Below are 57,671 nucleotides of genomic sequence, written 5' to 3' on the forward strand. Positions count from 1 at the left end.
GTAGGCGCTTGGAGCAAAGCTGACAGATTGCATTTCATTGTGCAGGGGTCTCGGGAAGTTTTTCTGTCTTTATAAAATCTAGTTTACGGCTGCCCAAAATTGAATTCGATTTCTTCTATAGTGAGGCTCAGTCCATGTGCCACAGATTATCTCTGTAAGGTGCCAGCTCTTCGTGAACCGGGCGTGTGCGGAACCGGGGCATTTGACAACCCTCACCGAACAATGGTATATTTACTCAGGGTCCTGAGTAAAATTACTCAGCATATTGAGTAATTTTTGGAGTTCCTTTGATGAAAAGGCTTTTCACCAGACAGATTAATGAGATCCTTATCACGAGGCTGAAGGAGAGCCGTCAGTTCATCCAGGTGCTCTTCGGTCCGAGGCAGGTGGGAAAGACCACGGCGCTCATGCAGGTCCTGGAATCGATTGCAATGCCTTCCCACAGTGTATCGGCAGATCAGCCCTCATTGCGGAATGCATTGTGGCTTGAAGAGCAGTGGGAGGTGGCCCGCCTGCTTGCGAGGAGAGAAAAGGAAGCTGTCCTGGCCGTGGACGAGATTCAGAAGGTGCCCCTCTGGCCCGAGGTGGTGAAAAGGCTGTGGGATGAAGACAGCCGCGCGGGCACACCGCTGAAAGTGGTCCTTCTGGGCTCCTCCCCGCTTCTGATCCAATCGGGACTCACCGAGAGCCTCGCAGGGCGGTTCGAAGCGATCAGGGCAGGCCACTGGACATTCTCTGAATGCCATGAGTTCTTCGGGTGGGACCTCGACACATTCATCTATTTCGGCGGCTACCCCGGCGCCGCGCACCTCATCAGGGACCGGGAGCGCTGGAGCCGCTATATACAGGACTCACTCATCGAAACGACCCTCTCCCGTGACATTCTGCTGATGACCAGGGTTGACAAGCCTGCCCTTCTCCGGCGCCTCTTCTTCCTCGGCTGCGAGTACTCGGGGCAGGTGCTTTCCTATCAGAAGATGCTGGGGCAGCTCCACGATGCGGGGAACACCACCACCCTGGCTCATTACCTTGAGCTTCTGAGCGGAGCGGGCTTCCTTGCAGGCATTGGTAAATACTCCGGTGAATCGGTGCGAAGGAGAGCATCAAGCCCGAAGCTCCTGGTATATGACACGGCCCTCATCACCGCCCAGTCTCCTCTCACCTTCAAGGAGGCCCGTGCTGACAGGAAATACTGGGGGAGACTCGTCGAATCGGCCGCTGGCGCGTATCTGCTGAACCTCGCTGCCGACAGGAAGCTCAACCTGTTCTACTGGCGCGAGGGAGACCGGGAAGTTGACTTCGTGCTGCAGAAAGGGAAAAAGCTCATCGCGATGGAGGTAAAGAGCGGTGCCTGGAAAGGGAGCCTTTCAGGCATGGCGTCATTCGACAAGGCGTTTCACCCTGACCGCAGGCTGCTCGCAGGAGCCGACGGCATTCCGCTCGATGAGCTCCTCCGGTGGGAGCCCTTCTCGTAAAAAGCTCATGAATATTTATTAAAACAGTAACCCACAGAAAAACAGTCTCAGCGGATCAGGCTGCACGGCCAATCATGGTATGATACTTCTCTCTGTCCCCGATATGAATCAAGCCACTGCCCGGGAGAATTTTCAGAAAGAGAGAATTATTCCATGCTATCATATTGATGAATGGGGGTGGGGAACAGATGCCTCAGTATTGCACCGAATGCGGCAGGGACAACAATGAGACGTCAAAGTTCTGCTCTGTATGCGGAGCACTCCTTGAAGGCCTGAGCACTGCCCCCCTGGTAAAGCCCGCCACTGTCCTGGATGATCGCTACGAGATTATCAGCGTGGTGAAAGCAGGCGGGATGGGCTGCATCTACAAAGCCCGCGACCAGCGCCTCAAAGAGGTGGTTGCGGTGAAAAAGATGAGCTCACCGCATCCTTCCCCAGAGGAGCAGAAGAAGGCGGAGGAGCGCTTCGAGGAAGAAGCCCGCTTCCTTTTCAAGCTGCATCACAATGGCCTCCCCAATGTCAGCGATTTCTTCACCGATAAGGACCCGGATACCGGTAAACCTGCTCATTTTCTTATCATGACTTTTATTGAAGGCGCTGATCTGGAGACATTGATGGAAGGACAGGGGCGCAAGCCTCTCCCTGTGGAGAAAGTCATTTCCATAGCGGGGCAGATACTGGAAATACTCAAGTACCTGCACTCTCAGGATCCCCCCCTGATTTATCGTGATCTCAATGCCCGTAATGTGATGCTGAAAGACGATAAGATATTTCTCGTTGACTTCGGTATCGCCCGAGTCTTCAGGCCCCATCAGAAGGGCACTGCAATAGGCACCCCCGGCTATGCGGCACCTGAGCAGTACAAGGGATTTGCGGATCCCAGGAGCGATCTCTATTCCCTTGGAGTGTTAATGCATTACCTTCTCACGGGGATTGATCCCGAGGATCCTTCCCGGCCTCCTCACCGCTTTGAGCCGGCGATGAAGATAAACAACACGGTTCCCGCCGCTCTGAACGCCCTTGTCATGGCTCTCCTGGATAATATCATCGAAAACCGCCCCGGGTCGGCACAGAAGGTGGAAGAGCTGCTGAAGACAGCTCTCACAGATAAGGCTGACACTCTCATCAGCCACGCGTCTCCGGCAATAGCGACTCCTCAGCAGATAAAACCCGTCAATCCGATGCAGACTGAATCCAGGAGGAAACAGACCGTCATTGTCAGCCCCGACGAGATAAATACGAAGAAACCACAGGGCATACATGAGGAAATATTGATTGCGCTTGTCTCCGTTGCGATTTTGCTCATTGTCGGCCTTATTTCTTATAGTATTTTCAGGATGGCTATCGATTCAGCTTCCAAAGCCCGCAAGAAAGAGGGGAAAAGGGGATCTCTCACTGTGCTTGCTGCTTCAGAGGGCGAGCTCAATAAATATCTGAAAATTCTTAAGGATAAGGGAATTGAAGCGCAGGCCGGCTCAGAAGATACCTATGAGAATAAGGGGATACTGGGCTATGTGGTCGTGGGAAGCTTCAGGACCGAGCTTGCGAAGTCCGTCACAGAATATCTCAAGGCCAATAACTACAGGTCAGCCCTCATGCCGCCCGACAGGAATGGCTTCTCAACGGTCCAGATAGGCGATCACTACAAGAGCAGGGACTCTGCTGACACTGTAGTGAAGAGGCTCCAGAATGAGCTTTCAGTGAAATTTCACACCGAGCCACTCTATGAGCAGGCAAAAGTAACCCGCTTCTATCTTGTCATAAATGATGTGGATGAAAAAAAGGCCGGCGACATCATCTCTCTTCTGAAAGTGAGATCTGAAGATGCGAAGCTCGAAATATCGCCATGAGGTATCGCAGCCCTATCAGGGGGCCATCCTGCACCATCTGATGATGGTACTGCTCCTTTTCCTGCTCTCAATTCCCGCTGAAGCGGTCGAGCTGCCTGCACCTCCCTTCAGGAAATCCTGGGCCTGCGAAGTGGGAAAGAAGCTTGGCGAGCAGCCCGGGTACTATGTCCTCAGCAATGGAGCATTGTGCTTTACTGCATACCAATCCTTTGGTGCCATTGACTTTTCTTCCGGAAAGATCCTCTGGAAACAATCCCTCAAGAACCAGGCCGTGCTGACCGCGGACTGCGAAGATGACAGATTTTATGTAGCGCTCGGGAAAAAGGCTTCCTTTTCCGATGAGCACCAATCAGGGAAAGAGCAGATCGTAGCCTTTGATCCCCGCTCCGGGAAAGAGTTATTGGATATCCCGCTTGACGGGATTGACTGCAAGCCTGCCCTAGAGGCCCATATATTGTATTGCGTCTTTGCTGACAATACGATGAAGGCGATTGATCTGAACACGCGGACGGCGCTCTGGACGATACCGGTTAAGGATTTCAACAAAAGAGAGAAGAGCCGATACTTCAGAAATGAAAAAAGCCTCACGGTGGTAAAGCCAAATATTTTCATCAAGAATGATCACAGACTGTTCTGCGCAGACTGCCGTACAGGCATTATTCAATGGAAGTATGATATCAAAGATGCCTATTGGCACTATTCAACGGATGAGAAGGGAGCGCATGTCTATCTCGCTCATGAGAATGAGGTCATATCGATTGATGGGCGGGATGGAAAGCTGGAATGGGCTGTCTCGATTCATAGTGCTGTTGATGGATCCCCGGTTTCCAGCGGAGGCCTTATTATTCTTACCAGCCGCGATTTTATGCTCTATGCACTGCAGGCCGACAACGGGAGAATCAAATGGACCTATGAGCTTTCCAAATCACCGCGGTCGCGTATCAGAGAGCCTCTTGTCCAAAATGATACCGTCATTGCGGCAGTTAACAGCAAGATGCTCGCCTTTACGATGTCAGGAGAGAAACTCTGGGAGTTTGACACTGAAGTCTATGATCTCTGGGGCATTATATTTGTGGACGATGGATTCCTCTTCTCATCGGGCCATGAAATCCTGCGATATTCCATGGGCACACCACCTGAAATCCCCTCCACGGCAAAGGAAAGACGAATCCTCGCCGAAGAGCTTGTCTCCCGCTTTGACCGCCTGGGAGAAGATGAGAGGTGGATCCTGGGTAAACTGGGTGACGAAGCCTTCGAAGCCCTTCTGCCATCAGCAAAAAAGCGATTGCAGGCATTCGACAGGACACCTCCGGAAAAGACGGCGTCCTGGAGAGATTATTACCGGAATGTCGATGACAGGAGCGAGGAATACCGCAGGTTTGATCGTGCCCTTGGTGTGCTTCAAAACACCGTGAGCAGCGCGCATACGCCCGAGCTCTTTTCCCTGTTATCGATGGCACAGAAGGACACCGCAAAGTACGCGATCCTGAAAGTCATCTCCACAAAGGGGGATGAGAAGCTTACGATCCCATTCTTCCTTGATGTGCTGAGGGCGGGCGGCAGGAAGGATAAAAAAACCTTCGATTATCTTTATACCACCGCTCTTTATGCCGTTGCGGATTCGAAGTATCAGGCCGCCGTTGATTATCTCATCGGGGAGCTTGCCAGACCTCAATCCCCTGTTCGGCACACCGCATACTTGAGCCTGGGGAGCACAGGGGGCGAGCGGGGAGCGCGGGCAATACTCGCCGCCAGAGACACCTCCCTCACGATTCCAACAATCGAGAGCTATGCAAAGTTCTATGAACTTGGTCCGGAGGTCAGCAGGACCGAAACCAATATTTTTGACGACCGATTGGCCCAGGTGAGAAAAGATCGCAATGGGACAAAGTGGGGGCTTGCGCAGTCATATGTTCTCGGCTCCCTGCAGGATGCCTGGATTTTGAAATTCGACGGCAAGGAGTGGAAGGAGCCGCTCTTCACCGGGAAGACAATCAGAGAGCTTGATATGGAAAAAAGCGATTGGATTTCCACGCTGGCTCTCAACGGCGACATGAGAAAAGACAGCGACGGCGACGGATGGACCGATGAAGTGGAGAAGCGCCTGGGCACCGATCCGCTCAATAAGGACACCGACGGGGACGGCCTCATGGACAGTATCGACAAAAATCCCCTCGCAGCGCCACGGGCTTTGAGCGAAACTGAAAAAGTTCTGAGAGCCGCCTTTGAGGGCAGGTTCTGCTTCTCATCCGGTGATGGATTCAGGGTTCCCTGCCTGGTGAAGCTTCCCGAAGGCATCGAGCCGCTGGAGCTCATCGGGTATGACTGGCTCATCATCCCGGAAAAGAAGGGAGAGAAGAGCCCTCTCGAAAAGGCCATGGCTGTCGTGGATCGCCTGGGTGTCGCAGTGGTGAGCTTTGCCATGCCCCCGAGTGACTTTGATGGAAATATCCTGCGTGAAAACAAAGAAGGCAGGTTCATTCTCTGGAACAAGGACAATACGGAAGCAAAGCTGCTTATCTCAACGAATTACGGTAATCTCAACGCCTCGGACACTGAGATTCATCTCAAAAAATTCGGCGACGACTGGATCGTGGTAAAAATGCGGGTTATCAGTGTTTCCTGATGCCAGGCCTCATCCCGTCAACCTGCCGAGAGCCTGAGGACACATTCCTGGCTCAAATTCCCATTATTATCCTTTTCTGCTATAATGATATCGTAACAGAGATTACCGCAGACAGTACAATCGCCCGCCATGAGACAATATTTTCAGCCACCACTTTGCAGGACAGGGAACAGGATATCCAATAAGTAAAATCACACCGGGCCGGCGGATTCCTGATGTTGATCTGAGAAACCAGGCGGCATGAGAGCTCAGAAAGCTGATATGGACAGGACGGTTATGAAGAAAAGCCTTCATTGGATCATTTTACTATTGATTCTCTCCCCGACTCTCTGCCTGTGCGCCACTTCTCAGGAAGAAGAGCTCTGGAGCAAAGCCTGTGAATATTACGGCGCCTCGGTGACTCTTGAAAAAACAAGCTACAGGGCCGCTTTAGAATCATATGAGAAAGCTCTCACCGCACTTGAAGAAATCGTGACCTCCTTCCCCGACTCCCCCACTGCCAGGCAGCTCCAGAGCGGGGAGAGAAAGCTGGGAAAGCTCACCTATCAAGAATTCAGGAGCTCACTGCTTCCAAGGGCACGACTGAGAGCGGAAGCGGAAGAAGACCCTGTCGCCTGTGCCATATTGATATGGGAAAAGACCAAAAGAAATGAGTTTTATGGCGCAATTCTCGCTTCAGAGGCTTATGCGAAGAGAGGGCAGCCTGACAAGGCCATTGCCTACGCGGAAACAGAAGCCAACGTGCATTTAAGAGAAGATGCCTTCATAGAGGTGACCAGGGCATGCGCTGAAAAAGGCGATATTGAGGGAGCAAAGCGAGCCTTGAAGAAATTGCAGGAGCTGGAAAAAGCTGACGAGAGTGGCGGATTTGTCTATAAGCTCATCAGGGCCATTGTCTGGCTTGACTCTGCACTGGTGAAGGCTGGAAGAGTCAATGAGGTGTCCTCAGTGCTGTCCCAGGCTGTCGCACAGGGAAATGACTGCTCAAAGGTTTATGAAGTGGGGGCAAAAGCTTACCTTGAAGCCGGCATCTATGAAAAGGCCTTTGAATGCGCTCTTGAGATTCCCGATCCCGAGACTCGCTCGGAAACACTCTGTGAGCTTTCCCGCCAAATGATCAAGGTGAGCGATTCAGAGATGGCACTCAGGTATGCGGGGCTGATCAGCGAGCCAAGTAACAGGGCAAAGGCATATGCCTCCCTGGTAAAATTCTACCTTGCGAGAGATGAAGATGTGCAGCTTCCCCTCGATGAGGCTCTAAAGAGTGCACAGCTGATCAAGGATCCCTATGAACGAATAGATAGACTGTGTGAGATTGCAGAAAGTCTCGCGAAAGCGGGCCATAAAGAGCAGGCGCTTGAAGCGCTCGAATATGTAAAACAAGCAGTTTCGGCGATGAATAAGGGCACAAAGAGACTCATCCCAGGTGTGTATTACCTGCTTCCCGGATATCTGCTTCTCAATCGGAAGGACCTGGCTCGCTCAGCCTTGATGGAGTACTTGAATGGAAAATATGCCCTGCCTGATAAGAAAGACCGCACAAGGGTGGCTGCTCATGGCTTTGCCATAATAGGCGATTATAAAAAGGCCTGCAGTTATGCGGGAAATGATGGGCAGCTCATGACTTATATCGCTGAAAGCGCCGCCAAAGCTGGGTGCTATGATGATGCATTCAGAATTGCAGGGATGATCAAAGATGAGCAGTACAGGCACAGCGCAGAAACAGCTCTCCATGCCATTCAAGCCCATCATTACAGAAAGCTGGGGAATAGTGGAAAGTCCCAGGAGGCACTCAGGAAAGCAGTGGCAGCGGCTCATTCCATAAAAAAAAGCTGGCTGCTTGATTCCACTATGACAGGACTCGCGAACTGGTTTGAGCAGAAGGGCGATATCGAGGAGTGGAAAGTGATAGTGGAAAAGATATCGTGGTATAATCAACGCTCCAATCTGCAATATCTGCAATATTGGATCATCCGGCATTATTTGGAGTCCGGTGAAGTTGAAAAAGCACATCAGAAGGCGGCAATGATAAAAGGAGGATTGCTTTCGATGCTTATAAGATCACAGGCATTCGAAGAAACCTCGGTTGGATATGCAAAAAGAGGTGATTGGGAGCGTGCCCTCGAGGTAGCCGGGGAAATAGATGATGACTGGAGCAGGGTAGTCGCACTCTGCACCATTGCGCCTTACTGCAGGGAGCCTCTTACCGAAAGGGGAAAAAACGCCCTTCACCGGATTATAGAAAAGCTGGAGCAGTGAAAACGAGGCTTATCCATAGCAAGGCCTGGAAATTGTGTGTCAATCGGTGAGAGAATAAGATGCCCCTGCAGGCTCACTTGCTTGCTGCTATGACGCAGGCTGTTGAAGATAGGGCGAGATGCTACACAATTCACATTATATTTTTCTATAACCCACCTTCCCCTTTTTTTCAACATATAGAAAATCCCATGAGCAGCAGCAAGACCATCCTTTAAATAGCCTCCGCCGACTTCTGCCCTTGAGGCGCTTGTGAACCTCAGAGAATCTATATCAAAGATGACTCCATTTTCTCCAGTCTCTTTGTCATATATCTGGTAAAGAGCTTTTACATCCCTGGTCGATGATTCTGATACTTTTTTCACCGGCGGTCTGTTTCCCTGAAAGCGATTCATAATACTATCCCTTGGGTCTCTCCCATGAAGAGAGAGAAAAAAGACCTTTACTTCTTTCCAGGAGGTAAATTCCTTTATCTCGTGGCGGAAGACGACCACAATTATATCGTCTATATCTTTCTGCCTCGACGGGGAAGCTGTGCCGGGCATGGGAAAAGCGACCGTGAAGAAAAGACAGAGCACTATTGACAGAAAAGTCTTATTCATAGGTCCCCTTACTATTATATCATACAGAGATAACAAGTTCTGGCAAGGGCGGAATCTGAATCTTTATCATACGGCATTGAACGGCATTGCATCGCCGCTTCAGGAAGCCCTCACCACGAAGGTGAGATTATGGGGCGCCTGTCCCCTGATGATGAGGTGCCCCTCGTGGACACACCTGAGGTGGTGGGCCATGCAGAGGGTGATGAGATTGCTCTCAATGTTGGAGCCGCCGCGGGAGCGGTAAATGATGTGATGAATGTGAAGGCCCCGGCGGCACGTGCAGCCCGGCACCTGGCATTGAAAGTTATCGCGCCTGAGGATTCTGGAATGGAGATCCCTTTTTTCTGGAGAGGGGTCCCAGGTGGCGAGGAACGTGTCAAGAAGGGCCTCGATGAAGAGGGTGAGGTCATCTCCGCCCCAGAGCATCACGGCGTGGTTCCAGAGAGGGACCAGGTCGGCGGCGAGAAAGAAGCGGATCGTGGCTTCCGCCTCCTTGACGTTCATCTCGAAGGGGGAGATTTCATTGTGCTCCCCGGGAGGCAGATCATCGACCTGGGATGCCTGTGCGAATTTCTGGAAAAATTGAAGAGAACGGCTCTCTGAAGGGCTTCCGCCGGTGACCTTCCATGCGCACCCTCTCTCGCCCTTGCCCAGGGTGACGACCTCTTCTTCCGCGAGGCTGACCTTCCTCGTGGCCCTGCCCGTGGCGGCGAGCTCCAGAGTCTCGGGTGAAACCCTCCACTTCCTGTGGGGAGCCTTTTCGGCATAGCGGAGAAAAGCATCCACGGTGCAAGAAAGGGTGGAGACCGGGACCTGCCCCGCGAAGGAGAGCCACTCGCCTTTGAGCTCCGTTCCCTCGTCGAGGACCCTGGAGATGAGGCGCGCCTGCTCCGGCGTGAGAGAGCCCGCTTTCACGAGGTCGAGCACTTCGGGGTATTCCAGGTAATGACGCTCGAGCGAGATGAGCCCATAGGCGGTGCTCTTGGAGATCCCCAGGCGCTCCCTGGTGTAGTGGCCAAGGGAGAGAAAAAGCATGTCTTTATAGAGGCCGAAATTGTTGAGAGTACGAAGGAGCCGCCCCTGGTAAAAGGAGATTGAGTGCCTGAGGGCCGTGATCTTCCTGAGCCGGGAGACTGCCTCGGAGGGATCGAGAGGAGCGGGAATGCAGAGGCCAGGAGCCTGCAGCTCACCTGGGAGCTCAACCTGCACGGGCTTCCAGGGGAGATACTCCCAGAAATGGGACACTTCCTCGAGATCCCTGTGGACCTGGCGGGCAAGCTCCCTGTCCTTTTCGGAAGCATCAGGGTCAAGCAGAAACGCTGCCCCGAGGGCTGCCTGAGGAGAGCCGCCGCACAGATACAGGGGCTTTCCCACACCCGAAGGCTGAGCCTCCGTGGAATGGAAGCTGGCAGAGTGCCGGCCCCCTTCGTGGGAACAACCCGAGGCGCTGAGAGCCTTCACCCCATCATTGCCTGTCTTCCCCTGCAGATCCGCCACACCGGAACCATCGGAAAAGCATTTCCCTGAGCTCTCTTCACCACCATTGTGGCACTTTGCACAGGCTCCATGGTTTCCACCGGCAGAACTGTACTCATGTGAGCAGCAGCCTTCGTGACCTTTCTCACAAGCTTCTCCCTCAGCCCCCACAGCAGCCGAAGCGGCATACTCCGCGAGAAGGGCCTCAACGAAGGTCCCAGGGGGAAGATTTGACTCCTCCATTCTGCGGAACACCTCCAGCGCTTTATCCCACTTTGCCGCCACGGCGAGAGGAACCCTCACGGAGACAGGGATGGCTTTACCCTCCTCATCATCCTCTCCGGGAGCAAAAAAATCAATGTCCTCCTTTCCTTGTGAATTCTCAGATATAAAACGGCGCACTTCTTCCTCAAGACCCCGCACGGTGAGGCTCGTGGCCTTGGAGAGCCACTGCTCCTCGGTCTCAGGCTTCACGACCTGGAAGAGGTACCGCAGGGCGCTCTTGCGCAGAAGGCCATTCTCGAAGGCTTCACGGATGCGGGGGAGCTTCTGAAGGGCCTTCGCGTTCCTCATAAGCTCATAGCCGCTCCTTGAAGAGAGCCCCAGCTCTTCGCGAACAAAGTCAGAAATGCGAACGGAGCCGAGCTTCTCGAGCTTCCCGTTGAGGGAGAGCAGAGCCTCGCCTGTGAGGAGATCGAGCCTGTTGCCCGCCTGCGAGAGGCACCAGAGGTTCCAGTCCAGGACCTCCCCTGCGAGGTCCCTGAAGATGTGCCTTCGCTCAGAGCGCGAGAGCACCTCGTCGGCTCCGTAGGTCACCAGGGGAAGGCCGGGGCCTGCCTGGAAGACCTGCCCGCCCGCCATCACGGCCTCGTAGCCGGGATACTCGCGGCGAGCCGCCAATGAAGAAGCCTCAGCCACGGGAGCTGCTGAAACATCCTCCTTTTGAGCGGTTGCCGCGATAAGCATTATTCCTCCTTTTGATTACTGTATTTTTGGGACTCATCCGTATCTCTCTATTTGATTATACAGTAAAGAAAGCTGTATGTCAAATGAGCCGATAGCTAGAATACCTGTGGTTATAAGGTTCCAGGGCCATCGCAGGATGGCCTCCGGTGAGATGAAGTGCTCTGTTTCTCGGTTTTTTTGCCCAAGACCCTGAAAAACTCTCCAGACCAAAGATTTCGCCATAGTCCGGCTGTGCCAGAGAGGGACTTCCCTAAAGGCGGGCTTAAAAATTTTTTATTCATCAGGTGCTCTTCGGTCCGAGGCAGGATCGAGAGCCTCATGCATTCTATTCTTGTCAATATGGGCTTATTTTGTTACAATGAGCGCACAAGAGAAAATCGCAAAAAATCAAAGCATGGAGATAACTGCAATGAGGTGGGGAAATCAGTATGCGCAGGCATACAGACTGGCTTTTTGCGCTCTTCTCGTTTTTCTCCTTCTCCCGGCATCGGGAGAGGTCTTTCCCTCGGAAGCCCTTCACCCTCCCTTCAAACAGCTCTGGGAATATAAACACCTTTATGGATGCACATCAGGCAATGGTTTGGTGTTCACTATAAAATCTCATATAGTTCGGGCGATAGAGGGGGCTACAGGGAAGATAGTATGGGAAAAAGCTATCCCTGATGAAGTGACGCATTGTAGCCTTATGTGCGATGAAAACTTTCTCTTCATCATGCTGAAGGGAAAAGAAGTTCTGATATGTGATATAAAAAACGGCGCTGTAATATGGAGTCTTCCCTGTGCCTATCAATACTGCGAATGCCTCACAGATAGTGAAAGATTATATGTGACAAAAAGAAGAGGGGCCATAGCAGCCTACGATCTCAGGAAAAAGTGCCTGCTGTGGTCCAAGGACTTCCTTCCCTCCCTCTCTGACAGTGAAAGAGAGAAGTGCAGCATCTTTCTCTCTTTTGTGGCGAATCACGGTGCTCTCTATGCATTAAAAAGGGTAAACTATAAAATCAGCAGGATTACCTGCCTGGATGGCTTGACGGGAACCATACTGTGGAAGTCACCTGTCCTTCCAGAAAAATATAGTCTAATAGTTGAAAGAGACAGGATTTATGCACAAGGCTCTAAAGATCTTACTTGCTTTGCAATCTCTCCCTGGAGAAGAATTTGGAATCTTCATCACGAAAAATTCTTTATGCCCAAGCCGTTACTGTATCAGGATCTCATCGCAGTGGCATCATATGATGGAAACCTTTATGGCATAGGTGCCTCTGATGGAAGAGTCAGGTGGTCTTCGAGGGTATCGGAGAAGCCTCGGCCTGAAATATCAGATCCCCTCATCCATGATGGAATACTCTATATCTCAGGTGATAGCATCCTCTATGCTTTTGATACTGCAGGAAACAGGCTCTGGGAATTCGATATGGATTACCTTCATTTAGTCTCTGTGGAATGCCTGGAAGGCTTACCCCTCGTTCTTACAAGATACGATGGAAGCACCATCTGCCTTACCCCTGGAAATCCGCCTGAACCTCCTTCAGACAAAGATGAGCGTCTTGCGCTGGCACGGTCTCTTGCCGCGCGATTCGACAAATTGAGCGTGGAAGAGAAAAAGACATTGTATAGGCTCGGCGATGAGGCATTTCATGCACTTTTACCTTATCTTGAAGAGAGCCTCTCTCTCTACGAAAAAATACCGTCTGACCACTGGGAAGAGAGAATGAATTTGGAAGGACCACTGAGAAAAATTTGTGAAGGGGTTGATAAGGTCACTTCGGAAGAGCACACCGAGCAACTGGTCGGGGTCCTTGACGCCCTCAAATCTTATGATGCAAAGGCTGATATCCTTGCAATCCTTTCCCGAAAGGGGAAAGACACCATAGTGGCTCCAGTCTTCCTGGACATACTGCAGAATAAAAGCGATAAGAAAGCCCCGTTATCTCATCAAATCGCCACTGATTATCTTGAAAGATCAAGCGATCCTCGGGTCATCTCATTTCTCATGAGCCAGCTTTCCGATGAAAGAGCCTCACAGAGCATGCGTGAGCTTGCTTTTGTCGCACTTGCCCGAAACGGCGGGGAAAAAGGCCGTGAAGCGGTGCTTTTCGCAAGAAGGCACATTCGGACGCATCCAAGGCTGGAAAGAGCGCTTGATATGGAGAAGCTGATCAAGGTAATTACGGAGCCTCGTTTTGAGGCGGGGCTGTTGAAGTTATATGCCAATCAGGAGAAGCCAGTGAACAAGGCTTTCATGAAAAAGCATGAAAAGGAAATCGTGTTCAATCAGGCAGAGTTCAGCGGGCATTTCCAGAATCAGCTGCTGTCGTTGAAGAAGGAAAAGGATGGGACGCTGTGGGGGCTTTTTCTCTCCCCCCTGCTTGGCTCCACATTCGATCTCTGGGTGTTCAGAATGAAGGGAACCCGTGAAAAGGAATATTATTTCACCGGAGCATCATATATGACCTTGAAAGGGAAATCATGGGCCAAGGAACTCATCAATAACAGCGAGATTGAAAAGGACAGCGACAGTGACGGGCTCACCGATTTAATGGAAAAGCGTCTCGGCACCAATCCTGAAAATGGAGACACCGACGGAGATGGACTTGCAGACGCCATTGACAGCAACCCGACGGCGGCGCCGAGAAGCCTGGAGAGTGATGAAGAAAAAATCATCTACGCGGCATATGAGGCCCGTTTCATGTTCGACGGGGGGAGAAATGTGCCCTGCGTCGTGGAGCTTCCAAAGGGGATAAAGCCTTTCGAGCTCAGCGGCTGGAGATGGATCACGATACCTGAGGAATCAGGCCACAAGGCATCCTTGAGAAAAGTCAGGGACGAGGGAGCTGCCTTTGTCTCTTTTTTGACTCCCGGGCTTGATTTCGAGGGAAAGGCAATATTGGTCCGGGACAACGTGAACTATATCGTGTGGAACCAGGATCACACCGAGGCAAAGCTCGAGCTCATCACAAGCTTCGGGCCTCTTGATGCCACGGGATATGATATCCATCTCAGGAAATTCGGAGATACCTGGTTCGTGATCGAAATGAAGATGGCATGGATCTCATAGCGGCAAGCCCTTGACCCGGAGGAAAACTACTCTTCATCGTGATCGAATACAAAGGAAACAGAATGGCGAGGCCCAAAACGGCAAGAAGGGCTGAGCTGCCTGAAAGAAAGCGATTCGAAAGGGGGTGAACCCAATGGCAAAGATCCCAAAGTTCAAAAGCGAAGAAGAAGAGGTGAAGTTCTGGGATGAGCATACTCTCGATGAATTTGCCGAGGACCTGGAGCCCGCCGAAGACGTGGAATTTGTAAAACCCAGGAAAAAGCTTATCTCCCTCAGAATGGACCCTCACCAGATAACGGCTCTGAAAAAATTGCATCCAGAAAGGGCATAGGGTATCTCACGCTCACCCGAATGTGGATTACTGAAAAAATAAATGAGACTCTGAAGAAGAGCTCATAAGTGCCGGAGCTCTGCCTGGTGCGAAGGATACTGCAGAGCATGGCACAAAATAGCCTTCGGGCAGAAAGTGTGAGGGTGATACTCTGTTGACTCCCGGGAGCTCTGCAAAAAGACTCTTTTCAAAATGGAAATGGGAGGCGGGATTCCTGTGTGCCCTGGCATTCTGGGGCTACCTGGGATTTTTGATTGTCCTCCCGCTGCTCTTTATGATCTTCGCTGAATCTCACTGGATTCTCGTGCTCCTTCGATTTGCACCACCCCTTTCTTATCTTGCGGGGCTTGCACTGGTGTCGATTGCGGCCAGGATCTTCAAAGTGAGATACTTCTGGCAGGGAGCTGCTGCCGGGCTCATTATCGTGTTGACCTATTATATGGGCTTCCAGCTTCATCTTTCACGGGTGCCCGCGGGTGGCACGCTGTCGGTCATGAGCTTCAACATTCATGCGGGAACGGGTGGAGAGGAGGCAATCGGGTCTTTTCTGGCAGGCTCCCGCTGCGATATCATCGGCCTCCAGGAAGCCAGGAAGCCGCTCCTTGTGAACCTGCCCGACCCCGTTCCAAAAATCGCGGCAATGCTGCCCGGTTATTCTCTCGCCCGCGGAGGGAGCCGCGGAGAGCTCGCCACCTTGAGCCGATATCCCATCGTATCATTCGAAGAGCATCCTCTCGATGACTTGTGCATGTGCACGGAAGCGGTCATAGATATACGAGGCAGAAAGCTCCGGTTTCTGAATGTGCATGTCATAACCGGCGATCCGAAGGGAATATTGAAAGGAGCGGACATTCGGCAGCGCCTGGTACTGACTGCCAGGACGCGCTCTGTCCAGGCCGAGGCTTTGCATACGCTGATCTCTACAGGCATTCTGCCGGTGGTTATAGCAGGCGACTTTAATTCCCCGCCAGATTCCGGGCTTCACAGGATAATGAGAAGTAATCTCAAAGACAGCTTTTCTGAAGCCGGGAACGGCTTCGGCTATACTTACAGGGCAAACTTGCCGCTCTGGCGTATAGACTATGTCTGGGCCAGCGGCCTGAACACCACAAGATGCCGGACGCTGAACCCGGGGCTCTCGGACCACAAAGCAGTGGAGGTCCTCTTTGACTTCTGAAGGAGTGAATTCATGAGCGCATCGAAGAACCGGCGGGACGATAAAATCCACATGGAACGTGATAATGACGCCGATTCCATGGATATCATCCCTGATCCTGACACTGTCTTCTCGGAGCAGGCGCAGGAAGCTGCGCGAAAAGACTCGCTCGCGTCTTCCGGATCATCATCGCCTTCCATTCCCGGATATGAGCTCTCGCATCCGATAGGCGCAGGGAGCTTCGGCGAAGTATGGAGCGCCGTGCAGAAAAGCACAGGCCAGAAGGTGGCGGTGAAAATCCTGCGCCGCCGCAGCTTCAGCGATATTTCATATATGGAGCGCGAAGTCTCAAGGCTTGCCAGCGTGACCGAGCATCCCACCATAGTCACGCTCATCGATGCAGATCTCACTTTTGACACGCCTTACCTTGTGACCCCTCTCCTGCCCGGCTCTCTGGCGGGATACAGGAATGTCCCGATGGAGGACAGGGGTCAGGTAGTGAAATGGTGTGAGCAGATCGCAAAGGCGCTCCAGTATGTCCATGGAAAGGGAATACTGCACTGCGATCTGAAGCCCGGCAATATCCTTATCGACGAGGCGGGAAATGCAAGGATCGTGGATTTCGGCCAGGCGCGGCTCATGGGGGAGGGGGAAGCGAGCCTGGGAACCCTGTGGTTTATGGCCCCGGAGCAGGTCCGGATAGCGGATGAGGCGGTGAGCCGGCAATTGCCTGATGTCTCCTGGGATATCTACGCGCTCGGCGCCACAATGTACTGCCTTCTTACAGGATTCCCACCCAGGGTGACGGAAGAGCTGCGAAAAGAGCTGGCCGCTGAAAGCGATGCAAATCAGCGCCTCAGGAAATACCGCGAGATCATCAGCGAGACGCCGCTCAAGCCAATCAGGCGCATCAATCCTTCTGTTGACGCAGATCTCGCCGCCATTATCGAGCATTGCCTCGAAGTCGATCCCTCAGGGAGATACGATACAATCAACTCACTGCTCCAGGATCTGCAGAACCGAAGAACAAAGATGCCCCTGCGCTGTGTTCCCAAAAGCATGCTCTACTCAGCGCGGCGTTTTATGATGAGGAACCTTGCGGTGCTGGTATTGATTCTGGTCGCCCTCATAAGCTCATTCCATACCTGCGTTCAGATCATAGAGAAGAACAAAATGATCCGCCGTTACGATCTCAAAGTGAAAACAACCCGTGAACGACTCGCTCGCATGGAATTCGAACATGGGCTTGCCTTGGCAGGCGACCCTGAAAGCTGTCTCTGGATGGCGCGGGCTTATGTTGATTCACCATCCGCCTTTTACCGCAACGCAATATTTACCCAATTAGAGAGATTTCCGGGGCTCTACAGAATATTTCCGGGCTCGGGCAGGATTACCGCCGACTCCATAAGCCCCGATGGAAGAAAAATAGTTTTGATCACTGAAGACCGAGCCGCCAGCATATGGGACATCAAGACTGGTGTGAGGCAGCAGGCTTCACTGGCCCATGAGGACAGGCTGACATCGGCTTCATTCAGCCCTGATGGGGGGAGAGCGGCAACCACCTCTCTTGACAGGACCCTCAGGATATGGGACACAGAAAAGGCAGCGGGCCTCACCATATCAATGCTGCACGAAAGCGCGGTGCTTTTCGCCTCATTCAGCCCGGACGGGCGAAAAATAGCTTCCTGTACGGTCGATAACACTCTCAGGATATGGAATGCAGAAACAGGCAGGGCAATTACACCTCCCTTGAGCCACAGAAATAAGATCACCTCTTTCATGTTCAGTCCCGATGGAGATGAAATCATGACGACCTCCGAATCTTGCGCCGCACAGCTCTGGGATGCTGAGAGCGGCGAGCTCAGCAGCCAGTTCACCCATGGAAGAGGCGCTGTCAATGCCGCCGCTTTCAGTCCTGATGGAAAGAGAATCCTTACCGGGGGAAGCGATGCAACCGCCAGAATCTGGAACGTGAATACGGGAGCGGAAATGACTCCACCTATACGCTGCGGCGGCGCAGTCAGCTCAGCCTCATTCAGCCCCGACGGCATGCGCATTGTCACTGCAACGAACGGCGGAGCTGTGCAGCTCTGGAATGCGGAGAACGGTAAGCCCTTCACCCCTCCCATGCAGCACAGCATGAAAGTTACGTGCGCTTGTTTCACTCCTGATGGAAAGGAGATCATGACTGCCTGCGCAGACAACACCGTGCGTCTATGGCATATTGAGACAGAGAAGGAGCCTCAGCCGGGCGCTCAAAACAGACAGATATCTGATCCCGCTTCCGCTATCGGTGAGGGTTATGTATGGCAGCTGAAAAATGATGATGATGCGCCTCCTGAGCTTATTGAGCTTGCGGTGCAGCTGTGGAGAGGCGCCTTTCTGGACGCCGGGGGAGCTCTTCACCCCATGGATTTCAATGATTATCTGAAAAGAAAGGCACGCTTTAACAAGGAGCTCTCAAGCCATGAAAAAAAATGCAAGTATAAGCACTATGAATAGCTATCTTTTTTCTTGATCCCGGAGGGGAAATGAACGTCTGTCTGCGTGTGATGCATATCAGAACAGGAGAGCAGCAGGTCTTCGCTCTGCCGGAGACACCGGTTCTCATCGGCCGGCAGTCAGGAGATGATGAGCCCGGCAAGCTTGTGATCCTTTTTGACCCGACCCTGTCAAGGCGTCATTTCGTGGCGCACTGGAACGGGAAGCGGCTCGGCGTGAAGCGTGAGAAAGGAAGCAAACAGGCCCTTTTTTTCAAAGGGGAGCCCCTTGACGAATTTGCGCTCTCTCCCGGTGAGCATTTTTCGTCGGGCTCAACGCGATTCCAGTGTGTCATCGAAGCATCCTCTCCCGACAAGGAGACTGAAACAGCAGGATCTGAGGGCACAGAGGCACAGTTTCAGATACGAAACCCTTATATTGCAGGAAATCCTGTTACCGGGAGCTCCATGTTTTTCGGGCGGCAGGATATTTTTAAATTCATCAGCCGCCAGGCTGCCCTCGCTGAGTGCCGCACCGCACTTGTGCTCCATGGGGGGAGAAGGACGGGAAAAACCTCCCTGCTCTGGCAAATCGAGCATGGTCGCCTTGGAGAGAGATTCATACCCGTGTACTGCGATCTCCAGGAGATGGCTGATATGGATACCCATTCGTTTCTTGCAGAAATTGAGAAGCGCATTCTTTCTTCATTTCATCAGCACGGGATCACCATCGAGAGCGAAGCTACTTCCGGAAATCCCTATGAGCAGTTCAGTCATTGCATCAGTGAGATTGAGCATCACCTGGAGGGCGACAGGCGTTATCTGCTGCTTCTGATCGATGAATATGAGATCCTTGGTGATAAAGTAAGGCGGGGGCAGCTCTCCCCCGGGATCTTCAGTTATTTCAGGGCTTTGATGCAGAACAGGCCGAATATCTCTTTCATTTTTGCGGGAACCCGCCAGCTTGAGCACTTGAGCGGCACCGACTGGTCACTCATGTTCAACCAGGCCAGATACCGAAAAATCTCATTCCTCGAGGAGCAGGAAGCCAGAAGACTGATCGAGTCGCCTGTGAGGGGAATCATAGAGTATGAGCCCGATGCAGTGGATGAGATTCTGAGACTGGCTTCCGGGCATCCCTATTTCACGCAGCTTATCTGTCTCAGCCTTATTGAGACCGCGAACCAGGAGAACTTGAAGAAGCTTGGCACGGATCATATAAGGCAGGTGATACATTCCCTGTGCCTGCACCCGGTCCCCCACCTGATTTACCTTTGGAAAGAGCTTGCAAGGGAAGAGCAGGTGGTCCTTGCAGCTCTTTCTCATATCCTCACTGAATCCTCCTCCTGGTCTGATCCGCGGGAAATTGATGATTTTCTGGCACGGAGCGGTATTTCAATAAGCAGTGAAAAACTCGGGGCGGCTCTCGATGCCTGTGTGAACAGTGAGCTGCTCGAGCACTCAGCCACAGGGGCCTGCCGTTTCCGCATGGACCTGCTGAGGCACTGGATAGCCGCAGACCACCCTTTCTGGCAGGTGGCCGGGCACAAATGAAGACCGGCAGGAAAACCCCACATCGGTATTTGAGCATCTCACGGTGAAGGCACCATAGTCTCTATTCTTCAGGCATATTCCAGCTCACGATGTCATCTTCTCCCTCTATGCCGTCCTGGCCATAGCAGGTAAGGTCATAATAGCCGAATCTGCCCTCGCGCTTTTCACGGTCAGCATCGCTCTTGCGCCCATGATCAGCGCCCGGACAGAGATAAATGAACTGATTCTTCCAGGGATCGAGAGGAACTTTGTCCATATACGGCCTCCACTTTCCAGGCCTCGGCTCGCTTGTCGGCTCTTCCACAAGGGCCGACAATCCCTGCTCTGTCGTTGGATAGGCACCATTGTCCAGCTTGTATAAAGCAAGGGCGTTCATCACCTGCCTCATCTGGACAACGGCCTTGGTCTTCCGGGCCCTTTCCATGGAATCAATCACTCTCGTGGTGACCAGGCCCGCCAGTATGGCGATGATGGCAACGACAACCATAATCTCAAGAAAGGTAAATCCCCGGGACAACGATCTTTTCATGCTTCATTCACCTCGTTTATTCTGCTTCGCTGCAAGGTGCATGTATTTATGCCCATTTTAATCCCCCGCTCAGTACCCTTGGCTCCATTATATTGAATGGCGCCTGGAGCGTCCCACAGATACATGGCGGATTTTGATAGGATTCTGTGCAGATTTGATATCTGGGCTGAAGACAGGAGTCCCGGAGGGCTCATTGAAATCCCATGAGTAAGAGGACAGGTGAGCGCTTCCTGTCCAGGGATGGCATATATGAAAAACATCGCTCTCACTGATATCGCCGATCCTGGTACTATCGTCGAGAACCCCTGCAGCTTTCTTGATCGGGAATTTCCCCGATGGCCGCAGATCCGCGATATGACCATGAAGAAATTCAGGGAGAAGAAAGGCTATCATCCAAAACAGCTTCATCAGGTCATGCTCTATGTTCTGGCGGCTGCCCGGAAGGGTGAGACTCAAATTCCTCTGGCGTACCTGAAGAGATTCATTGAAAACAACTATGCCGGCGGGTCAGAGCGCGACCTGCCATGCCTGATGAAGGCCTTTAATGATTCTGCAGCCTCACTATTCAAGCTTGAGCAGGCTGATTTTCCTGCAATCAGAAGACATGGTGCGTACTGGATACTGAGTGATGCCTTATGCAGAATACTTTCAAGCGAAACGGCGGCATCCGGTCAGAATGCGCAGGGGCCTCCTGGAGAGCCGATGCAGCCACCGCCCTGGAACAATCCTTATGGCAACAGGAAGATGATAAAGGATCCATCTCAGTTTTACGGGAGAAAGGAGCTTTTGAACCGGGCCTTTTCAAGGCTCGGGGGCGCGCGCCCCCAATGCCTCTCGATAATTGGTGAGCGACGCATCGGGAAATCATCGCTCCTGTGGAACCTGCAGCATCCGGAAGTCTATTCGCGGTATCTCCCGGAGCCCGGGCTCACCATCTTCGTTTTCATGGACCTCCAGGAGAACACGGCACAAACTGTCGATGAATTTTTTGAGATTTTCTTCTTATCCCTCCAGAGAGTCCGATCTGAGAGCACCGCCCATGAATCAGGGGGATATCCGGCTTTCAAGGATCTGGCGGAGCACCTTGAGAATTCCCGCGAGCGCCTTATCATACTCCTCGACGAGTTCGAAAGGGTCTCCATGAACCCGAATTTTGACCCGGAGTTCTTCTTTTTCCTTCGTGCCATGGCAAACCGCTATGAGATAGCATTCATAACCTCATCAGCCAGGGATCTCCAGCAATTGTGCTCATCAAAGGAAATAGAGGCTTCACCTTTTTTCAATATCTTTACCCCGCTCCAGCTGTCTGTCTTCAGATCCAATGAAGCTTCAGAGTTCATCGAAAGCTCTTCCAGAAGCGCACCGGTCTCACTGGCGCCCTGGACCAGGCAGATTCTCGATCTTGGAGGCTTTCACCCCATGTTCCTGCAAATCGCCTGTTCCGCGGCGGTAGAGGCTTCAGAACGGAGAAAAAGCTCTCAAATCAACTGGCATAAGGCAAGAACCATATTCCTGGAAGAAGCCGGCCCTCACTTTCTTCATTTCTGGGAGCATCTGGGAGAAGAAGAGCAGTCTGTCGTAAAGCTGGTCGCTCATCGGGCCGATCTGGCCCCGGAGCACAGGCAGATTCTGCGGGACCTGCGAAAAAGGGGAATAGCTTATGAATATGAGGGATCAATAGTATTCTATTCGCCGTTGTTCACGGAGTTCGTGGTATCCTCCGGAGAGTGACTGAAGCCTGGCATAGAGGCAGATGGGGCTTATTATGGTGCCCGCCATTGCTCAGAGCCACTCTATACTGGCAATCGGCTTCCCAGTAATGCCGCCTTTCCTCCCGCAGCATGCCGGTCAAAGAAGAGCCTTCCTCAAAGATCCCGCAGAAGGCCTCCACGGGGTTCTCCGGTATCCTATCTGACAAGTTTTATATTCTGGCAATCAATCCTTCCATCTATTGTTTCAGCTGACGGCTTTGCAAAAGCTCAACGATAGTGCCAAAACCTTTTTTCTTTGCATACATCAGTGGAGTATTTCCTCTCTTGTCCTTGATAGAACCATCAGCCCCCCAATAAAGCAGGAGCTTTACAATATCTGTATCACCTTCAAGCACTGCACAATGAAGCGGTGTATATCCCGCATCATTCACCGCATTTATCTCCGCCCCTCTGGAGATAAGCAACTGCATGACCCCATGGAATAATACGGAAGGATGCTTTGGGCGGGCCCAGAACAACGGCGTGCTCCCTCTCTCATCTTTCCCGTTCACATCGGCACCTCTTGCGATCAAAAGCTTCGCCATTTCAAAATTACCATCTTTCACTGCAAAATGAAGAAAAGTGGCCCTTTCATTTGGTGGACCCCGGTGAAAGCATTTCTTTACCAGTTCTGGGTACTTGTCAAGTAATTCCTTCGCTTTCCTCAGCCCTCCCGAATCAACGGCCAGCAGCATTTCAATCTCCCCTGGCTGGTAATCGAGATATTGATCGAGGAGATCATTGAGATACTCTTCTGATTCCTTTGATTGCTCTGGTGTGAGCATTTTGTTTTTGAAAGATGCTGTCCTTCCCTTTTCAAAATCCCTCCGGGCTTTCTCATTATCGTGCAGAAAAAAACGCATGGCCCCAGAGATAAGATAAAATTCCTTCAGCCTGTCTTTATATTTTGGGTCAGCAATGAGCCTCTCTGCATACCCGAGAGCCTGTTTTCTTGACTGAGTGGTCTGCTCTGTCAGCCCAGCCCTGTCATAATGATAAGCTGCCATGAGGTAAAAGTGACAGTTTGTCTCATCACTGCTCTTCAGAGCTCTGTAGACTCTTTCTGCAATAAAGAGCCTCGATGTCATTGGAATCATGTAATAAGTGGCCTTACGAAAATAATCATTTCTGCTTCCTTCAGGTGGAGGCAGGTCAGTGCCTGCAAGCACCATTTTCATGTCTGCGGCGGACTCTTTGGGGATCTTCCTTTTGAAATCATCAATGAGGCAGGTAAAATGGCACTTCTGGCAGGCATAAAGGCAATCAGGCTCGGTATATGGGTAGAATACCACCTGAAACCTGGATAGTCCGCTGTATATATAGGATCCAAAGCTCGCCACGTCGCCATAGTAATCCTTTATGCCGCACAGGGGACAGGCATAGCGATTATCAATAATCATGGTCCCCCAGGCTGCCGGGGTGATGCTGATAATAAAAAACAGGGTCAATATTAAGAATGAGAGCCTCATCACTGCGTTCCTTTTATTGTTTGTCCCATAGGGGCTTTTTGTTTCGTTTCATACTTTTGATTATTCCAACCTTTGTATGAACCTGCAAGCGAGCCCACTATAAAACCTGAGATACCTGTGACTGTCACTACCTCAAGCAATTGCCTTGAATCCTTTGATTCCAATGATTCCATCATAAGAAAGATCTTCTGGTATACAGGACTGAAAATCGCTATACCAATCGCTGAGAAGAGAACCAGAATCAATACAACTAAAAAAATGAAAAGATTTTTCTGCAGAGCCCCGATCATGCGAAATATCTTATATGTCACCAGGAGCGCTATGATATATGTGACCGTAAAAGAAAAAGCCGCCAGGAGAAGGCGAGATACAATATAACCCCAAAAAGCAAGCAAATACGCGGGTTTAATGCCAATACACAAGCCTGCCACCATAATGAGAGGCAATAGAGCCAACAGTGCGATAAGAGCCCAGACCAAGGCCAGGGGAATGCTCAAATCGTAGATTCCCGGAAATAACTTTCTCATAAATTTCACCTGTAATCCATCAAGCGAAAGCCCAGCCGAAAGTAAATTTTGAGCCCTGGAGTATCAATGGCTGAAATAGCTTCAGCACTTTCACTGCTGCCATTCACAGATATCCTCTGTGACAATCCATTTCCACCCTTTTCGCAAAACACTATATTTATTACCTGAGGCGCTCAGGCTGCCTTCGTAATAGCCTCCTTTCACCTCAGCTCTGCTCCAGGAGATCCACTTGATGGAGTCAACTCGAAACAGAAGTCCTTCCTCTCCTGTTTCTTTGTCAATCACCGAATCTCCAAGGCCGACTTGTTTCACCTCACACTGAGATTTCTTTTTCACAGGGGGTCTATGACCGGAAAAATGCCTGATCACATTATCGCCAGGGTCCCTCCCATCGAGTGTGGAGAGGAAATAGGCTTTGGCATTTTGCTGCTTGCCGGAAAGATTATGCTGAAACTGGTATTGAAAAACTGTTGCCATGATATCATCAGCCTGGCGCTGTGTGATAATAATAATCCCCTCGCAGGCCAGGAAGAAAAATATTATCGCCAGACAGATCGGCATGAGAAGAGAATAAAGTCTTTTTCGCAGCTCTTTCCCCCCCCGGTCGATTATCCTACCCTTTATTATACTATGTTTCTCTGCCTCCTCACAAGCATTGACATCCCGAATCGGCGCAGCTTTAACAGGGCATTTCCCAAACCCGCACTCTCATTTGAAAGAGACTTCACCTGCAAACTAGGGAGCACCATCAGGCCGCCTGTGACAGGCCCCTGGATATATGTTATAATCTAAGGTGAACCCTGATTCTGCCTGGAAGGACAATGATGGATCGTCAATCACTCTCTCACTACAGGGACTGGAACGAATCCCGCCTTATCGAATCCGTTTTTTCTGCCGGTACCAGATCACTCGAGGAAAAATGGAGAGATTTCAAGGATCTCACCGCCTTCTGCCTGATGCTGAAGGGCGGCCAGAGCCCCGCCCAGCAGCTCCTCAAGGCAAAAGAGCTGGAACATTACTATGAGATGATGAAACTTTTCGAAGAGAAGAGAAAGACCCTCAAATCCATTCAATTTTGACCAGTTGCTCGACATGCCTGAATTCCTTATCGCCGGTAACGAGCACTGCATTTTCCCTCTTTGCGGCCGCCACCGCAAAGGCATCGGCACATGAGAGGGTATAGCCTGCCCTGATCCTGGCTGCATCGATCACGAGAGGAAAGGTGCACGGCAGTATCCGGATGGGAAGAAGGGGCAGAATGTTGTTCAGAAAGGTTTCCGCGTCCCCGGGGGAGCGGGCCCGTGAGATGATGTAATATGCTTCTCCCACGTTGATATCAGTCATCATGACCTCAAGTCCGCTCGAGAGGATTTCACTTACTTTTTGATAATTTTCTTCCTTTTTGAGATACGCGAGAAGGGCGTACGAATCCAGAAGCCATTTTTTTCTCAATTTCCCTTTCCTGGCGCCTTTCCTCCCGCAGCATGCCGGTCAAAGAAGAGCCTTCCTCAAAGATCCCGCAGAAGGCTTCCACGGGGTTTTCCGGTATCGGGTAAATCTCCACTTTCTCCCTGTCCACGACGTTCAGAAAGACCTTCTGCCCCGGCTTGATTCCAAGTTTCTTCCTGATTTCTCCCGGTATAACCAATTGCCCCTTGGAGGAAGTTTTTACAATAGGCATACTTTTCTCCATAAGTTTTACTTCTTCTTAAATTGTAGCAAAATAAATGAAAGGTGTCAATGATCCTCATTGACATAGACGCATATCAGGCGTATAATGGTGGTATGGATAGGGAGTAAGGAGAGCGCCATGGCCAAGGGAAAACTCAATATCACCCTGGATTCCGATCTCATACAGTATGTGAAAATGTATGCGAGCGAGAACAGGACTACCGTATCAGAAGTAGTGGGCCAGTTCCTGCTGAACCTCAAAAGAGCAAGGGAAAATGACCCGACCGAGATAATCTTTTCTGATCCCTCTTTCAAGGAAACTATGCTGGAATGCCTTGACAAGATCAGAAGCGGCAGGATGAAATGGCACAGTTATAAAGAGGTTTTTAAATGAGGGTCCTTTTTTCCTCTGACTTCAAGAAAGCTCTTGAGAGGCATTCTTTGCTCAAGAGAGCGATTCAGAAGAAAGTTGATATGATCATCGAGCAGTCTCTCGCCCTTGGCGAGCCTCTCAAAGGGATGCTCAAGGGCTACTCCAGCTCTCCTTTGAAAAAGAATTTCCTCATCATCTACTTGTACTGCAATGCCTGCAGAAGAAGAAAAGATGATCAGATAGTGGCCTGCTCAGACTGCGGCGAATACCCTGATGAGACAATAAAATTCGTGACCATGGGCCCCCATGATAAGGCATATAAGGATGCCGTTTAGAAGAGGACATGGAAGAATGGCCCCTGGCTTCACGGTTCCAGCTTTCAGAGCTTTTACGGGAACTGTACAGAGGAACAAGGCCACGGAGGGAGAACTTCACCGGGTTGGATTTTCACTTCCCGGGCACCGCTGCCGGGAGACCCGGCAGCACTGGAGAAACAGGGCGGCCACGCAGCCAAGAGGCGCCGGGGAAACAGAGAGCGCTATGAGACACGTTTCCGAGGGAATCACCATACTGAACCATTACGGCGGCTTCAAGACCGCGTGCTGGCTCTTTCACCACGGCGGCGAGGCGGCGGTTATCGAGATGCCTCCCTTCACCCGCTACCGGGAGAACGCTCCCTACAGCGATGCGAAGGAAGTGACGGATCGCCATGGCATCTTCGTCAAGTACGCCTTCCTGAGCCATTCTCACTGGGATCACTGCAGGACCCTCCCCTACTTCAGGAAGAAGTTCCCCCACACGGCCTTCGTGACCCATGCCTCCTTCTATGCCGACCGCTACTTCAGGAGCCTCATCCACTCCATCCCCTGGCGGAGGGGCGCCTATTCACGGAACGTGCAGACCCACTTCGACATGGTCTTCAATGACGTGATATGGAGAGGCTTCATCGGGGGCGAGCCGGTGTACCTCATCTACGCCCCGAAGCATTCCTACACCGATCTCCTCATCGTCTTCAAGGGGGCTATGATAACGGGGGACTGGTATATAGGGGACCTGGTGGACTGCAACAACCTGGTGAGGCCCTCGGACAAGATAGCATCGATAAACATGGTCATGCATCTCATCGGGAGCCTCGGCTACGGCGTGCACATGCTTTTTGCGGCCCATGGGAACAACCTATACTACGATGTGGACTTCTTTTCCGTGATGGAGCAATGCAAGCACCACCACGGGGGGAGAGGCGCCTCCATAAGGGGAAGGTTTGTGAGGGGATGCTGACCCCCGGGGGAGAGCCGCTATGAAGGGACTGGCGGCTCCGTGGAGAAAAGAACACTCCGGGATGTAAAGGCACCCGGGAACGGGGAGGGTGACATATGAAGGTACGGCGGGCGGCGGTTTTTCTTCTGCTGGCTTTCCTTTTCGAATTCACGGCCTTCGCGGCTGCCCTTGCGCAGGATTCCGACGTGAACGTCGAGGACACCGGGGAAGACAGTCTCTGGCGCGAGGCGAAGCGCTACCTGGACGCGGCCTATACCGGCAAGATGGACAAGGCGAAGGACATCCTCGAGAGCAACCCCCGGATCGTCTATGCCAGGGATCCCACCATGTTCACCCTCCTTCACTACTGCGTGAGGGAAGGCAAAAAGGAGGCGGCCGCCCTCCTGATAGAAAAGGGAGCCCGGCTTGAGCTGACCAACAGGTACTCCATGACTCCTCTTGACATTGCATGCCAGGAGGGGAACATTCCGATGGTGGCGATGCTTCTCAAGAAAGGGGCAAGAATCGAAGGTCCTCCCGGCACTTCGCCTCCCCTCAGCTATGCGGCAACTTACCGCCATATGGCCATGGTGAAGTATCTTGTTGAAAAGGGGGCGAAGGTAAACAGCGAAAGTGAAGGCTGGTCCGTAGCCCTTCTCTGCGCGGCCCGCAACGGCGACGAGGAGATGATCTTCTACCTGCTCTCGAAAGGGGCCGGGGTGCAGTACGGAAATCCCAGCAGCTGGACGCCCCTCCATTACGCCGCGCAGCAGGGAAACGTGATGCTGGTCGAGCTCTTCATCTCCAGGGGCGCTAACGTCAACGCGAGGGCCTGGGACGGGTGGACCCCCCTCAGGTGCGCCTCCAACAAGGCCCACCGCGAGGTGATGGAAATCCTGAAGCGCCACGGCGCCAGGGAATGACGCCTCATGGAAATCACCTGGCCGCGGGAAAAACCTTGGAAAAGGGCTCCCCGGGGAAAAAGCGAAATTGAAAGCCCAGGAGCAGAAAATAACCTTAACAGGAGCCGGAGCTTACCATGATAGCACAGTCCTCCCAGGCCACGATGTATTACAATTTTGCGCGGACATACGGACGCGCGGGGAATACCGGCAAGAGCCTTGACTACCTTTTCAGGGCTTTTAACACCGGCATCTCGCCGCCGGAAAAATTTGAACGCGATGAGAGCTTTGAAACGCTGAGGAATGTGCCGGAGTTCATCAATCTTCTGGAGTCGCTCCGTCTTGTGAGCGAAGCCTCTCTTCTTGACATGACGGGAGCTTCTCTTGAAGCTGAAGAGTCGCTGAGGAACTCGGCGCTGCTCTCCCCCGGTTATGCCTATCCACATTACCTCCTTGCAAGGCACTATGCCCTGCGAGGCCTTGGCGAGGAGTCGCTCGAGCATCTCAAAAAGGCAGTTTCTCTTGGTTTTAAGAACTTCTGCATGATCATGGCAGAGGAGGCTTTCGAGGGGCTCAGGGCGCGGCCTGAGTTCCAGAGGCTCCTTAAAAACTAAGGCCCTGCCGGGGCAGGGCCTTTTCTTAATCCCTTTTCTTCTCTGCTTCTTCTATTTCTGCCCGCTCAGAAGCGTGCAGAGGTATACTTCGAGCATCAGGAAAAGTCCAATTGCTGCAATCAGGATATACATACTACCACTGCGCTCCTCCCCTGCATAATTCCCATCTCTTTTCTACCCTCATTTTAGCAGAAAATGCCGGGGAGTAAAGGCATATTTCTTTAACAAATTGTAAACAGTTCTCAATGAATGGTAAACATCTGGAGGAGGAGGTGAGCACAAGAAAGAAGAAATGAAACTGGGTCCCAGAATCCTTTCTTCCATGGCTGAAAATATAGTAAGGAGCCTGATGAGCCAGCACGATACTCTTTCATATCTTGCGCAGTTTACTGAGCTTCTGGAAGTCATAGAGCCGGGCATATCACAGTTCTCGGTGCACCAGAAGGATACCCGTCTCGGCATCTCGTCATTCCTCAAGGAGTTTGTCCGCGAAAACGGCTATGACGAAAAGGAAAAGGTCACTATCGAGCACCTTCTTGAATTCCAGAGCTTTGTGGAGAGCCGCTATGATTTCTTTTTCCTGGCGGCGCCCTTCATTGAGCTCATAAGGAGGAGCATCTCCCGCGTGATAGATGCCTATACCGGCGAGGCCATATTTATCGGAGATCATCACCACATATACCAGCCCGACCGCTTTGACAAGGGCTTTGCAGACTTCATCCACGACAAGGTGAGCAGGGAATGCTATGAGAAAATGGCAAGACTCTACCGCTTTTATTCTGTCGATATCGGCCCCACCCTTGCGGAATGGCTCAGGTCCAGAAGGCCCGATATCTACCAGACCATGCTGAGAAGCCACAGAACAGAGCCCTTCATCGCCCAGTCATACACCCACCGCATCCTCCCCCTCATCAGGGAGGAAGAAGACCTCCTCGCCGAGGTTTTGGCAGGCCTTCTCTATCATGAGAGGACCTTCGGGTATCATCAGAAGGAGTATCCCAGGGGAATGTGGCTCCCCGAGTGCTGCATCAGCAGGCGGGTGGCGGCGGCAGTGGCGGCGGAAGGCATAGATTTTGTCATACTCCGCTCCGACCAGACCGCCTATTTTATCGAGCCGGGACAGGTGTACCACCTGGAGACAGGGGAGAGCACTCCGCCCCTGGTGGCATTCTTTTACCATTCCTTCAGCAGGGAGCTCTCCTTTGACAAGTGGACCACCGACAATCCCGCCCTCACCCTGGACCACTTTCTCTCAGGTGCCCAGAAGAACCGCTATTACCTCCTCGCCCATGACGGGGAGCTTGTCCATCACCGCTTTGAGCACTGCGGCGTAGACGTGACAGGCTTTTTCAGGGAGCTCCCCCTTGAGGCATACAGGAGAAGCAGCCCTTTTATAGTGATGATGTCACCGGCACAGTACCTCAGGTTCCTCAGGATGAGAGCCTCCCTGATGGGAGAGCCCCTTGAGCTCCCTTTCACGAGCCTCCCCGACTTCCCTACCTCATGGTCATGCGGAGGCTACGGCCTCAGGACATTCAAGGAGGAAAAGGGCACCGACATCGACAGCCTCCCCGAGAAAAGCGACAGCGACCTGCTCTCGCTCTATGCCGAGTTCCTGGTGCTGCGCGATCTCCAGCGCTCAGACTGCGATCCCGTCGATGAGGAAACCTGGAAGATAATGGTGAAGATGAAGAAGGAGACGCTCCTTGAGACCTACCCGGGAGGGGAGCTCTCGCCCTATGAGAAGCAGTCCATTCTGGACGATATCGCCAGGGGAGTCAACATCTGTTACGACAACAGGCGCTTCCTTGACATGAAGGTGGCGGGTGCGGGGAGATGGGCTTACGGCAGCCTTGACTCCGGCGATTCCCGCTACCAGACTTATCTCCACGGGGCGGCGACTCTTCTTGAAGAGCAGGTGCACCGCATTCTTTCTGAAAAGACCGGGGGGCTTTTCAGAGACAGGGCCCGGGCCAAAGCCTTTTTTCTGGCCACAGGCCTTGAAAGGCTCGAAAACCTGAAGGGCTCCCCTGAGGAGCGCCTCAGGTTTCTCCAGGAACAGCTCTCAAAGACCATTACCGCCCAGGAAGCCCTGTGCTTCAAATCAAAGGAGGAATTCTTCCAGGAACACCTTGTGAAACCAGGTGAGACAAAGGATTATGACTACCTCTTCGCCCTCCTCAAGCTCTGGTCGCTCGTGCGGGCGGCAAAAACCTCATGCGCCTACTTTTTTGACGATCTCAACAACCATGTAAGCGAAGACGCCGTGCTGCGGATCGCCGAGGTGGTCCACCAGCTTGAGGATGTCCACGGCGAGAGAGTCTCTCCCGAGGTCTTTGAAAGCCTCAGGCAGTGCAAAAGCCGCTTCCGGGCGTCCCGGGGCCAGGGCCCTGATGTGACGGCTTACGAGGTGGCAACGCGGCACCTCAACATCCTGAGGATACGGCACTACATCACAAAGTATGAAGAGATAAGCATTGAGGCATTCAATGACTACATTAAAAACAACCCTTACGGCCTCCCCCACCCCGAGGGGAGCAGCAGGGAATACTACCGTGCCTTTGTCGGCGACAGGCTCATAGGCTTCACTTCCTTTGACGGTGTCGAGCTTGTCCTCTCAAGGCTCTCGCGCGAGGTTTCCCGCACAGGGAAAGACTTGCAGATCACCGTGGAGAAGCGGGATCTTGAGAACGGGGAGATCATCAACAGGCTCCAGATGGAGGTGAAATACAGCCAGCTCATTGCCGAAAAGCCTTATGTGCCCTCGGCAGCAGATCCTGACCTCTATCTCTCCATCAAGCTTGACGACAGGGATGCGCCTGTCATCACCTTCTTCGTCATGAACAACGTGGTGCCGGCCCTCAGTGAGTACGGCCTCGACAGGGAGCGCGTGCAGACCATATACGTGAACAGGGACAGAATCTCATTCGACTACGCCGATATCCACACCAGGAGCCGCCGCAAGGGGCCCTCAAAATCCTGCGACGTCCTGTACCTGCGCCGGGGACTTGCCATTGAGCAGTTTGCCTCGTCAAAATACAACCTGAAGGCTATCGCGAAAGAGAAGCAGCTCCTCTCGGAAAAAATCAAGGCCGTCGAAGAGGTGAACCACCTCTGGATGGAAAAGCTCCCCGGCCACCTGGAGCACTTCATGCAGAGCCAGAGGGTCCGCCAGGTCGTGTACGGATACAACGGAAGCGCCGGCATCCTCAAGCAGATAGAGAAGTCACCGCAGGCCCTCCAGAAAATCCTTGAGGGCACCGTGAAAGAGATCAAGGAGCACTCACTGGACATAAACTGCGACCTCCTCAGGCACTTCGTGCTCCAGAGAGTGTTCCTCTCCCATGACTATCACATGGGCAATTACGAGATTGAGCAGAAAGTGAAGCACCGCCGCTCCATCACCATGGAGGAGGCCGCAGCCGAATACTGCGAAAGGGAGCACATCCCCTACGTGAAGGAAATGATTCATTTCAAGCTCTGGAAATACCGGAGCGAGGAAATCAAGCGGTACGGGGAGCTTACAAGGGATGAGGAGCGCTGCCGCCGCTATCTCCACCAGAACATGGTTCTCAAGTCCTCTGCCCAGGGTGAAGAGACCTTTACCCTCATCACCCACCCCATTGTCTATCTCCACGGGGCCGCAAACGAGGCGAACAACGAAACCTATTACCCCGACAACGAGGTGATTCCCAGGATAATCGAGAGCTCCCCCTCAAGGGAGGTCTCCCTTCTCTTTATCCCCGGGAGCGTGGCTTATGCCGACCAGCTGAGCTACCTGAAAAAAATCAGGCGCTACATGGGAGAGAAGTTCGGAATCAGCGACATCAGGGGCGCCCTCTTCGCCACGGGAGAAAAAGAGGAGATCCAGAGGATCAGGGACAGGGAAAAAGGGATCTTCACCATTCCCTCCCTCGATGACAGCACCATCCTGCGGTATTTCCCCGAGGAGCGCCACCGCCAGGTGTCATCGCGCCACCTGGACATCGATTTCACCCGGGACCTCGATGAGATGGCCCAGTATCTCTCCCACTGCGATATCATATTTATCGGAGGAGGAAACTCATTCATACTGGGGCAGAGGCTCATGAGCCTCGCGATGAAAGGGGGGGAGCTCCCGTTCAGGACCGCCCTGAAGAGATTCATAGTAAGGGGCGGCCTTCTCATGACGCTCAGCGCAGGGACAATGGTGGCGGGCAGCAGAATCATCTCCTACAAGGTGAAGAAAATGGAGCGCTCCCATGATATCGAGGGCCTTGCCATCGTCAATGCCGCCCTCCAGGTGCATTTTGAGGAATACGGCCTCCCCGAGCATCTTCACGAGATCAGGGCTGCCCATCCCGGCCTGCCGGCCATCGGCATTGACACCTTCACGGCCCTCATCGATTTTGCCACATTGAAAGTGGTCACCCGGGACCCCTCGGTGGTGAAGAACTCCTGGGATCTCGACGAGACGGCGAAGAGAGACCTCGTCTCGGAGCGCCTTGTGGTCATGGGCTCAAAAACGCTGCAGATGAGAACAGACAGGACCGGCCTTTACCTTGACGGGCAGCCCGTTCCCGCCCTGAAGGGCCTGCTCTGCTGCCTTGAGAAAGAGCTGGTGGCACCATGAACATGGCACCATTGAAAATGCTCGTTGTCGAGGATGAGAGGATCGTTGCCAGGGACATCTGCCTGATGCTCGAGAACCTGGGATATCTCATATGCGGCATGAGCTATACCGGTGCAGATGCCATTAAAAAGGCCAGGGAAACAAAACCTGACATCATTCTGATGGACATCATGCTTGAAGGAGATATTGACGGCATAGAAACAGCCTCACGCATAAGGGAAGAGAGCGATGTGCCCATCATCTTCATCACTGCCTATTCTGACAATACCACGCTGGGCCGCATCAAGCTCACGGACCCCTCGGGATACATCCTCAAGCCCGTGGAGAGCCGGCAGCTGAAATTCACCATCGACAGCGTTCACAGCAAGGGCATTGCACTCATGAAGCTCAAGACCAATGAGCAATGGCTCGCCTCGACCTTGATGAGCGTTGCCGATGCCGTCTTCACCGCAGCCCCCGACGGCTCCGTCTCGTTCCTGAACCCCCTGGCCGAGCAGCTTTCCGGCTGGAGGCGGGAAGAAGCGCTGGGGCATCCTCTCTCCCGGGTGTGCCGCGTAGTAAAGCGCACTGTTGCCGGAGAAGAAGATACCATCATAGAAAATACCCTCTCCCTGGGCTCGCCTATGGCTTTCCCGGACGATACCTTCACCATCTCAAAGGAAGGTGCCGCCTTGCCTGTTGAAGGCTCTGCGGGGCCAATCAGGGACAAAAAAGGTGATATCATCGGGATAGTCGTCACGCTGCGAGACATCTCGGAGAGGCTCAGGATCGAGAAAGCCCTGAGGGAAAGCGAAGCGCTTTTCAGGGATCTCGCCGAGTCAAGTCCCACATCGATTCATATCTTCCAGGGCAACAGGCTGACTTACGTGAACCCTTCTTTCCTGGCACTGACCGGCTATTCAAATGGGGAGATTGCAGCCCTTGACCCCTGGCAGATAGTGCATCCCGATTCCATAGACATACTCAGGACCTACTGGACAGCGCGCATAAACAACGAGTATGCCCCTCCCCGCTACGAGGTGAAAATTGTCACCCGCACGGGTGAGGAGCGCTGGGTAGAGATGTGCCCTCTGAGGATAGAATACATGAACCAGCCTGCAGTACTGGTTTCCTCCTTCGACATAACCGAGAGAAAGCTCTACATCGAGGAGCTGAGCCGGGCCAAGGAGGAGGCCGAGCAGGCCAACAGCGCCAAGAGCCAGTTCCTGGCCACGATGAGCCATGAATTAAGGACCCCTATCAACGGCATCCTGGGAATGACCGATCTTCTGCTGGACACGGGCCTCAGCAATGAGCAGAAAGAGCTCATAGAGACAATAAAGAGCTGCACCTCGTCACTCCTCTCCGTCATTGTGGATATCCTGGACTTCTCCACCATCGAAACGGGGAGGCTCAGGCTCCAGTTCGACAATTTTGGCACCCATGAGCTCTTCAGCGCCCTCAGGAAGAAATTCCTTCCCTCCGCCTCTGCAAGGAAACTGGACCTGGAATTCACTACAGGCCGGGACGTGCCGTCCATTCTTTACGGTGATAAGATGCGCCTGCTGCAGATACTGGAAAACCTCGTGGAGAATGCCTTGAAGTTCACCGAAAAAGGAACTGTCTCCCTTCTCTGCGAGAGGCACGAATCGCTGGAGCACGCCGTTATACTCAGGTTTTCAGTAAAAGATACAGGGATCGGCATACCGGCTGACAAGATCACCCGCCTTTTCAGGTCATTCTCGCAGCTTGATTCATCGACGACAAGAAAATACGGCGGCTCGGGCCTGGGTCTTGCGCTCTCCAGAAAGCTCACCGAGATGATGGGAGGCACCATCGGCGTCGAGAGCCAGGTCGGCGCAGGATCAACTTTCTGGTTCACCGTGATGCTGGGAACACCTCCCGCTGAGAGGGATGAGTCCCGGAAAAGAGGGAGCGCCGATTCCCCGGGAGAGAGCAGCGGCCCCCTCAGTATTCTCCTTGCAGAGGATGACCTGACAAGCCAGGATCTTGTCAAGCATTACCTCGAAAAGAAGGGCCATTCAGTCACCATTGCGCAAGACGGGAAAAAGGCGCTTGAGACCACAGAAAACACGGCCTTTGATGCAATTCTGCTGGACATCAACCTCCCTGAGCTCGATGGCTGTAAAGTGGCGGAGCTCATCAGGGAAAGGGAAAAGTCAACAGGAGGCCATGTGCCTCTCATTGCCCTCACGGCCCATGTGATGAGCGACACAGTGGAAAGCGCCATAACACCCTTCATGGATGCTGTCGTCTCTAAAATGGCACATCCGCAGCAGGCATTGAAGGTAATAGAGGAGTTGACGTCTTCACTTTCGCACTCATTGGAGCCCCATCCACCTGAAAAAGATTCAGGAGAAGCCCTCTTTGACCGCCCTGCACTCCTTGAGCGCATTGAAGGTGATGAAGGGCTTCTCAAGGAGCTCATCTCGTTGTTTCTCAGTGATTCAGAGGTCCAGATGGAAAAGCTGAGGGCCCATGTGAAGAACGGCAGCTTTCCCGATGTAGAGAGAAGCAGCCACACGCTGAAAGGAGCCGCTGCGAATATGTGCGCCGAGAGCCTGAGGGGCCTTCTTCAGGAACTTGAAACAGCTGCCCATGACGGGAGCCTCGAGAGGGTCCGGCAGTGCGCCCTGAGCCTTGATTCAGCCTATGAAAGCCTCAAGACAGCGATGAACTATGAGCTTCGCTTCATCAACCCTGCAAAGTAATCTGCCCCTGCAAGGCCTGCTGCAAGAATGAGCGAAACAAGCGTTATCATAGCCCCTTTTTTCAGCGACTCCGGCGCATAGCGGAATTTCACTCTCCGCTCACCGGGATACACCGGGACGGCGCGGAAAATATAATCCGCCCTCACCACGGGGCGGGACTGGCCGTCAACGGCCGCCTTCCACCCGGGATAAAAAATCTCCCCCAGGAAAAGCCATGAGGGCCTCTCGACGGAAATCTCCACTTCAATGACATCAGGTGAAAAACTGGTTATCTCGGCAGAACCGGGCGGCGCGGCATCGTTTGTCACTGCAGGCGGCTCGCCGCCATGGGCAGCTCTATCCGGGCCGTCCTGGAGCACGATCACCTTCGTGGGATCGAGGGCACCACTCCTGAGGCCCTCAAGGAGGGACTCGCTCTTTTCCTCAAAGAGAGCATGAGACACGAGAAAAGCCCTGGGATATGAAGAGGTGAGCTTCTCCCCGTCAAGGGAAACCCTCCCTTTCTCCACCGTGGCGCGGAAAGCCCGGGAGGTGCCAAGAAGGCGGATCATGGGCGTGTCAAGATTCCTGAGGCCGAATACATTCCCTTTAGCCGTGAGCCTTCCGCAGACTTCCATGCCGGGAAGCTTTCCATAATCGCTGTAAATGAGGTACTCAACATACCGCGTGAGGCAGAATGAGCTGTAGCCCACTATATTTGAGACGCCTTCGATAAAAGGATAATTGATGGTCTCCTTGAGCTCATAGGGAGGATAATAGTGGACTCTCACTGGAGGGCTCTTCCAGGAAATCCCTGAGAACGAGGCTGCAAGCTCACGGAACCGGGCCTCGGTGATGGTGGGATTCCAGGTAAGGCCGAAGGAACAGCAGGATATGACCACTGCCACAAACATGGCAAGCTGGTTTTTCTCATGGGGGATTACCCTGAAGCGCGAAAAAATGATCAGCACCAGGGCGGCGCATCCCATCAGGAGATGGACGGTCATGCCCTTTGTGATGCCATAAGGGGACTGGACGATCAGCAGGGTGGAAAGCGCAGCGAAAAAGAGCACCGGCAGCGCAATGCTCCCCGCCAGGCTCTTCCTGCCTCCCGCCGGAGCCTCACGGGAGCGGGAGGGGAGGTATTCCAGCGCCACTGCCACCATATAGGAGAGAAAAAGAAGCAAAAGCACGAGATACCGCATTGGCAGGCGGAAGGAAGAAAAAATGGGGAGCCGGTAAAGGAGGCCGTAAAAAGGCAGATATTTCCCCAGGGCCAGGAAGAGCCCGGTGATGGCCATGACCAGGAAAGCCCGAAAGCGCCCCTTCTCTGCTGCGGGCAGGGTGAAGAGGGCCGCCATGGCGGCCATTACGGGGAAAATACCGACATAGAAGCAGAGCTCCCAGTAAAAATAGTCTCCCCTGAAGGGCGGTCCCACAAGGGGATGGCCCTGGTAATCAGGGACAAACCACAGGGCGAGATCCCTCAGGCGGAGCGAATGGGCTGTCGCCTCGGCCATGCTGATCGATGAGCTCCTGGTGGTCTCATGGAGATATTCATAAGTGGGAAAAAGCTGGATGGCAGGGAGCGAGACGGCTACGATGACTGCAGGTATGAGAAGCAGGGTAAGCCTTGCGAGCGTTGTTCTCTTCTCCCTGCTCAGATAGATCCAGCAGAAGAGTGCCACGGCCAGGCAAATGGTCATCTGCGGCGAGCCGGCGAGAAGATGGATGCCCGTAAAGGCTCCCAGCAATAGTGCCGAGGTGAGATTGGCCCGCTCGAGAAAGCGCTGGGCGAGGAGGAGGCCCGGGGGGATCAGGCAGTAGGCAGCAAAAATCTGTATATGAATGACATTGAGGACGGGAAAGCCTCCCAGCGAGAAGAGCACTGCCCCCCCGAGGGCGGAAGGCGGAGAAAAGCCTGTCTTTCTCAGGAACAGGAAGAAACAGATCGCTGCCAACAGAAAGTGGCAGGTCACGAAATAGACAATACCCCTCCCCGGAGGTACAAAGAAAAAAATCCATTCGGGGGGGTAGAAGAGGGCCGACTCCATGGCCCCGCAGAATGGCTGCCCCGAGAACATGTAAGGGTTCCATAAAAAAAGCTGGTGCGCTTTTCCCATCTCGTACTGGTAATTCCTCGCGGCGTAGCTCCACATCTGGATATCGTCCAGGTAAAAAATCTTCCCGGTAAAAAGGGGATCAAAAAGAAAAAGCAGGACGATGAAGACCAGCAGGATGAGCCAGGGACCATTGGACCGGGGATCAAGAAGGGATTTTATGGGAGATCATCCTTTCCGCAAGGTTCAAGAATCGCTCCCTCCTCTGCGAGCTCCCGCCGTACCTCACCGGCGTCAAGCTCACGGGGGGAGCACTTTCTTCTGAGCGCCAGAGCACATGCCGCACCAGCCGCATGGCCCGTCGCCATGGCAGTGGCCTGGACCCTCCCTGACGCATGAGCCTCGAAGGAGGCGGAAAAGCATTTTCCCACGACGAGCAGGTTGGCCGCTCCCGCGGGAAGAAGGCAGCGGTAAGGGACGCCGTAAAATCCCCGCCCCCCCAGGCTCACGGTCTCAATGCCCGAAGCGCCCGGCAGGTGAATGTCCACGGGAAATCCCCCCAGGGCCACTTCGTCAGGGAATCTCGCTCCCTTCACGACATCCTCGCCGGTGAGCACATAGTCTCCCCTGATTCTCCTCACTTCGCGAAGCCCCAGTGAAGGCGCCACGGCGGAGATCACCGAGGATTCAAAGCCCGGCACGGAGGATCTCAGGAACCGGAATATCTGGAAGACCTGCTCCCTGGCAGCCCTGTATGCCCCCGCTGCAGCGGCATTATCCAGGGGATCATAGCCGAGTACCCGCGTGGAGTTGATGCTCACCTCGTCGCTGTTGAGAGTCTGGTAGAAAAGAAGCCTGTCGCGCGGTACGGGAAGGGCAGCCTCGCGCCAGAGGGTGAAAAAGCCCGATACGCCCAGGGCCGGTGTTTTTCTCACATGGCTGAAAAGGGTCTCCCCGTGGAACTCATCGTGGTGTGACTCCATATACGAGCAGACTTTCCCGAGATCGATGGAGCGGACGGAAAAAATGAGCGTCGCGGGCATCACGGGCCCCGCTCTCCCCCTTTCAAAGGGGCAGCCTGCCCTGGCGGCCAGGGCGCCTTCGCCGGAGGCGTCTATATAGAGAGGGGCTCTTGCCTCGCCATGGCCGCCCGATGAAAAAAAAGTCACCGCTTCAATGCGTTGAGAAGATACTTTCGCCCCGGTGAAGGAGGTCTCAAGAAGGAGGGTGACTCCTGCCTCATCAAGCATTTCCTGAAGGAGAAGGCCGAGGGAGTCGGGATCGAAGGGAGTCACCGAGTGCGCCACGCCTATAGTATCGAGGATATGGCCGCATGTCCCGCCCCGCTCCTTCAGCCTGTCTATGATCTCCTGGGGAATCCCTCCGACAATCCTCTCCCCTTCCCTTCCGTGAAAGGTGAGCATGGAGTGAACTCTGGCAGCGACGGCCACACCGCCGGGGCTCGTATTCTTTTCCAGCAGGAGCACGCGGGCTCCCCGGCGCGCCGCGGCAAGGGCTGCCACGCCGCCGGCAAGGCCGCCGCCGACGATTACGACATCTGCTTCAAGGGTGCTCACCTGGAGAGGGCTCCTTCCCTGGAGGGATTCATTTTCAGTGAATTCCTTGCGGCGGGGAGAAATCCCTTTTGAGGGGGGCTGGACGACTCTCATCGCGCCGTTATCAGACAAACCCCTTTCCGTTATCCATCCTGGCAGGTGCCTATGAAAGCAATTGCCTCGCGGGGATTGCCCAGAGCCGATCACTCAATGCCATGGCTGAGTCGCCGTTATAACAGAGGATCGCAGCCCTGCAGAGAGGAGTCCCTTCAAGAAAAGCTTTAAGGTCTGAAAAATCACGGTTATGCCATCTCGCCGCGGATTTTATTTCTATGGCGAAAATGGAGCCCCCTGATTCAATGACAAGGTCGACCTCGTGACGCCCCTGGACATTCCAGAAATAAAAGCGGGCACCCGGGAGATGGGATTCCACTGTGGCGATGATATTCTGCATGCAGTAGCTCTCAAAAAGCGCACCCTTAAGAGGTTCGGGAGAAGAAGTACCTGAGAGGCTCACGCCGGAGAGGTAATCTGTCATAATATAACATATTATGGCGGCATTTTGACATATTGTCAAATTAAACCATGACAGGCACCGGGTCTATGGGTGAGGAACTCCTGAAGCGGGCCGTCATCGAAGGTGCCGGTGAGGCTGTCGAATTTCAGCGTGAATATCTTTGCCATCATGGGTATGACGTTTCTCCTATGTGCTGTACTGTGTATAACTTGATAAAACTGCGCTCATGCAATGGCAGGGAAGGCTTCATGGGCCGCCGAACGCACCCTGTCCCACGGCATCTCACCTGCTCACTGCTCCGCTCCCGGCAGGATGCTGCGGGGCGGGGGCCCTTTCGGGCGTGCCCTCCACCGCCACACCTGCCTCACTTTTAACCCGCAAAGAGTAAAAGCGTAAAAGTGCAAAGGGTTATTTGGTCCTCACAAGACGAAAGCCGATGCCATAGTATCGGTCCTCCGGGTCGTCGCTGAACCAGCTCGAAGACTGGCAGGCGTCGGAAAGACTACTGAAGCACCCGCCGCTAACGTCACGGAAACCGCCATCAACCTCATTGGACCATTCCCACACATTGCCGCTCATGTCATAGAGCCCCCAGAGGTTGGGTATCTTCAGCCCTACGTTTTTGGTACCATTGGGTGAATTATTCCCGCTATACCAGCAGTAATCAGTGCCGGCCCTGCAGGAATATTCCCATTCGCTCCGGTTTGTCGTGCCGGCGTTATTGCACAGCCTGTAGCCTTTCGGGCCCGCCGCATTGGTACTGATTGTAGGAGTTTCAAACCCGGCGGCCGTCACGGTATAATACGGGGTCACCCCTTCCAGGGAGCTGCGGTAGTTGCAGTAAAGCACCGCTATATACCAGGAGACCTGCTCGGCGGGCAGCAATTCGGATCCGGTGAAAAAGTTGGTATGGCCGCTGATATTATAGTAATTGGCCGAAGGCGTATTGAGGAATGCCATGAAGCCGCCGCCGGGTGAGGTCACGCTGAGGGTCGGGAAGGTATAGCCCGGCGAGTTGAAATTGATAGAATACTGGGTGCCCGGCGTGAGGCCGTAGAAGATTATCTTCTCGTTACTATAAGACGATGTGGCGTTCCAGTCTATCGTGGGAGGCGTGCCGTCGGTGAAGTAGCCTATCTTCACTCCCGCCGAGGGGGTGATGGAGGTCGTGACGCCTGCCGTTATCGCTGTCCTGGCAGGGATGTCGGCCTGCACGATGAGGTAATCCTTGGAAGGGTCATAGGGATTGTCGGGCCTGCGAGCTGGGTCCACTGCAAGGTCTGCACCACCGTGCGGTCCAATCCTGCCGTGTCACCCGTCACCGAGAGATCGTTCACCTCTGAGGTGATATAGTCAGCACTGGTGAACCTTATGGTGTAGGTCCCCGAAGCCATGCCAGTGAAGCGGTAAGTGCCGTCAGCGCCTTTCGTGGCAGTGCTTACCGTCACGGTCTCTTTTGGATTCCTCATGAAATCCTCGATGAAGTTCCCGCCTTTTGTCTGAAGGAGAGTGCACGTGGTGCCCTGCACTGGACTGTTGCTGATGGTGTCGTGGAGCGTGCCTGAGACAGAGTAGGTCTGCGAGGCGCTCCCGCCTCCGCCGCCCCAGAAGGCCGACCCTGAGTCACCTCCCCCGCTGCAGCCACTTATCCCCAAAAGTCCAATAAGGATGGCATGCAGCAAAAAGAGCTGAAAAGCCCCTCTCATAAGGCACCTCTATAAAATGCCGACGTAGATTCTATGATAGGATAAGGAGTTGAGTCGGTGGGGAAACAGTTTGTAGAAACAGGGTGGATATTTCTAGCAGGACATTCCTTTTATAAGGATTCTTCTACAAGATTTCACCACACCACCGAAAAAATCTTTCTTAAAAAACCAGTGATTACGCCATTTATACGGGTAAGGCACCACCAGGGGCATGCACAAGCGGTGCATTGGCAGGCCAATCACCTGCATATATCACATAACAGGACCTCCTTATTCCTGTTATTATATTTTAGCGTGAAACCAACAAATTACCTATATTTCTCATATGCTCATTAGTCCGCTTATGGGTGCACTTTAGTCTAGACACTATGAATATTGGAGTACCCCCGATCATAATAAATGTTTTTCCTCCCCCCCATTCCCTCCGCTCTTCTTTGTCCTTCTGCAGAGTGCCTTTTTTCTTCGCTGGAGAGGCTTTTAGAGGCTCTGAATGAAAAAATCGCAAAACAAGCCTTCCCGTTCCTCCATGACCCATGTGGTGATGACTCCAAAACCCAATGTACATGGGACATTCCGCAGATAGCTTTTTTGACTTACACTCCAATATAGGGTATAATAAAATAAAGGATACGCATGTAACCCCATGGCATATAAACCACTGATGAAAGGAGGATTATCGTGAATATCCCAGCCGGCGCTCACCTCAAGGAGGCTCCTCACCGGGAGGAAGCTTACCGCGAGTATCCCGGCTACGAGGCCGTGATGGCGGGCGGCCAGATCTTCCAGGCTGGCAATGGTGAGCCCCTGGTGACCTACGGCGCCGACGAGGTGCTCTCGCGCTCTGACAGCCGGCATATATTCCGCGATCTCACCGGGGAGGTCCTGGACTGGAACCTCTGGTGCCTCTCTTCTGCCGGCAACAGGCTCGACCTTCTCATAGGGGAGGCTCTTCATTCCCTTAACGGGAGGCTCGATAAGCTCGGCTACGTCCGTATCGGCGATTTTGTGCGCGAGGAGCTTGGGATCTCTTCCAGGAGCGGCTGTGAGCTGATGAGGAACGCCAAGGAGCTTCAGAAGCTCCCCCTCATCAAGGAAGCCCTTGAGAGCGGGAGGCTCCGCAAGAGCGCGCTGCGATATCTTTTCCAGGTCGTCACTCCTGAGACCGAGGCGGAGTGGCTTTCAAAAGCCATGCAGTCCACCATAAGAGATCTAGAAGAGGAGGTGAAGCGTTTTAAAGCCGGTGCCGGGGAGGCCGGCATCAACACATTCGGGGCCAAAGATGATGACGAAGAGGATACAGGGAGCCTCGCGGTAAGCGTGCGGGTTCCTTTTTCCGTTGGCGCGAAATGGGATCGGGCCATCGAGGTCTTCCGCAGGTGTGAGGAGGCGGAGCTCCCTTCGGAGTCGTTCGTGGAGGCCCTTCTTGCGGAGTTCGCCGCTTCGGCGCCGCTCGGGGGTATCGAGGCGCAGGGCTCTGAGGCGCCTGGAGCATCAGGCCGGGGCCTGATTGCAGGGAGCTTGGAGACTCCGAGAGCTGTCGGGGCTCCTGAATCTGCGGGAGCTTCGCTCTGCCATCAGCAGGGGAAAGGCTCCCAGGGCATTGAGGCCTCCCATGGCGCCTGCGCAACTCGCGGCGATGGGGCACACTCTCAGAGTGGCCTTGATGCTTCCGGCACAAGGGAGACAGGCGCCGATCCCTCCTTCGGGGAGAAGGCTCTTCTCCTTGGCGCCCTTGCAGGAGCCATCGGCTCCCTCGATGACGAGGCCTCCTTCGGCGAGCGGGAAAAAGAGCTGGCCAGGCAGGTCCACAAGGACCTCGAGGAAGTCTCTCATCTCTGGGAGTTCCTGCCCTGGAAGCCCGTCACGGTGGAGCTTCCCCAGGAGTTCCAGGCTCCAGGGACCCACAGACCCGATGCCGATACCGCCGTCACTCCCGATGGATCCCTGGTGCATCCTCCCGCAGATCCCTTCGAGACGGTCGCCCGCCTCCGGAAGATGGCGGCCCTTCGCCACTCCCTCTCCTTCTATCAGGGGAGGCTCCTGCGGACTCTCAACAATTTCGGACTCTATAAAGATATGCTCTTTCTGAGCCTGGGGCATTATACCAGGGAGCGCCTCGGGATGTCCCGCAGCACCTCGTATTCCCTCATCAAAATGGAAAGGAGCTATTTAGAGTATCCTGATATGCTTGACCTCGTGCAGGAGGGGAAGCTCACCCCCGAGCAGGCGCGCCTGCTCTCAAAAGTCTTCATTGAGGGGACCCGCGTCCAGGGGGCGTGGCTCTCCTACGCCCGGGAGGTTCCTGTCGCCACCCTCATCCAGGCTGTTGAGGGTTTCCTTCGTTTTGCGAAGAGGGCGGTCCACAAAAAGTGGGACATCGCTCCCGAGGCTTTCGAGGTGGCCGTCACGGGGAGGTCTGTCAAGAGGGCAGCCCAGGCATGTTCAAATACCCAGGAATCCAGTGGGGATATGGGTTTGGATGCTTCAGTCCAGATGTGTACACACGAGCCGGGGACCCCCTCCCGCCAGGATGGGCTCACCCCTGTCATCTGGAAGGTCACCTGTGGCGGTGCCCACCCTGAGCTTCCCGAGATACTCTCCATTCTCGCTGGAGAGACACCGAAAGAAGGGACCTTCGGATCAAATCCCTCAGACCGGGGCGCCCTTATCCGCTTCTTCCTGAAACGGGACCTCATCCCCCTCTGGAACCACGCGGTGCGGCTCTGGGCCGCCGGCAGGCCAGAAACGGCCGTCGATGACAGCCAGGAGCTTGCCCTCTTCATCGAGGCCCTCCTTGACACCTTCCTCGCCGCCTGGGACCACGCCGAGAAGAGGGACCTCCACAGCCGCGTGATCGCCCGGGATCACTACCAGTGCCAGGTCCCCGGCTGCCGGTGCCGGCGCAATCTCCATGCCCACCATATCAGGTACCGCTCCCACGGCGGCCCCACTACCGAGGGCAATCTCACCACCCTCTGCATGGCTCACCACCTCAGGTGCCTCCACGAGGGCCACCTTATCATCAGGGGCACGGCACCTCACTGCCTCACCTTCATTTTTCTCCGCCGCACACGAAGCATTTAGTGGCTGAGGCCCCGGAGAAGGCGAGCAGCTGAGAATATGCCAGGAGGCCGGGGGAAATTCTCCTCTTCAGCAGGCGTTTGAGTTTGTCCCTGCAGGTGTAACCAAGCACAGACAAACTCTGCCTGCCGGGAGAATTCCCCTGGCCTCCCTCTGCACCACAAAGCTTTTTCATGAAGAACCTCTTTGGTGGAATCCTGAGCAGCCTGCGGTGCCGCTTCTACCGGGCGGCGTCGAGCATCGCGAAGAAGTCGCTGAACTCGGCATCATTCCGGATATCATCAATGGTGGGCTCGAGATATGGCTCGTTGAACTCTTCGAGATAGGCCTCTTCAAAGCCCTGGTCAGCCAGGTGCTTCACCGCGCCGATGAACTCCTCACCGGTGAGGCCGTCAAAAGCCCCTTCCTCAATGGTATCTTCAGGGCTCCGGTATTCCTGCTCCTCATAACATGAAGGCTCACCGTAGAAAGAGCTGGTGAAGCGTGCATAGGGCAGATTTTTTGAGAGGAGCTTCTGGTAGAACACAAAGATATAAAACCAGCGGGTGATCTGCGAGGAGTGGCTGAAGCCCGCCGGAAGATCCTCTTCAGATTCATCCACGAGGGGCTCGTACCTTCTCTCAGGCGTCACAAGGGCGACCTGTGCAGGGAAAAGCGACTGGGGGAGCAAGGATGGCTGCTGAGAAAGAAGCTTTTCGCGAAGGCTTCCCTTCACTTCTTTCCTGCGGGAGGAAGGGCCTGGCTCATCTTCTCCGCCTTCATCGCCCTCTTCCCGCTCCAGGGCATATGCCCCCTGCCTGTCCCTGCCCTCCCACCGGGCGGTGCCGCGGGGTGCCTCACGGGGAAGGGCGACAGGTTCACTTTTCTCCCGGGCAGAAGCAGATATAAGGGCGCCGGATTCTTCAGCAGCCAGCCCGGCAGGCCCTGCATCATCAGTTTCGGCAGGCTCCTGCTGACGAGGGTGGTCTGCAGTGGCAGGAAGGGTATCTTCAGACCGGAAAGGCTCTGCCGGTGTCTCAGCGGCAGGCCCGGGGATTTCATCGGCCTCCTCCGTGCCTTCGTCGGACTCCCCACCGCCCTCATCTTCCTGATCCTCATGCTCTTCCTCCCTGCCCTGTCCCGAGCTTCCCTCCTTATCGCCGTCTATTTCCTCAAGGGCATCCTCGTCCTCATTCTCGGGTTTGGGACCTTCATCGTCAGTCATCATCCCACCCTGGGGCGGCAGGGCTTCGTAACCTTGTTTCTCAGCTTTCCTGAGGAGCGCCGCAAGAACAGCAAACTGGGACGGAGGCTCCATGAACGCGAGGAGCATGCCGCCCTGCCCGCTGCTGCTCTGGCTTGCGATGAAGCTTTTGAGCTCTGCAAGAAACTTTTCAACGCTCCCCGAGGCGTCAATGAGGCCGGAAATAAAGGCCCTCTGGGTCGCAGAGGCTGCTCCCTGGAGATAGCCGGCAATCAGCTTGGTCACAAGGGCCTGCACGACATTTCTCGGAAGCGTGGAGAAGGCCTCCTGGAGCCTTGCCTCCAGCTTCTGGAAAATGCTCTTGTCAGCGCCTTCGGCTTTCAGGAGAGCTGATGACAGTCTTTTCAGCTCAGTTTCAAGGTTCTCACGGCGCTCCTGGCGGTTCTCCACACGTTCCTGCCGGTTCTCCACGCGCTCCTCGCGGCGCTCCTGAAAACGCTCCCGAAGGCTTTCCGGCTTCTCCTCGCGCCGATCCTGCATGCGCTCCTGAAAGCGTTCCCGAAGGCTCTCCGGCCTGTCCTCGCGCCGATCCTGCACGCGCTCCTCCCGGCGCTCCCGGAGGCTCTCGGGCTTCTCCTCACGACGATCCTGCACGCGCTCCTCCCGGCGCTCACGAAGGCTCTCGGGCTTCTCTTCGCGCCGATCCTGCATGCGCTCCTGGAGACGCTCCCGAAGGCTCTCGGGCTTCTCCTCACGCCGATCCTGGCGGTTCTCCATACGCTCCTCTCGGCGGTCCTGAAAGCGCTCACGGAGGCTCTCGGGCTTCTCTTCGCGCCGATCCTGCACGCGCTCCTGGAGGCGCTCACGGAGGCGCTCACGAAGGCTCTCAGGCTTCTCATCGCGCCGATCCTGCACGCGCTCCTGGAGACGCTCCCGAAGGCTCTCGGGCTTCTCCTCACGACGATCCTGGCGGTTCTCCATACGCTCCTCGCGGCGCTCCTGAAAGCGCTCACGAAGGCTCTCGGGCTTCTCCTCGCGCCGATCCTGCACGCGCTCCTGGAGACGCTCACGAAGGCTCTCAGGCTTCTCCTCACGCCGATCCTGCACGCGCTCCTGGAGACGCTCACGAAGGCTCTCAGGCCTGTCATCACGCCGATCCTGGCGGTTCTCAACGCGCTCCTGGAGGCGCTCACGGAGGCTCTCAGGCTTCTCCTCGCGGCGGTCCTGAAAGCGCTCACGGAGGCTCTCAGGCCTGTCCTCGCGCCGATCCTGCACGCGCTCCTGGAGGCGCTCACGAAGGCTCTCCGGCTTCTCCTCGCGCCGATCCTGCACACGCTCCTGGAGGCGCTCCCGAAGGCTCTCCGGCTTCTCCTCGCGCCGATCCTGCACGCGCTCCTGGAGACGCTCCCGAAGGCTCTCCGGCTTCTCATCGCGCCGATCCTGCACGCGCTCCTCCCGGCGCTCCTCCCGGGCTTCCTGGCGCTCCTCCCGGGCTTCCTGGAGCTCCTCCCGGGCTTCCTGGCGGCTCTCCGCCCGCTCCCGGCGGCTCTCAGAAGCTACTTCCTGGAAAATATCGCGAAGGCGTGACTCGGTGTTCTGCCTCCTGAAGTCAAATTTTCCCTCAGGGCCTTCTGCGTCCTCATAATCGCCGGAAAGCCGCTCCTCCCGGGCCTCCTCAGCATCCCTCTTCTCGCGGAGGCGCTCAAGGGCGTCGTCAACGTCCAGGCGCTCCCTGAAGGGGAAGCCATCTCTAAAAAACCGGTGAATATCCATGCCCTGCACCGCCGTCTCAGCTTTCTGCCATGACTCTTATCTCATATTATAGCAGAAGATAAGCCTCCGGGGGAACGGTTAACAGAAAGATAACATCTGTAAGAATCCTGTAAGGAGGCTGTAAGAATCCTGTGAGCCTTATTTAGTAATATAGTCATGGGAGCACGAATGGATAAGAGGTGAGAGTTATGGTGAACACCACTGAAGAGAGCGGACTTTCAGGTGCGGAAGGATGCGACGGGGGCCACATGTCAGATGAAGCGGCAGCAGAGGGAGCGCGGAGACAGCCCCGCAGGACCCGCAGGTCCATAAACGCCGAGGAGCTTATCGACATTATCAACATCAGCTCCGAGTCATGGGAGACCCTTGATCCCGGCGATGTGGAGCCCGAGAAGTTCGACCGCCTCAGGAATTATTATGTTGATGTGGCAGTCTACAACAGGAAGCTCGAGCTTGTCAAGCAGGGATACTACGATGTCTTCGAGGAGCCCGACCTGAGGGTCTTCAATGACCGCCTCACCCTCAGCCTGAAAAGCCAGTTGAATCTCAGGGAGCTTATGGTACCGCAGGAGCCGGCCCCGTGCCCTCCGGAAGAAGCATTGGAAGCGGCCCCGTGCCCTTCAGAAGAGGCATCGCAAGAGGCCCCGCCAGAAGCCCCGGGGAGCGCCGGCCTGCTTGAGAGTATCATCGGCATCTTTTTCCCCGGCAAGCCATCTCAGGTGGCGCCATCGATAAGCTGATAATAGATCTTCATCACTTCGGGATCGGGGGGGATTCCCAGCTCCTTCTCGATCTTCCTCGAGTATTCATGGTACTTTTTCGCTGCGGCATCACGCCTCCCGGCCCTGCAGGAGGCCTTGAGGTAGGAGACGAGGCCCTGGCCGCTGAATTGATCGGTTTCCAGCATCAGGCGGGCATATTTCAGGGCTCCTTCATCATTTCCCCTCTCAAGGTGATATTCCGAGATTTTCGCAAGGGCGGAAAGATAGTGCTCCTGGAGCTCCTCCCTCCTGGTGAGGCACCAGTCCTCGTAAATGCCTTCAAGGAGCGCTCCGGAATAGAGGTTCTGGGCTTTCTGGCAGGCTATCACGGCTTTTTTCCTGTTCCCTGAAGCTTCATACCCCGCCGCTTCGGCGATGCAGCCTTCGAACTCCTCGACATCAAGCCAGTAGTGGGCATCGGTGTTGAACCTGATCAGCTCCCCGGATTTCACCACATACTCCTGAATGTCCATGTCATGGTAATGCTTCCTGAAAACGTTCCTGATACGCGTAAGGGTCGTGAGGAGATTCTGCTTGGCCTTGTCGGGAGGGCTCTCCTGCCAGAAGAGATCCATGAGCCTGTCTTCCGTCACGGGCTTCCCCCCGGCGAGGACAAGGTATATGAAAAGAAGCCTGGCATATTTCGTCTGCCAGAGGGCTTCATCGACGGGCCTCCCGTCAAGAAAGAGCGCAAAGTGCCCAAGGCACTGGATTTTCAGAAGCGGCTTCTCCAGGCTGCTTATCGTGGAGAAGGCCTCAGATGCCTTTTTTCTCACGCCGCCGTCCTGGGAGTCCAGCAGAAGAGAGAGTCCCTCCTTGCCTCTCTTGCCGCCAAGCTCCTGAAGGAATGAGATGATATATTCCTGCGCGGCAGGGCTCCCCTCGGCAAAGGCTCTTATGGTCTCCAGAGGATAATGCCTTATGAGAAGCCCCACGATCCTCCCTGTCTGCTCCCCTTCGATATTCCACTCTACTGCCGAAACGACGAGAGGGAGAAACTCAAGGCCCTCGTCGATGAGGAGCGTGCCTGCCCCCGCCGAATAGACCTGCGACAGGGTGTCCTCCAGGGCCGATCTGAAGCCCCCGTCAGGCATCTTCCTGAGAAGGAGGAGCTGTTCCAGCATGACCCGTGAGAGCTCGAGCTCATCACCCCACTTCTCAAAGATCTCTCTTGCTTTCCCGAGGGCAAGACCGGCCTCGCCGCTCTTGCCGAGGCGGCTCCAGATAGTCCCCAGGATCATGAAGGCATGGGCCGTGAGCAGGTGCTCACCTATTTTTTTTGCCGACTTCAGGGCTTCCTGGGCGCTTTCAAGGGCGCCCTGAAGATTTCCGCCGTGGGTGAGGATCCTTGCCCTGAGGAGCTCTGCCTCCACCATCAGATGAATCCGCCCCGGGGCTGAGCTCCCGGAGAGCTCAAAAAGCTTTGCAAGCGCCGAACCGGCAAGCACAAAATCCCCTGAGCGTGAGTAATGCTGGGCAAGCATGAGGATGTTCCTGAGGCTCTTCTCCTCTGCATCGCCGGCGCCGGTGCTCTCCTTCTCTTCCCCGACTGCCCTCTTGAAGGCATCGACCACCGAAGGATCATACCGTGTGCCTGACTCCTTCACGATTATCTCAAGGGCATCGCCGGCGCTCTTCTTTTCACGGTGGGGCCTCGGTGACACAAGGCTTATGTATGCCTCTGCCACGGCAAGAATCCTGGATTCCAGCGGTATCTCCTCTCCCTCTATGCCTTCAGGGTACCCTGAGCCGTCGAACCTCTCATGGAGATGGTAAATCATGGGAAGAAGGGGCCTCAGCCCCTCGACATCCTTCAGCATGGTCCTTGCGATGTGGGGTGTCTCCTTTATCATTGCCTGTTCGGACTCCTCGAGATAATCCGCTTTCTCGAGGACTGCCTCCTTGATGCCGAACATCCCTACGTCGTGGAGAATTGCCGCGATCCTGAGCAGGTCGAGCTTTTCCTGGGGGAATCCCATCTCGCGGCCTATTTTCATAGCCATGGCTGCCACGTCCTTGGCATGATCATGAAAATGAGCGTGGTCTTTCTCTACTGCAAGGATGAGATTCTCCAGCAGCTCGTGGTAATGTCGCTGCAGCTCCGCCACGGACTCCCCCTTTCCAACTGAGGTCCCGCAGCGCTCGAGAGAGCGCCTGATGGAGTCAATGAACTCTTCCATCTGGAATGGCTTCTTCAGGTAGTCATCAGCCCCGAGCTTTATCGCCTCTATGGGTGCCGAATCCGAGGCGAAGCCTGTCACCACTATGGCCCTGCTCCTCGAGTCCCGGGCCCTTATCTCTTTAAGGGTCTGGAGGCCGTCCATGCCGGGCATTCTCACGTCGGAGATGACAAGATCGAAGCTCTCGCCCTTCACCAGCTCCAGGGCTTCCGCGCCGCTTGCTGCAGTCCTCACATGGAAATCCTGCTTTTTCAGCACCCTCTCGATGGTGGCGAGAAAAAGCTCATCATCGTCAATTACCAGAATCCTTTTCATACCAAGCATCCTCTCCGCTCGCATGCGCCACCGGCAGGAGCACCATAAACTCGGAGCCACAGTCTTCTTTTGACTTCACCGTGATTTTTCCTTTCATCTTTTCCACGATAGTCCTCGCAAGCCACAAGCCCAGCCCGGTGCCCTTGCCCACATCCTTTGTGGTAAAGAAGGGGTCAAAGACTCTTTCCATGAGCGACGGGCTCATCCCTGTGCCGTTGTCAGCGACACAGAGAGAGACATTCATTCCCTGCCGCTCAATGACCACCGTCACCTTCCCGCCGGGAGTGCCCTTTGATGCTATGGCATCCCTGGCATTGAGCACCAGGTTCTCCAGCACCGAGACGATCTCATCATAAGTTCCCGAAACAGGAGGCGCCTCACCCACCCTTCTTTCCAGCTCCACGCCGGCTTCATCAAGGAGCGGCTTCACCTCGGCAAGAGCCTGGTCAAGGGCGGAAGCCAGTGAGAATGAGGTGACCTTCAGATCTTCCCTCCGGGCATAGAGAAGAAGGGTCTCCGTGATATTTTTGCAGCGCAGGGCACCTTTGCGGATCATCTCAAGTGACTGCTTCACATCGGGATCATCAGTGAACGAGAGGGCAAATTCCGCGTTGGTGAGGACAGTGCCAAGGGGCGTATTCAGCTCATGGGCAACGCCTGCCGAGAGCTTTCCTATGGAGGCAAGCTTTTCCGCCTGGAGAAGCTGTCCATGGGTCTTCTTCATGAGGGCTCCATAATGCTGTGCCTTTGCCAGAAGCGCGGTTTTCTCGGCGGTGAGCCTTTTCAGCTCCCCGTTGAGACGCCTCAGCTCCTCGTTTTCAATGCCCTTCCCCATCCCGAATGAATAGACATAGAGGGTGCCTGCGAGAGGGATAAGAAGGAGCAGCACCACGGGAGGGCCCAGGGAGGTATAGACCAGCACGGTGAGCACCGAAAGGGGAAAAAGGGAAAAATCAAGCAGGTAAGGGAGAAGATCATGCCTGTGAAGCGGTGCCTTTTTCTCTTCCCTCGCCTTGCTGAAGGACCTGACAAGGAACAAATCGCTTGCCACGTACCAGAGAAAAAAGCCGGCAGCCGGCAGAAGAAGGGCCGGAGTGAGCCTCCCGAAGGCGAGCGCCCCCCCGGCGCCGCAATATATCATCAGTGCAGGGATAAACCTTATGGCATCGCCGGAGGCATTCAGCACGACAGTCCAGAGTCGTTCCTTTTTGCCCAGGTCCGCGATGATGCCCCCCAGCAGGAGAGGCACAACGGCCTCCGGGCCAAAGAGCAGAAGCGACGCCGATATCAGCACATATCCCACATTCAGTGATATCATCCCCGCGAGAGGGATATCACCCAGCTTGATTCCCAGAAAGAGAGCCGTAAGAACGGCAATGACCTGCCATCCGCTCCCGGAAGGGAACTGCCTGCTGAAGATAAGAAGCATTGCGCAGAGGGCGCACCCAAGCAGGGCGCAGGATATGATGAAAATCCTGAGAGAGCGCGGAAGCGTTCTGAAATCTCTTTTCACGGGACTCGAGGATTCCTCTTGACTGTGCACCATCACCTCCAGCGCACATGAGATTTCAAGAAAGGAACTTGCTGATCCTCTCCAGAATTCATGGACCATCACATGGCCATGGAGCAGCCATAGCTCCCTTTGCTCATCATGTAACTGGCAGAGCCATTTAATAACAGGATGGAGAGTATGCTCTATGAAGTGCGATTACTGTCAGACGGAACATCAGGAAAAAGACCTGGGAAAGCACAAGGACCAGAGGGTATGCTTCAAGTGCGCCACAGACAGGGGCATTCCCGCCGATTTTGAGGATTTTCTCGCCGAGACGCCCCTCAGTGAAGAGCCCAAGCCTGGAAAAGCAGTCACCACTGTTCAGAAGGACCCTGGAAATGTGACCGTCACTTTCCTGATAAGCGCCCTTCTCGCTGCGGCCTGCGGATATTTCTGGCTCCACCAGTTCACTACCACAGGCATAAAGCTCAACTACCTCTTCATTGTGCAGGGAGTCCTGAGCGGCGTGCTGGTGAGGCTGCTGCAGAAAGGAAGGGGGAGCAATTACCAGAATATCGTCTCCATCATGGTGATGCTCTCGTTCCTCTTCCCTTACATGAAGCTCATGCAGCTCAATCCTGACTTTGATATAATGCAATGCCTCAAGGATTTCGGATGGCTCATACCGGGTGTTTTTATCCCCTATTTCATGCTCGCTGATTTCAGGCCGAAGAAAAAGGAGTAGCCGGGAGCCTCACTACCACAGCACCTCGAAAACATCGGAAGAGTCCGCCCCGAGAGGATGGACTCTTCCCTTCAGCAGGGCGCCTTCATTTTCCCTGCAGGTGGACTCACCGATGAGTATCTGGCCGGGCAGGGCCTCGCTGCAGAGCTGAAAGGCTCTCGACACGGTCTTCCCGACAACGGTGTAGTCCTTTCTCTGGTATGACCCTATATTTCCCACGATGGCGTCGCCCGTGTAAATTCCAATACCCATTGCAATCGGGGCTTCATTCTTCTTGGCCCTGATCCTGTTATACTTCTTGAGGGCTTCCATCATGCCTATTGCAGCTTCAAGTGCCCGCTCGGAATCGTTCCCGTAAGTGACGGGGGCGCCAAAGTACGCCAGGATGGCGTCACCGATGAATTTGTCAATTGTCCCCCTGGAGCGGTGAATCACCTCCACCATGAGGGCGAAGTAATCATTCAGCATGGCGACAATCTCCTCGGGCTCCCTTTCCTGTGAGAACTCGGTATAGCCTCTTATGTCAGAGACAAGGACCGTCACTTTCTGCCTGGTGCCCCCGAGGGCCGATTTCTCAGCACCGGTGAGAATATCGTCCATGACCTGCCTGCCCACGTATCTTCTCAGCTTCACGCGGATCCACTCATGCTCGGCCACCTGCCTGATAAGCTCTTCAAACCTCGCAATCATCCATGGCGCTCTCAGCAGCTCCGCCTTGTCCAGGGCCTTCTCGAGGATCTCAAGGGCCCTCAGCTTGTCACCCCGCTCCAGCAGCATCGTGCCGGCCTGCATCTCCATGCCGATAAGGTCAAAAGGCATGTCCAGCTTCTGGAGAAGCGAAAGGGCCTTTTCATAACACTTATCCGCTTCCTCCCACTCTCTCCTCCGCCAGTGGAACAGGCCGCGAATCCCATGGGCCTCTGCAAGAAGGCGCTCATTCCCAAGCTCCAGGGCGCTCTTCTCCACTTCATCGAGAGTCCGCTCCACGCCCTCCTCTTCGCCAAGGAGGACCATGCCATGGGCAAGATCCTTGCGGTTAATCATTACCCATACCCTGTTTCCAAGCATTTCCGCAATTTTCAGGCTCTCCCTCACCAGATCGCCTGCGCTGCCTGCATCGCCGGAGTGGAGGTACGTCCTTCCCATGTTATTGCACATCACCATCTGCCCGAAGGCATCTTTCTGCTTTCTGCAGAATTCCAGGTCCCTGGCGAAATACTCAAAGGCTTTCTGATGATCGGCCATCATCAGATGGGCTCTTCCAAGATTTCCCCACGTGATGGCAAGACCCAGCCGGTCACCGGCCTTTTCCTTGAGCGCCATGGACTCCTCAAAATTGCTCACTGCCTCGGCGAGATCGCCCATGTCAAAATAAAGCTGGCCCCTTGAGTCATAGACTCGCGAGGCCTCTTCAAGAAGGCCGAGATCGAGGGATATCTCAAGGGACGCTCTGAAGTCATCGAGAGCCTTTGCTTTTTCCCGGAGCCTGTAGTGAAAAATGCCGCGGTAATGGTGAAAGAGGGCCCTGCCTTCTGCCTGGTGGGGCCCCTGGATCACTGCTGCGGCCTCATCAAATAACCGGCGCGCTTCTTCATAAGCGCCGCCCTTGATGGCAATGAGGGCGAGCTCCAGGAGCGGGAATATCTCTCCGCCTCTCAAGAGCGGTTTTTCCCGCTGCAATGCCTGGAGGAAATACTGGCGGGCCGCCTCCCCCTCCCCCCCGAGGCTCTTGATCCTCCCAAGGAAAAAGAGAAGGGAGCCTCCTGTGGATGGGCTTCCCTTCTCCTCAAGAAAAAAAGCATATGCCTCAGGGAGCTTTCCTTCCCTGACGAGCGCAAAACCCCGCTCGAAAAGACCCTGGGTGAGATAACTCTTCATACCGCTAAACAGCTTTATTGAACTTCTCTATCTCGCCGATATACTTGAGAACGGCCTCGGACCAGCCGTCTATGTGGAGCCATGCCCCGTACCCCACGCCGTTCTTGTAGGAGGCCACATTTATCATGTAGCCGCGTGTCGCGGGATCGTGCACTTTGTCATGGGCCTGCTCGTCGGTGATGACCACAAGCCTGTCAAAGCGGCAGCTTTTGTTGCAGTGATCTATGGCGGCCCCGAGCATGGTGCTGCCGTGAGGCTGCGAGCTGATTATGGCGTCTCTCAGGGCAAAGCCATGGCGGGCAGGGATCTGAATGGTCTTGTCGGTGAAGGAGAATATCTCCACATCCTCGCAGAGCTCCCTTGCAAGCACCGCCAGGCCGCATGCGGCATCCATCCTCGTCATGTCGGACTTCCCTGAGAGGCCCGCATCCATTGAGCCTGAGATATCGACAAGGAGCACCGTCTTTCCGCCCATTTTCTCAGCACCCTTGAGGCATTTCATCATTGCCTCCTCCAGGTAAGGCTCCCACTGGGGGGCATGCCGGGCTGCAGAGATGAATCTGAAGGGCAGGATCCTCTCGGTGTGCATGGACTTGATTGATTCTATCACAAGCTTTTCATCGACAGAGGCCTGCTTCATGTTTCTCAGGTTCCTGAGCAGGGCAAGGGCTCCCAGCTTTTTCTCCTTCATGAGCCTCTCCCATGTCTCTTTCTTGTCCTTCCCCGCCGAGAGAGATACCTCCCAGGTATCGGGAGGCGCAAGAGTGCCTTCGGCAAGCTTCTTCCAGATCTCCCCCTGCTCCTCGCTCGAAGGCGAAGGATGGACCAAGAACATCACGTCCCTGAGCTTCACTGCCCCCTCGCGGTCATATTTTGCGAGCTGGTAGGCATCGAAGCTGGTGAAGGCCTTCGCGAGGCCCTTCTTCACCTGCCCCGAGAGAGGCTGCTTCCCCTCCTTCCAATAAATGGCAAGAAACTCTGCCAGCTCGTCGGCTCTCTGGATAACCCGCGGAAGGGTATCGGATACGAATTTCTTGTGGGGAGCTGAGCGTGCCATCTCTCTCACGATGAGAAGGGGCATATGCCGGAGCTTCATCTGCTCACGTGCTTCGATGGCCAGCAGCGCCACCTTGCCCGGCTCCACCTTAGGGATCAGGTCGGCTATGCGCTTCGCGATTTCAACGCCATCCTCGTAAAACTGGTCCTCCCAGAGAAGGCAGGCCAGCACGGACCGGCGCAGCTGAAGCTCCGGGCTTATCGACCGCGCGGGAGCGCCTTCGTGAGTCCTCTCCTGTACCTTTTTGTTGAGTTTCGCCATTTCATAGCCCTCCTTTCAGGCAGTCCCTCTTTCCCGAAAATGAAAACCGCCGAGGAACAAGCGGCAAGAGTACGGCTGGCTCCTTGCGGGGCCAGTTGTGGTTTCAAAGCCACTCGAAAATGGTTGAAGTAACTCTTACCTACACCATCGGCGGTCTGTCACTGCGTAGTGTCGGGGAACAGGCGGACAGGGCATTTGTCGTGGGTAACGAAGTATCCCTGTCCTTCACCACCGACATCATGATTCTAGCAGAAGGGAGATCACCTGTCAATTCCCCGGGATCTTTTTGGCCCTCAGGTCTTCAAAGGGGATATTCATTATGGGATACCTGTCGCTGTCACGGTAATTGAAGTGCCACCACTCGTAAGGATAGACGGTAAAGCCTTCCTGCCCCATCAGGAAGCGGAGCACTTCTCTGTTCCACCGTGAAAGGGAGGTCCCCCCCTGGTATCCCGGGGAGGAGCGCTCCCCGAACTCGTCGTAAAAGCCGCCCATGTCGAGGGCTTTTCCCGTTTTCAGGTCATAGAGCGTCACGTCGGCGGCGACTCCCCTGTTGTGAACCGAGCCGGTCTTAGGGTCGGCTACAAATTTCTTCTGGCTGTCAGGAGTGCCGTCCCAGAACATCCTGGTCACGTACCACGGGCGGTACGCGTCGAATATGACGAGGCCAAGGCCATGAGCCTTGAGCTTTTTTGAGACCCTTGCGAGGGCTTCCGCAGCGGGGCGCTGAAGATATGCTTTCGCGCAGCTGTAAAAGGGCGCCCCCATGAAATTGTTGGCGGTGGCATAGCGGATATCAAGCTGCACCGAGGGATCAAGGGTTATCATCTCCACGAGGTCGGGCGCAAGGAACTGCCCCTCTTCAGCGGGCGGTTTCGCCT

At 54.4% G+C, this 57,671-nt stretch carries 40 protein-coding genes (1 of these 40 running past the window's edge); 21 read left to right on the forward strand and 19 right to left on the reverse strand.

The window, feature by feature from the left end:
- The first annotated feature begins 290 nt into the window (after positions 1–290).
- From RDV48_13700 to RDV48_13715, 4 genes are all read left to right on the forward strand, one after another.
- The gene (locus RDV48_13700; GenBank protein MDQ7823848.1) at positions 291–1,475 is read left to right on the forward strand and encodes an ATP-binding protein; all 1,185 of its coding nucleotides are present in this window, start codon (positions 291–293) and stop codon (positions 1,473–1,475) included.
- 188 nt (positions 1,476–1,663) lie between these two features.
- Positions 1,664–3,325 (forward strand): protein kinase, encoded by a 1,662-nt coding sequence (locus RDV48_13705; protein ID MDQ7823849.1) that lies wholly within the window; start codon positions 1,664–1,666, stop codon positions 3,323–3,325.
- Positions 3,300–5,951 carry a PQQ-binding-like beta-propeller repeat protein gene (locus RDV48_13710; GenBank protein ID MDQ7823850.1) on the forward strand — a complete coding sequence of 884 codons (2,652 nt, stop codon included), beginning with the start codon at positions 3,300–3,302 and terminating at the stop codon, positions 5,949–5,951. Before RDV48_13705 ends, RDV48_13710 begins: the two co-directional genes overlap by 26 nt.
- A gap of 240 nt (positions 5,952–6,191) precedes the next feature.
- Positions 6,192–8,210 carry a hypothetical protein gene (locus RDV48_13715; protein MDQ7823851.1) on the forward strand — a complete coding sequence of 673 codons (2,019 nt, stop codon included), beginning with the start codon at positions 6,192–6,194 and terminating at the stop codon, positions 8,208–8,210.
- On the opposite strand, the gene RDV48_13720 is transcribed toward RDV48_13715, so the two are convergent.
- Both RDV48_13720 and RDV48_13725 read right to left on the reverse strand, forming a co-directional pair.
- Complete coding sequence (locus tag RDV48_13720) at positions 8,180–8,809, reverse strand: hypothetical protein (GenBank protein ID MDQ7823852.1); 630 nt, start codon at positions 8,807–8,809, stop codon at positions 8,180–8,182. The two genes, RDV48_13715 and RDV48_13720, sit on opposite strands and share 31 nt — an antisense overlap.
- A gap of 99 nt (positions 8,810–8,908) precedes the next feature.
- Positions 8,909–11,251 (reverse strand): HNH endonuclease, encoded by a 2,343-nt coding sequence (locus RDV48_13725; protein ID MDQ7823853.1) that lies wholly within the window; start codon positions 11,249–11,251, stop codon positions 8,909–8,911.
- A 1,717-nt stretch (positions 11,252–12,968) separates the two neighbouring features.
- Between RDV48_13725 and RDV48_13730 the strand changes: the two genes are divergently transcribed.
- From RDV48_13730 to RDV48_13750, 5 genes are all read left to right on the forward strand, one after another.
- Positions 12,969–14,309, forward strand: coding sequence for a hypothetical protein (locus tag RDV48_13730; GenBank protein MDQ7823854.1), 1,341 nt, complete (start codon positions 12,969–12,971; stop codon positions 14,307–14,309).
- A gap of 133 nt (positions 14,310–14,442) precedes the next feature.
- Positions 14,443–14,640, forward strand: a complete 198-nt coding sequence (locus RDV48_13735) for a CopG family antitoxin (protein ID MDQ7823855.1) — start codon at positions 14,443–14,445, stop codon at positions 14,638–14,640.
- A gap of 154 nt (positions 14,641–14,794) precedes the next feature.
- Positions 14,795–15,817 (forward strand): endonuclease/exonuclease/phosphatase family protein, encoded by a 1,023-nt coding sequence (locus RDV48_13740; protein MDQ7823856.1) that lies wholly within the window; start codon positions 14,795–14,797, stop codon positions 15,815–15,817.
- A 12-nt stretch (positions 15,818–15,829) separates the two neighbouring features.
- Positions 15,830–18,298, forward strand: a complete 2,469-nt coding sequence (locus RDV48_13745; protein MDQ7823857.1) for a serine/threonine-protein kinase — start codon at positions 15,830–15,832, stop codon at positions 18,296–18,298.
- A 29-nt stretch (positions 18,299–18,327) separates the two neighbouring features.
- Complete coding sequence (locus RDV48_13750; GenBank protein MDQ7823858.1) at positions 18,328–19,830, forward strand: AAA family ATPase; 1,503 nt, start codon at positions 18,328–18,330, stop codon at positions 19,828–19,830.
- 61 nt (positions 19,831–19,891) lie between these two features.
- Here the strand turns inward: RDV48_13750 and gspG are convergent, their stop codons facing one another.
- On the reverse strand, positions 19,892–20,359 hold the full coding sequence (gene gspG, locus RDV48_13755) for a type II secretion system major pseudopilin GspG (GenBank protein MDQ7823859.1): 468 nt from the start codon (positions 20,357–20,359) through the stop codon (positions 19,892–19,894).
- Between the two features lie 249 nt (positions 20,360–20,608).
- On the opposite strand from gspG, the gene RDV48_13760 reads away from it, so the two are divergent.
- On the forward strand, positions 20,609–22,090 hold the full coding sequence (locus tag RDV48_13760; GenBank protein ID MDQ7823860.1) for an ATP-binding protein: 1,482 nt from the start codon (positions 20,609–20,611) through the stop codon (positions 22,088–22,090).
- A 217-nt stretch (positions 22,091–22,307) separates the two neighbouring features.
- On the opposite strand, the gene RDV48_13765 is transcribed toward RDV48_13760, so the two are convergent.
- From RDV48_13765 to RDV48_13775, 3 genes are all read right to left on the reverse strand, one after another.
- Positions 22,308–23,579 carry an ankyrin repeat domain-containing protein gene (locus RDV48_13765; protein ID MDQ7823861.1) on the reverse strand — a complete coding sequence of 424 codons (1,272 nt, stop codon included), beginning with the start codon at positions 23,577–23,579 and terminating at the stop codon, positions 22,308–22,310.
- Positions 23,579–24,106 (reverse strand): hypothetical protein, encoded by a 528-nt coding sequence (locus tag RDV48_13770; GenBank protein ID MDQ7823862.1) that lies wholly within the window; start codon positions 24,104–24,106, stop codon positions 23,579–23,581. The genes RDV48_13765 and RDV48_13770 overlap by 1 nt, the downstream gene beginning before the upstream one ends.
- Before the next feature lie 90 nt (positions 24,107–24,196).
- Positions 24,197–24,667, reverse strand: a complete 471-nt coding sequence (locus tag RDV48_13775) for a hypothetical protein (protein ID MDQ7823863.1) — start codon at positions 24,665–24,667, stop codon at positions 24,197–24,199.
- A gap of 260 nt (positions 24,668–24,927) precedes the next feature.
- Between RDV48_13775 and RDV48_13780 the strand changes: the two genes are divergently transcribed.
- Positions 24,928–25,185: a hypothetical protein gene (locus RDV48_13780; protein ID MDQ7823864.1), complete on the forward strand. Its 258-nt coding sequence runs from the start codon at positions 24,928–24,930 to the stop codon at positions 25,183–25,185.
- On the opposite strand, the gene RDV48_13785 is transcribed toward RDV48_13780, so the two are convergent.
- Both RDV48_13785 and RDV48_13790 read right to left on the reverse strand, forming a co-directional pair.
- Positions 25,166–25,558: a PIN domain-containing protein gene (locus RDV48_13785; GenBank protein MDQ7823865.1), complete on the reverse strand. Its 393-nt coding sequence runs from the start codon at positions 25,556–25,558 to the stop codon at positions 25,166–25,168. The genes RDV48_13780 and RDV48_13785 overlap by 20 nt on opposite strands.
- Positions 25,479–25,799 (reverse strand): AbrB/MazE/SpoVT family DNA-binding domain-containing protein, encoded by a 321-nt coding sequence (locus RDV48_13790; protein MDQ7823866.1) that lies wholly within the window; start codon positions 25,797–25,799, stop codon positions 25,479–25,481. Before RDV48_13790 ends, RDV48_13785 begins: the two co-directional genes overlap by 80 nt.
- Positions 25,800–25,916: 117 nt before the next feature.
- On the opposite strand from RDV48_13790, the gene RDV48_13795 reads away from it, so the two are divergent.
- The 7 genes from RDV48_13795 to RDV48_13825 all read left to right on the forward strand — a co-directional run bounded on the left by RDV48_13795 (position 25,917) and on the right by RDV48_13825 (position 36,246).
- Positions 25,917–26,171, forward strand: coding sequence for a DUF6364 family protein (locus tag RDV48_13795; protein ID MDQ7823867.1), 255 nt, complete (start codon positions 25,917–25,919; stop codon positions 26,169–26,171).
- Complete coding sequence (locus RDV48_13800) at positions 26,168–26,485, forward strand: hypothetical protein (GenBank protein MDQ7823868.1); 318 nt, start codon at positions 26,168–26,170, stop codon at positions 26,483–26,485. The genes RDV48_13795 and RDV48_13800 overlap by 4 nt, the downstream gene beginning before the upstream one ends.
- Before the next feature lie 205 nt (positions 26,486–26,690).
- Complete coding sequence (locus tag RDV48_13805) at positions 26,691–27,428, forward strand: MBL fold metallo-hydrolase (GenBank protein ID MDQ7823869.1); 738 nt, start codon at positions 26,691–26,693, stop codon at positions 27,426–27,428.
- Positions 27,429–27,523: 95 nt separating this feature from the next.
- Positions 27,524–28,330, forward strand: coding sequence for an ankyrin repeat domain-containing protein (locus tag RDV48_13810; GenBank protein ID MDQ7823870.1), 807 nt, complete (start codon positions 27,524–27,526; stop codon positions 28,328–28,330).
- 116 nt (positions 28,331–28,446) lie between these two features.
- Positions 28,447–28,923, forward strand: a complete 477-nt coding sequence (locus RDV48_13815; GenBank protein ID MDQ7823871.1) for a hypothetical protein — start codon at positions 28,447–28,449, stop codon at positions 28,921–28,923.
- 349 nt (positions 28,924–29,272) lie between these two features.
- Positions 29,273–33,535, forward strand: coding sequence for a Type 1 glutamine amidotransferase-like domain-containing protein (locus tag RDV48_13820; GenBank protein MDQ7823872.1), 4,263 nt, complete (start codon positions 29,273–29,275; stop codon positions 33,533–33,535).
- Positions 33,532–36,246, forward strand: a complete 2,715-nt coding sequence (locus RDV48_13825) for a response regulator (protein ID MDQ7823873.1) — start codon at positions 33,532–33,534, stop codon at positions 36,244–36,246. The genes RDV48_13820 and RDV48_13825 overlap by 4 nt, the downstream gene beginning before the upstream one ends.
- On the opposite strand, the gene RDV48_13830 is transcribed toward RDV48_13825, so the two are convergent.
- The 5 genes from RDV48_13830 to RDV48_13850 all read right to left on the reverse strand — a co-directional run bounded on the left by RDV48_13830 (position 36,213) and on the right by RDV48_13850 (position 42,064).
- Complete coding sequence (locus tag RDV48_13830) at positions 36,213–38,384, reverse strand: YfhO family protein (protein ID MDQ7823874.1); 2,172 nt, start codon at positions 38,382–38,384, stop codon at positions 36,213–36,215. The two genes, RDV48_13825 and RDV48_13830, sit on opposite strands and share 34 nt — an antisense overlap.
- Before the next feature lie 119 nt (positions 38,385–38,503).
- Positions 38,504–39,862, reverse strand: coding sequence for an FAD-dependent oxidoreductase (locus RDV48_13835; GenBank protein MDQ7823875.1), 1,359 nt, complete (start codon positions 39,860–39,862; stop codon positions 38,504–38,506).
- A gap of 142 nt (positions 39,863–40,004) precedes the next feature.
- The gene (locus RDV48_13840; GenBank protein ID MDQ7823876.1) at positions 40,005–40,379 is read right to left on the reverse strand and encodes a DUF4143 domain-containing protein; all 375 of its coding nucleotides are present in this window, start codon (positions 40,377–40,379) and stop codon (positions 40,005–40,007) included.
- Positions 40,380–40,766: 387 nt separating this feature from the next.
- The gene (locus RDV48_13845; protein MDQ7823877.1) at positions 40,767–41,630 is read right to left on the reverse strand and encodes an SUMF1/EgtB/PvdO family nonheme iron enzyme; all 864 of its coding nucleotides are present in this window, start codon (positions 41,628–41,630) and stop codon (positions 40,767–40,769) included.
- Complete coding sequence (locus RDV48_13850) at positions 41,540–42,064, reverse strand: carboxypeptidase-like regulatory domain-containing protein (protein MDQ7823878.1); 525 nt, start codon at positions 42,062–42,064, stop codon at positions 41,540–41,542. The genes RDV48_13845 and RDV48_13850 overlap by 91 nt, the downstream gene beginning before the upstream one ends.
- A gap of 678 nt (positions 42,065–42,742) precedes the next feature.
- Between RDV48_13850 and RDV48_13855 the strand changes: the two genes are divergently transcribed.
- The gene (locus RDV48_13855; GenBank protein ID MDQ7823879.1) at positions 42,743–45,148 is read left to right on the forward strand and encodes an HNH endonuclease signature motif containing protein; all 2,406 of its coding nucleotides are present in this window, start codon (positions 42,743–42,745) and stop codon (positions 45,146–45,148) included.
- 217 nt (positions 45,149–45,365) lie between these two features.
- Here the strand turns inward: RDV48_13855 and RDV48_13860 are convergent, their stop codons facing one another.
- Positions 45,366–48,101, reverse strand: coding sequence for a hypothetical protein (locus RDV48_13860; protein ID MDQ7823880.1), 2,736 nt, complete (start codon positions 48,099–48,101; stop codon positions 45,366–45,368).
- Positions 48,102–48,289: 188 nt separating this feature from the next.
- On the opposite strand from RDV48_13860, the gene RDV48_13865 reads away from it, so the two are divergent.
- Positions 48,290–48,841, forward strand: a complete 552-nt coding sequence (locus tag RDV48_13865; GenBank protein MDQ7823881.1) for a hypothetical protein — start codon at positions 48,290–48,292, stop codon at positions 48,839–48,841.
- Here the strand turns inward: RDV48_13865 and RDV48_13870 are convergent.
- Together RDV48_13870 and RDV48_13875 are read right to left on the reverse strand one after the other, a co-directional pair.
- Positions 48,817–51,357 carry a response regulator gene (locus RDV48_13870; protein MDQ7823882.1) on the reverse strand — a complete coding sequence of 847 codons (2,541 nt, stop codon included), beginning with the start codon at positions 51,355–51,357 and terminating at the stop codon, positions 48,817–48,819. The two genes, RDV48_13865 and RDV48_13870, sit on opposite strands and share 25 nt — an antisense overlap.
- Positions 51,335–52,870: a HAMP domain-containing sensor histidine kinase gene (locus RDV48_13875; protein MDQ7823883.1), complete on the reverse strand. Its 1,536-nt coding sequence runs from the start codon at positions 52,868–52,870 to the stop codon at positions 51,335–51,337. The genes RDV48_13870 and RDV48_13875 overlap by 23 nt, the downstream gene beginning before the upstream one ends.
- Before the next feature lie 184 nt (positions 52,871–53,054).
- On the opposite strand from RDV48_13875, the gene RDV48_13880 reads away from it, so the two are divergent.
- Positions 53,055–53,594 (forward strand): hypothetical protein, encoded by a 540-nt coding sequence (locus RDV48_13880; protein ID MDQ7823884.1) that lies wholly within the window; start codon positions 53,055–53,057, stop codon positions 53,592–53,594.
- A 12-nt stretch (positions 53,595–53,606) separates the two neighbouring features.
- Here the strand turns inward: RDV48_13880 and RDV48_13885 are convergent, their stop codons facing one another.
- The 3 genes from RDV48_13885 to RDV48_13895 all read right to left on the reverse strand — a co-directional run.
- Positions 53,607–55,472, reverse strand: coding sequence for a tetratricopeptide repeat protein (locus tag RDV48_13885; GenBank protein ID MDQ7823885.1), 1,866 nt, complete (start codon positions 55,470–55,472; stop codon positions 53,607–53,609).
- Between the two features lie 4 nt (positions 55,473–55,476).
- Entirely contained in the window at positions 55,477–56,790 is a 1,314-nt protein-coding gene (locus RDV48_13890; GenBank protein MDQ7823886.1) for a TROVE domain-containing protein, read from the reverse strand.
- Between the two features lie 267 nt (positions 56,791–57,057).
- Positions 57,058–57,671, reverse strand: partial view of a M15 family metallopeptidase gene (locus RDV48_13895; protein MDQ7823887.1) — the 3' portion only. The gene runs 430 nt beyond the window's last position; only the last 614 of its 1,044 coding nucleotides appear in the window; its start codon lies beyond the right edge, outside the window — the gene reads right to left on this strand; the stop codon is at positions 57,058–57,060.

Source organism: Candidatus Eremiobacterota bacterium (genome assembly GCA_031082125.1).
Classification (GTDB): domain Bacteria; phylum Vulcanimicrobiota; class CADAWZ01; order CADAWZ01; family Ess09-12; genus Ess09-12.

Excerpts from the sequence above, each read along its gene's own strand:
- RDV48_13700 (MDQ7823848.1), top strand. The coding sequence starts at position 291 with ATGAAAAGGCTTTTCACCAGACAGATTAATGAGATCCTTATCACGAGG.
- RDV48_13760 (MDQ7823860.1), top strand. The coding sequence starts at position 20,609 with ATGAAAAACATCGCTCTCACTGATATCGCCGATCCTGGTACTATCGTC.
- RDV48_13715 (MDQ7823851.1), top strand. The coding sequence starts at position 6,192 with ATGAGAGCTCAGAAAGCTGATATGGACAGGACGGTTATGAAGAAAAGC.
- RDV48_13705 (MDQ7823849.1), top strand. The coding sequence starts at position 1,664 with ATGCCTCAGTATTGCACCGAATGCGGCAGGGACAACAATGAGACGTCA.
- RDV48_13805 (MDQ7823869.1), top strand. The coding sequence starts at position 26,691 with ATGAGACACGTTTCCGAGGGAATCACCATACTGAACCATTACGGCGGC.
- gspG (MDQ7823859.1), bottom strand. The coding sequence starts at position 20,359 with ATGAAAAGATCGTTGTCCCGGGGATTTACCTTTCTTGAGATTATGGTT.
- RDV48_13825 (MDQ7823873.1), top strand. The coding sequence starts at position 33,532 with ATGAACATGGCACCATTGAAAATGCTCGTTGTCGAGGATGAGAGGATC.
- RDV48_13870 (MDQ7823882.1), bottom strand. The coding sequence starts at position 51,357 with ATGAAAAGGATTCTGGTAATTGACGATGATGAGCTTTTTCTCGCCACC.
- RDV48_13790 (MDQ7823866.1), bottom strand. The coding sequence starts at position 25,799 with ATGGAGAAAAGTATGCCTATTGTAAAAACTTCCTCCAAGGGGCAATTG.
- RDV48_13890 (MDQ7823886.1), bottom strand. The coding sequence starts at position 56,790 with ATGGCGAAACTCAACAAAAAGGTACAGGAGAGGACTCACGAAGGCGCT.
- RDV48_13735 (MDQ7823855.1), top strand. The coding sequence starts at position 14,443 with ATGGCAAAGATCCCAAAGTTCAAAAGCGAAGAAGAAGAGGTGAAGTTC.
- RDV48_13880 (MDQ7823884.1), top strand. The coding sequence starts at position 53,055 with ATGAAGTGCGATTACTGTCAGACGGAACATCAGGAAAAAGACCTGGGA.
- RDV48_13710 (MDQ7823850.1), top strand. The coding sequence starts at position 3,300 with ATGCGAAGCTCGAAATATCGCCATGAGGTATCGCAGCCCTATCAGGGG.
- RDV48_13800 (MDQ7823868.1), top strand. The coding sequence starts at position 26,168 with ATGAGGGTCCTTTTTTCCTCTGACTTCAAGAAAGCTCTTGAGAGGCAT.
- RDV48_13720 (MDQ7823852.1), bottom strand. The coding sequence starts at position 8,809 with ATGAATAAGACTTTTCTGTCAATAGTGCTCTGTCTTTTCTTCACGGTC.
- RDV48_13820 (MDQ7823872.1), top strand. The coding sequence starts at position 29,273 with ATGAGCCAGCACGATACTCTTTCATATCTTGCGCAGTTTACTGAGCTT.
- RDV48_13770 (MDQ7823862.1), bottom strand. The coding sequence starts at position 24,106 with ATGAGAAAGTTATTTCCGGGAATCTACGATTTGAGCATTCCCCTGGCC.
- RDV48_13840 (MDQ7823876.1), bottom strand. The coding sequence starts at position 40,379 with ATGACAGATTACCTCTCCGGCGTGAGCCTCTCAGGTACTTCTTCTCCC.
- RDV48_13780 (MDQ7823864.1), top strand. The coding sequence starts at position 24,928 with ATGATGGATCGTCAATCACTCTCTCACTACAGGGACTGGAACGAATCC.
- RDV48_13885 (MDQ7823885.1), bottom strand. The coding sequence starts at position 55,472 with ATGAAGAGTTATCTCACCCAGGGTCTTTTCGAGCGGGGTTTTGCGCTC.
- RDV48_13860 (MDQ7823880.1), bottom strand. The coding sequence starts at position 48,101 with ATGGATATTCACCGGTTTTTTAGAGATGGCTTCCCCTTCAGGGAGCGC.
- RDV48_13725 (MDQ7823853.1), bottom strand. The coding sequence starts at position 11,251 with ATGCTTATCGCGGCAACCGCTCAAAAGGAGGATGTTTCAGCAGCTCCC.
- RDV48_13745 (MDQ7823857.1), top strand. The coding sequence starts at position 15,830 with ATGAGCGCATCGAAGAACCGGCGGGACGATAAAATCCACATGGAACGT.
- RDV48_13810 (MDQ7823870.1), top strand. The coding sequence starts at position 27,524 with ATGAAGGTACGGCGGGCGGCGGTTTTTCTTCTGCTGGCTTTCCTTTTC.
- RDV48_13865 (MDQ7823881.1), top strand. The coding sequence starts at position 48,290 with ATGGTGAACACCACTGAAGAGAGCGGACTTTCAGGTGCGGAAGGATGC.
- RDV48_13775 (MDQ7823863.1), bottom strand. The coding sequence starts at position 24,667 with ATGCCGATCTGTCTGGCGATAATATTTTTCTTCCTGGCCTGCGAGGGG.
- RDV48_13830 (MDQ7823874.1), bottom strand. The coding sequence starts at position 38,384 with ATGTGGAGCTACGCCGCGAGGAATTACCAGTACGAGATGGGAAAAGCG.
- RDV48_13815 (MDQ7823871.1), top strand. The coding sequence starts at position 28,447 with ATGATAGCACAGTCCTCCCAGGCCACGATGTATTACAATTTTGCGCGG.
- RDV48_13750 (MDQ7823858.1), top strand. The coding sequence starts at position 18,328 with ATGAACGTCTGTCTGCGTGTGATGCATATCAGAACAGGAGAGCAGCAG.
- RDV48_13765 (MDQ7823861.1), bottom strand. The coding sequence starts at position 23,579 with ATGAGGCTCTCATTCTTAATATTGACCCTGTTTTTTATTATCAGCATC.
- RDV48_13850 (MDQ7823878.1), bottom strand. The coding sequence starts at position 42,064 with ATGAGAGGGGCTTTTCAGCTCTTTTTGCTGCATGCCATCCTTATTGGA.
- RDV48_13795 (MDQ7823867.1), top strand. The coding sequence starts at position 25,917 with ATGGCCAAGGGAAAACTCAATATCACCCTGGATTCCGATCTCATACAG.